This window comes from Clostridium peptidivorans, assembly GCF_900205925.1.
GTDB classification, from domain to species: domain Bacteria; phylum Bacillota; class Clostridia; order Clostridiales; family Clostridiaceae; genus Clostridium_AK; species Clostridium_AK peptidivorans.
Map to the genome: position 1 here is coordinate 1 of NZ_OAOD01000019.1, position 57,671 is coordinate 57,671.

The 57,671-nt window shown below is 30.1% G+C and carries 51 protein-coding genes; 33 read left to right on the forward strand and 18 right to left on the reverse strand.

Annotation, left to right across the window (positions count from 1 at the left end):
* Window positions 1-460: 460 nt before the first annotated feature.
* Window positions 461-1,966, reverse strand: a complete 1,506-nt coding sequence (gene ppx, locus CRN98_RS13645; protein WP_097027985.1) for an exopolyphosphatase — start codon at window positions 1,964-1,966, stop codon at window positions 461-463.
* Window positions 1,967-2,195: 229 nt separating this feature from the next.
* Between ppx and CRN98_RS13650 the strand changes: the two genes are divergently transcribed.
* On the forward strand, window positions 2,196-2,744 hold the full coding sequence (locus CRN98_RS13650) for an NADH peroxidase (protein WP_097027986.1): 549 nt from the start codon (window positions 2,196-2,198) through the stop codon (window positions 2,742-2,744).
* A gap of 937 nt (window positions 2,745-3,681) precedes the next feature.
* Entirely contained in the window at window positions 3,682-3,864 is a 183-nt protein-coding gene (locus CRN98_RS13655) for a small, acid-soluble spore protein, alpha/beta type (protein WP_097027987.1), read from the forward strand.
* A gap of 71 nt (window positions 3,865-3,935) precedes the next feature.
* Here CRN98_RS13655 and CRN98_RS13660 read toward each other — a convergent pair whose 3' ends face one another.
* Complete coding sequence (locus tag CRN98_RS13660; protein WP_097027988.1) at window positions 3,936-5,675, reverse strand: methyl-accepting chemotaxis protein; 1,740 nt, start codon at window positions 5,673-5,675, stop codon at window positions 3,936-3,938.
* A 223-nt stretch (window positions 5,676-5,898) separates the two neighbouring features.
* On the opposite strand from CRN98_RS13660, the gene CRN98_RS13665 reads away from it, so the two are divergent.
* From CRN98_RS13665 to CRN98_RS13680, 4 genes are all read left to right on the forward strand, one after another.
* The gene (locus CRN98_RS13665) at window positions 5,899-6,948 is read left to right on the forward strand and encodes an aromatic acid exporter family protein (RefSeq protein WP_097027989.1); all 1,050 of its coding nucleotides are present in this window, start codon (window positions 5,899-5,901) and stop codon (window positions 6,946-6,948) included.
* Window positions 6,949-7,006: 58 nt separating this feature from the next.
* The gene (locus CRN98_RS13670; RefSeq protein ID WP_097027990.1) at window positions 7,007-7,429 is read left to right on the forward strand and encodes a DMT family transporter; all 423 of its coding nucleotides are present in this window, start codon (window positions 7,007-7,009) and stop codon (window positions 7,427-7,429) included.
* Window positions 7,430-7,441: 12 nt separating this feature from the next.
* Window positions 7,442-7,930 carry a DMT family transporter gene (locus tag CRN98_RS13675; RefSeq protein ID WP_097027991.1) on the forward strand — a complete coding sequence of 163 codons (489 nt, stop codon included), beginning with the start codon at window positions 7,442-7,444 and terminating at the stop codon, window positions 7,928-7,930.
* A gap of 163 nt (window positions 7,931-8,093) precedes the next feature.
* Window positions 8,094-9,380, forward strand: coding sequence for a glycoside hydrolase family 18 protein (locus CRN98_RS13680; protein WP_097027992.1), 1,287 nt, complete (start codon window positions 8,094-8,096; stop codon window positions 9,378-9,380).
* 48 nt (window positions 9,381-9,428) lie between these two features.
* On the opposite strand, the gene CRN98_RS13685 is transcribed toward CRN98_RS13680, so the two are convergent.
* From CRN98_RS13685 to CRN98_RS18085, 4 genes are all read right to left on the reverse strand, one after another.
* Window positions 9,429-9,785 carry a DUF2512 family protein gene (locus tag CRN98_RS13685; RefSeq protein ID WP_097027993.1) on the reverse strand — a complete coding sequence of 119 codons (357 nt, stop codon included), beginning with the start codon at window positions 9,783-9,785 and terminating at the stop codon, window positions 9,429-9,431.
* A 63-nt stretch (window positions 9,786-9,848) separates the two neighbouring features.
* Window positions 9,849-11,021 carry a DUF362 domain-containing protein gene (locus CRN98_RS13690; RefSeq protein ID WP_341455816.1) on the reverse strand — a complete coding sequence of 391 codons (1,173 nt, stop codon included), beginning with the start codon at window positions 11,019-11,021 and terminating at the stop codon, window positions 9,849-9,851.
* Between the two features lie 381 nt (window positions 11,022-11,402).
* Complete coding sequence (locus CRN98_RS13695; protein ID WP_097027995.1) at window positions 11,403-12,368, reverse strand: helix-turn-helix transcriptional regulator; 966 nt, start codon at window positions 12,366-12,368, stop codon at window positions 11,403-11,405.
* 55 nt (window positions 12,369-12,423) lie between these two features.
* Window positions 12,424-12,549, reverse strand: a complete 126-nt coding sequence (locus CRN98_RS18085) for a hypothetical protein (protein ID WP_265343817.1) — start codon at window positions 12,547-12,549, stop codon at window positions 12,424-12,426.
* Window positions 12,550-13,262: 713 nt separating this feature from the next.
* Between CRN98_RS18085 and CRN98_RS13700 the strand changes: the two genes are divergently transcribed.
* From CRN98_RS13700 to CRN98_RS13755, 12 genes are all read left to right on the forward strand, one after another.
* Window positions 13,263-13,802, forward strand: a complete 540-nt coding sequence (locus CRN98_RS13700; RefSeq protein ID WP_097027996.1) for a histidine phosphatase family protein — start codon at window positions 13,263-13,265, stop codon at window positions 13,800-13,802.
* A 115-nt stretch (window positions 13,803-13,917) separates the two neighbouring features.
* Window positions 13,918-14,625 carry a Crp/Fnr family transcriptional regulator gene (locus tag CRN98_RS13705; protein ID WP_097027997.1) on the forward strand — a complete coding sequence of 236 codons (708 nt, stop codon included), beginning with the start codon at window positions 13,918-13,920 and terminating at the stop codon, window positions 14,623-14,625.
* Between the two features lie 203 nt (window positions 14,626-14,828).
* Complete coding sequence (gene ric, locus CRN98_RS13710; RefSeq protein WP_097027998.1) at window positions 14,829-15,536, forward strand: iron-sulfur cluster repair di-iron protein; 708 nt, start codon at window positions 14,829-14,831, stop codon at window positions 15,534-15,536.
* 36 nt (window positions 15,537-15,572) lie between these two features.
* Entirely contained in the window at window positions 15,573-16,328 is a 756-nt protein-coding gene (locus tag CRN98_RS13715; RefSeq protein ID WP_097027999.1) for a DUF438 domain-containing protein, read from the forward strand.
* A 259-nt stretch (window positions 16,329-16,587) separates the two neighbouring features.
* Window positions 16,588-16,893, forward strand: coding sequence for a hypothetical protein (locus CRN98_RS13720; protein ID WP_097028000.1), 306 nt, complete (start codon window positions 16,588-16,590; stop codon window positions 16,891-16,893).
* Window positions 16,894-17,004: 111 nt separating this feature from the next.
* Window positions 17,005-17,478: a transcriptional regulator gene (locus CRN98_RS13725; protein WP_143331301.1), complete on the forward strand. Its 474-nt coding sequence runs from the start codon at window positions 17,005-17,007 to the stop codon at window positions 17,476-17,478.
* Window positions 17,479-17,839: 361 nt separating this feature from the next.
* On the forward strand, window positions 17,840-19,414 hold the full coding sequence (locus tag CRN98_RS13730; RefSeq protein WP_097028002.1) for a BCCT family transporter: 1,575 nt from the start codon (window positions 17,840-17,842) through the stop codon (window positions 19,412-19,414).
* A gap of 66 nt (window positions 19,415-19,480) precedes the next feature.
* The gene (locus CRN98_RS13735; protein ID WP_242960965.1) at window positions 19,481-21,019 is read left to right on the forward strand and encodes an HAL/PAL/TAL family ammonia-lyase; all 1,539 of its coding nucleotides are present in this window, start codon (window positions 19,481-19,483) and stop codon (window positions 21,017-21,019) included.
* A gap of 2 nt (window positions 21,020-21,021) precedes the next feature.
* A complete protein-coding gene (locus CRN98_RS13740) occupies window positions 21,022-21,264 on the forward strand; it encodes a hypothetical protein (protein WP_097028033.1) in 243 nt (80 codons plus the stop codon).
* Window positions 21,265-21,600: 336 nt separating this feature from the next.
* On the forward strand, window positions 21,601-22,929 hold the full coding sequence (locus CRN98_RS13745) for an FAD-dependent oxidoreductase (protein WP_097028003.1): 1,329 nt from the start codon (window positions 21,601-21,603) through the stop codon (window positions 22,927-22,929).
* Window positions 22,930-23,108: 179 nt separating this feature from the next.
* Window positions 23,109-24,068 carry a magnesium/cobalt transporter CorA gene (gene corA, locus CRN98_RS13750; RefSeq protein WP_097028004.1) on the forward strand — a complete coding sequence of 320 codons (960 nt, stop codon included), beginning with the start codon at window positions 23,109-23,111 and terminating at the stop codon, window positions 24,066-24,068.
* 105 nt (window positions 24,069-24,173) lie between these two features.
* Window positions 24,174-25,310: a THUMP domain-containing class I SAM-dependent RNA methyltransferase gene (locus tag CRN98_RS13755; RefSeq protein WP_097028005.1), complete on the forward strand. Its 1,137-nt coding sequence runs from the start codon at window positions 24,174-24,176 to the stop codon at window positions 25,308-25,310.
* 207 nt (window positions 25,311-25,517) lie between these two features.
* Here the strand turns inward: CRN98_RS13755 and CRN98_RS13760 are convergent, their stop codons facing one another.
* On the reverse strand, window positions 25,518-25,976 hold the full coding sequence (locus tag CRN98_RS13760) for a DUF3231 family protein (RefSeq protein ID WP_097028006.1): 459 nt from the start codon (window positions 25,974-25,976) through the stop codon (window positions 25,518-25,520).
* Between the two features lie 107 nt (window positions 25,977-26,083).
* Entirely contained in the window at window positions 26,084-26,815 is a 732-nt protein-coding gene (locus CRN98_RS13765) for an SIMPL domain-containing protein (RefSeq protein ID WP_207653597.1), read from the reverse strand.
* A gap of 53 nt (window positions 26,816-26,868) precedes the next feature.
* On the opposite strand from CRN98_RS13765, the gene CRN98_RS13770 reads away from it, so the two are divergent.
* The 4 genes from CRN98_RS13770 (at window position 26,869) to CRN98_RS13785 (ending at window position 30,114) form a co-directional block, all read left to right on the forward strand.
* Window positions 26,869-27,336 (forward strand): staygreen family protein, encoded by a 468-nt coding sequence (locus CRN98_RS13770; protein WP_097028007.1) that lies wholly within the window; start codon window positions 26,869-26,871, stop codon window positions 27,334-27,336.
* Between the two features lie 120 nt (window positions 27,337-27,456).
* Complete coding sequence (locus CRN98_RS13775; RefSeq protein ID WP_097028008.1) at window positions 27,457-28,443, forward strand: diaminopimelate dehydrogenase; 987 nt, start codon at window positions 27,457-27,459, stop codon at window positions 28,441-28,443.
* Between the two features lie 77 nt (window positions 28,444-28,520).
* Window positions 28,521-29,219 (forward strand): L,D-transpeptidase family protein, encoded by a 699-nt coding sequence (locus CRN98_RS13780; protein ID WP_242960986.1) that lies wholly within the window; start codon window positions 28,521-28,523, stop codon window positions 29,217-29,219.
* A 337-nt stretch (window positions 29,220-29,556) separates the two neighbouring features.
* A complete protein-coding gene (locus CRN98_RS13785) occupies window positions 29,557-30,114 on the forward strand; it encodes a DUF1003 domain-containing protein (protein ID WP_097028010.1) in 558 nt (185 codons plus the stop codon).
* Between the two features lie 103 nt (window positions 30,115-30,217).
* Here CRN98_RS13785 and folK read toward each other — a convergent pair whose 3' ends face one another.
* The 3 genes from folK to CRN98_RS13800 all read right to left on the reverse strand — a co-directional run bounded on the left by folK (window position 30,218) and on the right by CRN98_RS13800 (window position 32,696).
* On the reverse strand, window positions 30,218-31,066 hold the full coding sequence (folK, locus tag CRN98_RS13790; RefSeq protein WP_097028011.1) for a 2-amino-4-hydroxy-6-hydroxymethyldihydropteridine diphosphokinase: 849 nt from the start codon (window positions 31,064-31,066) through the stop codon (window positions 30,218-30,220).
* 201 nt (window positions 31,067-31,267) lie between these two features.
* Window positions 31,268-32,074 (reverse strand): dihydropteroate synthase, encoded by an 807-nt coding sequence (gene folP, locus CRN98_RS13795; RefSeq protein ID WP_143331302.1) that lies wholly within the window; start codon window positions 32,072-32,074, stop codon window positions 31,268-31,270.
* A gap of 133 nt (window positions 32,075-32,207) precedes the next feature.
* A complete protein-coding gene (locus CRN98_RS13800) occupies window positions 32,208-32,696 on the reverse strand; it encodes an HD domain-containing protein (RefSeq protein WP_242960989.1) in 489 nt (162 codons plus the stop codon).
* 162 nt (window positions 32,697-32,858) lie between these two features.
* On the opposite strand from CRN98_RS13800, the gene CRN98_RS13805 reads away from it, so the two are divergent.
* From CRN98_RS13805 to CRN98_RS13825, 5 genes are all read left to right on the forward strand, one after another.
* A complete protein-coding gene (locus tag CRN98_RS13805; protein WP_097028014.1) occupies window positions 32,859-34,160 on the forward strand; it encodes a bifunctional folylpolyglutamate synthase/dihydrofolate synthase in 1,302 nt (433 codons plus the stop codon).
* Between the two features lie 167 nt (window positions 34,161-34,327).
* Entirely contained in the window at window positions 34,328-36,520 is a 2,193-nt protein-coding gene (locus CRN98_RS13810; protein WP_097028015.1) for a DNA topoisomerase III, read from the forward strand.
* Between the two features lie 143 nt (window positions 36,521-36,663).
* Window positions 36,664-36,828, forward strand: coding sequence for a YtxH domain-containing protein (locus CRN98_RS13815; RefSeq protein WP_097028016.1), 165 nt, complete (start codon window positions 36,664-36,666; stop codon window positions 36,826-36,828).
* A 176-nt stretch (window positions 36,829-37,004) separates the two neighbouring features.
* Window positions 37,005-38,309, forward strand: coding sequence for a helix-turn-helix domain-containing protein (locus CRN98_RS13820; RefSeq protein WP_097028017.1), 1,305 nt, complete (start codon window positions 37,005-37,007; stop codon window positions 38,307-38,309).
* A gap of 17 nt (window positions 38,310-38,326) precedes the next feature.
* On the forward strand, window positions 38,327-39,583 hold the full coding sequence (locus CRN98_RS13825) for a helix-turn-helix domain-containing protein (RefSeq protein WP_097028018.1): 1,257 nt from the start codon (window positions 38,327-38,329) through the stop codon (window positions 39,581-39,583).
* Window positions 39,584-39,844: 261 nt separating this feature from the next.
* Here the strand turns inward: CRN98_RS13825 and CRN98_RS13830 are convergent, their stop codons facing one another.
* A complete protein-coding gene (locus tag CRN98_RS13830) occupies window positions 39,845-40,720 on the reverse strand; it encodes a MerR family transcriptional regulator (RefSeq protein ID WP_097028019.1) in 876 nt (291 codons plus the stop codon).
* A 468-nt stretch (window positions 40,721-41,188) separates the two neighbouring features.
* Between CRN98_RS13830 and clpB the strand changes: the two genes are divergently transcribed.
* Complete coding sequence (gene clpB / locus CRN98_RS13835; RefSeq protein WP_097028020.1) at window positions 41,189-43,789, forward strand: ATP-dependent chaperone ClpB; 2,601 nt, start codon at window positions 41,189-41,191, stop codon at window positions 43,787-43,789.
* A gap of 301 nt (window positions 43,790-44,090) precedes the next feature.
* Here the strand turns inward: clpB and CRN98_RS13840 are convergent, their stop codons facing one another.
* The gene (locus CRN98_RS13840) at window positions 44,091-46,220 is read right to left on the reverse strand and encodes an ATP-dependent helicase (protein WP_097028021.1); all 2,130 of its coding nucleotides are present in this window, start codon (window positions 46,218-46,220) and stop codon (window positions 44,091-44,093) included.
* A complete protein-coding gene (locus tag CRN98_RS13845) occupies window positions 46,204-46,710 on the reverse strand; it encodes an FUSC family protein (RefSeq protein WP_097028022.1) in 507 nt (168 codons plus the stop codon). The genes CRN98_RS13840 and CRN98_RS13845 overlap by 17 nt, the downstream gene beginning before the upstream one ends.
* A 211-nt stretch (window positions 46,711-46,921) precedes the next feature.
* Between CRN98_RS13845 and CRN98_RS13850 the strand changes: the two genes are divergently transcribed.
* Both CRN98_RS13850 and galE read left to right on the forward strand, forming a co-directional pair.
* On the forward strand, window positions 46,922-47,944 hold the full coding sequence (locus CRN98_RS13850; protein ID WP_097028023.1) for a tetratricopeptide repeat protein: 1,023 nt from the start codon (window positions 46,922-46,924) through the stop codon (window positions 47,942-47,944).
* 19 nt (window positions 47,945-47,963) lie between these two features.
* Complete coding sequence (galE, locus tag CRN98_RS13855) at window positions 47,964-48,953, forward strand: UDP-glucose 4-epimerase GalE (RefSeq protein WP_097028024.1); 990 nt, start codon at window positions 47,964-47,966, stop codon at window positions 48,951-48,953.
* Window positions 48,954-49,001: 48 nt separating this feature from the next.
* Here the strand turns inward: galE and CRN98_RS13860 are convergent, their stop codons facing one another.
* From CRN98_RS13860 to CRN98_RS13870, 3 genes are all read right to left on the reverse strand, one after another.
* Entirely contained in the window at window positions 49,002-49,736 is a 735-nt protein-coding gene (locus CRN98_RS13860; protein WP_097028025.1) for a type 1 glutamine amidotransferase, read from the reverse strand.
* Window positions 49,737-49,761: 25 nt separating this feature from the next.
* Complete coding sequence (locus tag CRN98_RS13865; protein WP_097028026.1) at window positions 49,762-51,120, reverse strand: Mur ligase family protein; 1,359 nt, start codon at window positions 51,118-51,120, stop codon at window positions 49,762-49,764.
* Between the two features lie 316 nt (window positions 51,121-51,436).
* Window positions 51,437-52,582 carry a CapA family protein gene (locus tag CRN98_RS13870; protein ID WP_179632159.1) on the reverse strand — a complete coding sequence of 382 codons (1,146 nt, stop codon included), beginning with the start codon at window positions 52,580-52,582 and terminating at the stop codon, window positions 51,437-51,439.
* Window positions 52,583-52,804: 222 nt separating this feature from the next.
* Between CRN98_RS13870 and CRN98_RS13875 the strand changes: the two genes are divergently transcribed.
* The 3 genes from CRN98_RS13875 (at window position 52,805) to CRN98_RS13885 (ending at window position 56,889) form a co-directional block, all read left to right on the forward strand.
* On the forward strand, window positions 52,805-54,517 hold the full coding sequence (locus CRN98_RS13875) for a tetratricopeptide repeat protein (protein ID WP_097028028.1): 1,713 nt from the start codon (window positions 52,805-52,807) through the stop codon (window positions 54,515-54,517).
* Between the two features lie 275 nt (window positions 54,518-54,792).
* Window positions 54,793-55,914: a transglutaminase domain-containing protein gene (locus CRN98_RS13880; protein WP_242960988.1), complete on the forward strand. Its 1,122-nt coding sequence runs from the start codon at window positions 54,793-54,795 to the stop codon at window positions 55,912-55,914.
* Window positions 55,915-56,079: 165 nt separating this feature from the next.
* Window positions 56,080-56,889: an undecaprenyl-diphosphate phosphatase gene (locus CRN98_RS13885; RefSeq protein WP_097028030.1), complete on the forward strand. Its 810-nt coding sequence runs from the start codon at window positions 56,080-56,082 to the stop codon at window positions 56,887-56,889.
* A 137-nt stretch (window positions 56,890-57,026) separates the two neighbouring features.
* Here the strand turns inward: CRN98_RS13885 and CRN98_RS13890 are convergent, their stop codons facing one another.
* Window positions 57,027-57,419, reverse strand: coding sequence for a hypothetical protein (locus CRN98_RS13890; protein ID WP_097028031.1), 393 nt, complete (start codon window positions 57,417-57,419; stop codon window positions 57,027-57,029).
* Between the last annotated feature and the right edge of the window lie 252 nt (window positions 57,420-57,671).

A 57,671-nucleotide genomic window follows, 5' to 3' on the forward strand; every position in this document is an offset into this window, starting at 1 on the left:
TCGTAAGATATTAATTATTCTATTTTTTATCAGAAATCTTTTATTGTATTACCTTATCTTTAACTTGTAAATTAAATTTTATCATTTATTTAATATAAGTTCTTGTAACATCCTGGGCTACCGCCCTAAAAGATTTTTATGTGCTAAGTTCTAAAATATTTTAGAAATTCAGTTGGCTGAAGTTCTTCCTTCAGCAGTTCACATGAAGAACTTTTTAATGCTCTGGGAGCATAGAGTTTTCATCGTAGAAGGCATTGAATGAGCCTTAGAACGGCTTTATTTATAAATTTAAAATACCGTTAAGAGCCGCCTACTGTCTGAGCGACAGCGAGTTTAGGCGGCTTAGGGATTTTAAATTTATAAATATTAGCCGCTCTAGGTGAAATGAACGCCTTCCTAAATGAAAATTCTATACGACCCAGAGCATTAAAAATGTCGCAATTTCCTTTTATAGCGATTATTACTCGCTTACTATAATAAGTTTCTTTTTAAACAGCTTCTTAAATTTGTCTGAAGCCATTGAGGCTTCATTTATTTCTAAGAAAGGGTTGTTTTTAGAGTGAAGCTTTAATGTTACGGAGTTTTCATCAATAATAGCATCTGCTTGTTCTACATTTCCATTTAAACCTCCATCTAGGCTTTCTGATATTTGAAGAAGCACTCCTAATTTTTCAATTATTTGTAGTTCTTCTCTCTTTATAAGTTTTTTATAATAGGCTTCAGTTAAGGCAAAATCATGTTTTCTGTGAAGAGCCGCAATATATGCAGCCATCAAAATGTCTTTATGGCAAAGTCCGTATATATTTGAATTTAAAATCATGTAAAAAGAATGTTTATGATGATTATGATAATCTAATGTAATACCACAGTCATGCAATAGGGAAGAAACTTTTAGTATTTTTGAAAAATCCTTGGGGATTTTAATCAAACTTTCTAATTGAGTATATAGAGATGAAGACATAGTCCATACCCTCTCTGCATGAACTACATTAATATTATAGTTTATCATAAGATTTCTTAAAGAAAAATCTAATACATCATCTAATATGGAATTATCTTTTAAGATATAGCTATATAAAATTCCATCTCGTAACCCTTTTGTACTTACATGTATTTCAGAAATATTACAGTATTCCATTACAGTATTTATAACAGATACGGCATTTGGAAAAATATCAATTCTATCTGTAGAAAGTCCTTTTACCTTCTTTCTAGAGCTCATGGTTTTACATACAACAAAATTGTGTATTTCCTTTACTTGTTCTGGAGTCATTTGATAGTTATGAATTGTATCAAATGGATATTTGATTTTTCTCCTATGTATTTTTGCGATATTTCTTACAGTACCGCCAATTCCAACTAATGGTATATCTTTTATATTCTTTATCCAGGGAACTTTAATAAAAAATTCCTTAATATAATCTTTAAGATGGCTTTCGTTAATCATACATTCCTTACCAGATAGCTTAAATTTTTCGGATAAGCTCAATGCTCCAAAAGGAAAGCTTATAGAATTTTTAATCTGCTTATTTCTAACTTCTATAAGTTCAGTACTTGCACCACCTATATCAATCATAAGACAATCGTTAATATTTAAGCTATTTATACCACCTAAAAAGTCATAATACGCCTCCATCTTGCCATCGATTATTTCTATATTTATTTCAGTTTCCCTATAAACATTTCGGATAAATTCTTCTCTGTTAGAAGCTTTTCTCACAGCTTCAGTAGCTACAGCTATTATTTTATCAACATTTAATCCATCACAGAGTTTCTTAAAAAATCCTAAAGTATCTATAGCTTTTTTCATTCTTTTAGAACATAAGCTGCCATCTTCATTTATATCTTTACCAAGTCTTACGGTTTCTTTAAATTCATCTATGACTTTAAAATATTTATTATTTATATCGACTATGACAAGTCTTATGGAATTCGAACCTATATCTATAATACTAAGTCTCTTCATAATTAGTCTCCTCTCACCAGGTATTACTTATATATTATTTGAAAAAATATGATAGTTCAATCCATTTTTATATGAGAAAAAAATTTTTGAAAAAAATTTCAAAAAAGTATTGATAAATAATAATAATTATTATATAATAATAAATGTAGAGAACACACAGTGATAATAACCCCACAAGATGGGATTAGAAATAAAAAATAAATGAATGATTTTAGGGAGGATTTTTATTATGAAAAAATTTGTATGTACAGTATGTGGATATATTCATGAGGGAGATGCAGCACCAGAAAAGTGCCCACAGTGTGGAGTGCCAGCTGATAAATTTATAGAAAAAGTTGAAGGCGAGTTTGCTTGGGCAGATGAGCATAAAATCGGAGTAGCAGAAGGCGTTGATCCAGAAGTTATAGAAGGATTAAGAGCAAACTTCAATGGAGAATGTACAGAAATTGGAATGTATCTTGCAATGTCAAGACAAGCTGATAGAGAAGGATATCCAGAAATTGCTGAAGCTTATAAGAGAATAGCTTTTGAAGAAGCAGAACATGCAGCAAAATTTGCTGAGTTACTAGGAGAAGTAGTAACAACTAGCACAGAAAAGAACTTACAGTTAAGAGTTGAAGCAGAGCACGGAGCTTGCCAAGGCAAAAAAGACTTAGCAACACTTGCTAAAAAGTTAAACTTAGATGCAATTCATGACACAGTACATGAAATGTGTAAAGATGAAGCTAGACATGGTTCAGCATTTAAAGGTCTTTTAAACAGATACTTTGGAAAATAATTAATATAAAGTAAAAAAACAAGCATAATAATAATGCTTGTTTTTTTATTTTATAGAAAAAGTACGACATTTTTAATTTTGAACCTGCCGCATGGAATTTGCATTTAAGAAAGCGTTCGTTTCGCAAAAAAAGGTCTAATATTTCTGAAATTAAAATATCTAAACCTTCTAAACTCCCTTTGGTCAGACAGTAGAAGGTTTTTAACGACATTTTGATTTCAGAAATAAAGACCTTTTAATGCTTACTCAATGCTTTCTACAATGCAAATTCCCTGCTCATGTTCAACATTAAAAATATCATTCATGCTTACCTTACTAAAGGAGAGAATTTCGCTTTGGCGAAAGTCCTTTTAATAAATTAACACTTATCAAAGGGCTGATAAGCCCGCAGACCGATAGGTCGTAATATATTAATTATTCTATTTTTTACCAGAAACCTTTTATTGTATTACCTTATCTTTAACTTGTAAATTAAATTTTATCATTTATTTAACATAAATTCTTGTAACATCCTGGACTGCCGCCATAAAAGATTTTTATGTTCTAATTTCTAAAATATTTTAGAAATTCAGTTGGCTGAATTTCTTCCTCCAGCAGTTCACATGAAGAACTTTTTAATGCTATGGGAGCATAGAATTTTCATCGTAGAAGGCATTGAATGAGCCCTAGAACGGCTTTATTTATAAATTCAAAATACCGTTAAGAGCTGCCTACTGTCTGAGCGACAGCGAGTTTAGGCAGCTTAGGGATTTTAAATTTATAAATATCAGCCGCTCTCGGTGAAGTGAACGCCTTCCTAAATGAAAATTCTATACGACACAGAGCATTAAAAATGCCGCAATTTCCTTTTATTATGCAACATAAAAGCATCTATTCTTGGAGAAATTAATAGAGTAAGAAACATATAAATATTTCTCTACAAAAGGGAGGAGTTTTTATGTCACACAAAGGCAATAAAAATAGTAAAAATAATAAAAAATCAAAGCAAAAGACTAAAAAACAGCTAGATAAGATGAGAATGGAAACATCTAATGAAATAGGATATTCTAATGAATCTAAAAAATTAGGTAAAAATAAATTAAGACCCGAAATGAAAGATGGAAAGTTTAATAGTATGTAAGATTTTAAATAAAATAAGGGTACTTTGATAAGTGCCCTTATTTTACTTGCAAAAATTGTATATGTATATATTTAAACAATAAACTTTTCTAATGTATTTTTAAGATCTTTTGAGAGTTCTGTAAGTTCATTGATGGAGGAGGATATTTCCAACATAGATGCTGTTTGTTCTTCAGTTATAGATGCAGCTTCTTCTGTAAAGGAAGCACTCTGATTTACTAGATTTTCAATATTATTTATTGAGTTTTCTACAGATAATATATTATTATTTACAATTTGAGTTTCATGAGAAACTTCATTAATTTTATTTACTACTTCAGAAACAGAAAGCTTTATATCATTGAATGCATTTTCTGTTGACTGAAGAGAAGAGGATTGTTCATCTATTGAAATTTTAGTATTATTCATTTCAATAACAGCTTTTTCAATATCGCTTTGAACTTCTATTATTAAATTATTAATCTTTTGAGTTGACTCCTTAGACAATTCAGCTAGCTTTTTTACTTCATTAGCAACTACTGAAAAACCTCGCCCTGCCTCACCAGCCCTAGCAGCTTCAATTGAAGCATTTAAAGCTAATAAATTAGTTTGTCCTGTAATTCCATTAATAAATCCTATGATTTGTCCAATTTCAGAGGATTTAATAGACAACTCAGAAATTACTTCAGATACGTTTTGTGAAGCCCTTTGACTATGGAACATTTTATCTCTCTGATACTCAAGAATTGTAGTGCCGTTATTTACGATTTCCATGGACTTGCTTGCAAGAGCGCTTATATTTAAAGTATTATCGGTTATGTTATGTAAATTAATTGCAACGTCTTTTACTAAATTATTACCTTCATGAGCTAATTTTGATTGTTCTAAGGCACCTCTTGATATACTTGTAACAGTTGAAGAGATTTCTTCGGAAGCTTTACTGGTTTCTTCAGAAGATTTTAATATTTCATTAGAAGAAGACAATACAACAGCACTTGTTTCTTTTGCTTTAGAAATTAAGAGTCTTATTTCATTTAAAAATTTATTAAATTGTTTGGTAAGTACTCCTAATTCATCTTTAGAATGAACTTTACATTCAGCAGTGAGATCACCTTGTTCAGCCTTGTTAATAACTCTTTGAAGTTCTGTGATAAAATTTTTAATTCCTTTATAAGTGGATAAAATGAGAATAGTTAAAAATATAATTATACAAATACTAAAAATTAATATTCCGAGTAGAATTTTCTTAAAATTATAGGCTTCTTTATCAGCTTCACTTATCATGTTTTCGGCTTTAAGTTTTGCAGCATCTTCAATTTGGTTTACCAATGAATTCATATCTTCTGTAGGAGCTCTATCGATACCTTTCACTAAGGCATCCACTATTTTAAAGCTCTCCTTATTATTTGAATCGTATTTATTAATTGCTATAGTATATTTATCATATAATTCTTTGTGAGAGGATAATAAATTATCAATTAATGAAGTGTCTAAACCCGCTGAAGACATATTTTTCTTAAGTATTAATAAATCTTCTTGAATAGTTTTGTGTTTATTCAAAAATGCATTATAGTATTTTTTAAATGATGCAGGATCATTTCCTCTTAATAAAGTGTTTTTCCATTCTTGTACTTGCTCTTTAAAATCAACTTGAATTTTTCGTGAGGAATTAACTAAATCAATATAGTCAATAGTGCTATTAAGTCTTGAATGAGATTTTTTATTTGAATTATTAAATGAAGTCCAAGAAAAAATACCAATACCAATTGTGAATACTATTGCGAATGTTACCATCATGTACAGCTTAAATTTTATTCCGTTATTATTTTTCATTTTCTGCCCCCTTTGAGTATATTTTGATTTATTTAAGTGCTATAGCAAATATATTATATCATGTCATTGGTGAAAAATGGAATAATATATTTATTACATAAACAATATGACGAAATATGAAAAATCAAGCTATTGTTTTTATTAAATACATTTATTTATAAAAAATTATATAAAGGGAAAATTAATAATTATATTAGTTTTTATAGTAATCTTGGAGGTAGATATGAAAAAATTAATTAATACATTTGTATTAAGTAATGAAGCAATTTTATTTGACTCAAAACTTTATATAATAAAAGCTATGTTCGCAGTTGCCACAGGATATATTGTTGGAAGGGCGTCTACCATTGCAAGATTAGATATGATTTCAGTATTACTTGGAATTATGTATAATTTAGAACCTATTAATATAGTAGGAGTTAAAAGTGGTGTAAGTCAACTTGTTGCATCTACATTAGGGGCAGTTTGTACATCAATTTTAATAATATTTTTCGGCATAAATGTTTTTACTATTGCAATTTCTATGGGATTAACCTTATATTTATCTCTTAAAATAAATTGGAGAATGATTTCTCCTGTTGCAATATTTACGTGTATTTATATGACTCAATATATTCAAAAAAACTCTTTAGGTAATCCTAGTATATGGCTTACATTTAGGCTTAGAATTGTAGCTCTAAGCATTGGAGTAATAATAGCTATTATATATAATTATTTATTTTCTTTTATATACTATAGAGAAATAGCATATAAAAGGCTAGAGTTTGCAAAACTTCGACTTTTGAATGGATTAGAATATACAAAAATGCAGTTAGAAAATAAGTGTATCAACAGAGGAAAAGAATACATAACTCTTTTCCCATACATATTTAATGACCTAGATTTAGTATACTCAAATATAGAACTGGTAATTAGTGAGTCAAAGTATTTATATACACAGCCAAAGCAGGTAAAGCTTCAAATTGTGAAGAAAATTTTACAGTATTTTTGGGAAATCAATCATTTAGCTTATGATATTAATTTTCAAATTTGCAGAGAAGTAAAGCATAGTATGCTTGATGAAAATAACCTAAAATTAATTAAAGAATCTATAGATAATTTAAAAAACATAAATTTTATTTCTAATAATACGATACATGATTTTATACAAGGAGAAATAGTAGAGGAAACTTTAGTTAGCTCAGATGATAGAATATATTACAATATAAATGCAATAAGATCTTATACAAAATTAATTGTGAAGGAAACTAAAAAGTTAAACTCCACTTTATAAAAGCTATCTTATCTGATAAACTTAGTAATGAGTTATGAAAAGGGGATGGAGGTATTTTATGTATAAATATTCTGCAGTCCTTATAGGAATTTTAATTGCTATAATGATTGCCTTTAATGGAGCATTGGACAATCAGGTCGGTACGTATTTAGCAACATTTATAATACATTTAGTTGGACTAATTACAATAATACTTATATTAATATTTAAAAAACAAAAGTTCTTAATTAAGGAAAAGCTTCCAATATATTTGTTTAGTGCAGGAGCCATGGGGGTTTTTGTAGTTTCCTTTAATAATATATGTTTTAATAAATTAGGAGCTTCATTGACTGTATCATTGGGAATCATTGGGCAGTTAGTATTATCTTGTATTATTGATCACTTTGGTTTTTTAGGTATGAAGGTTTATAAGTTTAAGAAGAAAAAATTAATAGGATTTGCAATAATATTTATAGGAATTGTGGTTATGACAATATACTAAGGGGGAGTAGAAATGTATATAATACTAGCAGCCATAACTGGGGGACTAGTTATATTATCAATGATAATAAATTCTAGGTTAGCTGATAAAATAGGGGTGTTTCAAGGAACCCTTGTAAATTACATAGTTGGATTAACATTTACTCTAGTTTTAGTAATATTAATGAAAGGACCTAAAGGTTTTATTACTAATAACTTAGGTGAAGTTCCCTTTTATGGATTTTTAGGTGGATTTATTGGGGTAATGGTTGTAGCCACTTCAAATATAATAATTCCTAAGATACCAGCTATATATAGCGCACTTCTTATTTTTATAGGTCAAGTTTTTACGGGAATCATAATAGATTATATAAGGCTTAGTTCTGTCTCAAAGGGAAAAATAATTGGTGGACTAATTATTATCTTAGGACTTTTGTATAATACCAGTTTAGATAAAAAAGACATGGTAAAAGAAAAAGAAGAAGAGAAAATTACAGAAGAAGCTATTATAGGTAATGATTAATAATTAAATTTATATTCTTATAGTGATGAGTTTTCAATTATACTTAATGAACTCATCATTTTTTTTATTTTAAATAATAGTCTCTAGTTTTTTATTTTGATACTATTTCTTGTTAATAACATATACTAATATTATGAATTAATTCTTATAGGAGAATAAAATAATGCAAATACATGTAGTTCAGCCAGGGCAAACTTTATATGGCATAGCTAAGGCATATAATACTACAATTACACAAATTGTAGTTGCAAATGAAATTAGAAATCCAGATCAGTTAGTTGTTGGGCAAGCTTTAGTAATTCCCATCTGGGGAAATTTTTACACAGTACGTCCAGGAGATACGTTATATGCTATTGCACAAAGATTTGACATTGATTATAGAGAACTTGCCCGAATTAATAATATTTCAGTGAATGAACCTCTTAAAGTTGGATTTAGATTATTTATTCCGCCAAAGCCTAAAACAAGTGCCGAAATAAATGCATATATTGAACCCATGGGGACATCAGTAAGTCCTGCTCTTGAGGAAGCAGCAGAAGAGGCAGCGCCTTATTTAACTTATCTTGCGCCCTTTAGTTATAGAATACAAAGAGATGGAAATCTAATAGAACCACTATTAAATAATTTTTCACAAATTGCAGCAAAACATGATGCTGGCTTAATGATGGTATTAAGTAACTTGGAAGAAGGTCAATTCAGTACAGAATTAGCAAGAATAATTTTAACAAATGAAGAGGTACAAAATAGATTATTGGATAATATTGTACGAATAGTAAATGATATAGGCTTTATAGATGTTCATTTTGACTTAGAATTTATATCTCCTGATAATAGAGAAGACTATAACAATTTTTTAAGAAAAGCAAAGGAAAGACTTTCAAAGAAAGGAATAACTATATCTACAGCACTTGCGCCAAAAACCAGTGCAAATCAAAAGGGACTATTATACGAAGCTCATGACTATAGAGCACATGGGGAGATTGTGGATTTTGTGGTTTTAATGACTTATGAATGGGGATATAGTGCAGGTCCTCCAATGCCTGTATCACCTATTGGGCCAGTAAGACAAGTGATTGAATATGCACTTACAGAGATGCCTGCATCTAAAATTATGATGGGACAAAATTTGTATGGATATGATTGGACCTTGCCATATGTTCAAGGTGGGGAATATGCAAGGGTTGTTAGTCCACAGCAAGCAATTGAAATTGCAAGATTGCATAATGTCTCAATTAAATATGATTATATAGCACAGGCTCCTTATATTGATTACGTTGATAATCAGGGAAGAACACATAAGGTATGGTTTGAAGATGCTAGATCAATTCAAGCAAAATTTAATCTTATAAAGGAATTGGACTTAAGGGGAGTAAGTTATTGGAAGTTAGGAATTTCCTTTCCTCAAAATTGGCTGCTCATTGAAGGAAACTTTAATGTTGTTAAATTATAATAAACTTTAAAAGTAGTTTTAAGAGATTATTAAAGCCTAGTAAAGGCTCTAATAATCTCCTTTTTTTGTCTTATCTCTTCGTATTAAATATAAATGAAGCAGAGCTTCTAGCACAGAAAATATAAGTGCAATGGACATTGCTGCTCCATAAGTTACAAAAGAATTATAAAGAATATATTGGCTAAAATATACAATGAAAAATGTTATTGTAAAATCCAGGGCATTATTTACCCAAAATGCACCCCTGTCAAGGAATGATAGCTCTGTTACATGACCTACAATTGCAAGAACTAAGCCAACAAGTATAATTTGATATATAGAATCATAGCGAACATATGGAGATAATAAATCAAATATATAAATAAGTAAAGGACAAGTAATCATTTTAATAATAAGACCAGTCATTCTGAAAACTCCCTTCAATGGTTTATAATACTAGAGTTTCCAAAATGACATTAATTCATTCAATTAAATTTCTATCAACTCATACTTAATACTTCCGAGACCAATTTTTTCAGCATATTCTAGAGTATGTCGCCCTCTTGAGAAAACTTTTCCTCCTTTTCGTTTATCAAGAACATCAAGACAGGCTTTATCTATAGCAACTGGATTGGTTGAAGCGAATATTCCAAGGTCATCTACAAAAGGCTTCATGCTATGACCTTCGCAATCGCATGCACGAGTTATGTTAAGAGCAAAGGTTATATAAATATTATTTTTACCTTTTTGAGCGGCATAAGCATATTCTGCAAGTCTTTCATTAAAGGAGCCGAATAAGAAGCCAAACCAGTTTAGTGATATGGCATTATGAGGGCAAATTGCTATGCATGAGGCACAACCTATGCATTTATCCTTAATTATCTTAGCTTTTGAGGATAAGATTATGGCATTTTCAGGACAGTTATTTACGCAAGCGTTACAAGACTTGCATTTTAAATAGCTAATCTTTGGAATGGAATTAGCATGTTGATCTAATTTACCACCTCTTGAAGCACAGCCCATGGCAAGTTGCTTTATTGCCCCGCCAAAGCCTGCTAAGCCATGTCCTTTAAAATGGCTTAATACAATCATTTGATTTTGGTTAGCTATCTCTTTTGCAATTTTACATTGCATAAAATGACTTTTATTTATTTTAACAAGTTCATATTCTTCACCATGGTCTCCGTCTGCAATTACTATTGGAAGTTCATTAAAGCCATGGTCTTGAGCAAGTTTAATGTGACTAGCCCTAGTAGTACGTTCTCCTCTATAAAGCACATTAGTTTCAATAAAAGCACTTTTAATATTATTTGTCTTTAAATAATCAATAATTCCTCTATAGTTTTTCGATGAAATAAAGGTTTTATTTCCCTTTTCTCCGAAATGAACCTTAAGAGGTACATATTTTTCTAAAGAAATATTTTCAGTTTTAACTATTTTATCTAAAAGTTCTGCAGCAGCTTTACTTATAGTTTCAGTGTCATTATAAGAATTTATAGATTTAAAGAATACTTTAGTCATGTGAATCTCTCCATTTCTAAGTTTGAGTACCACCAATATCGTAAGTGGAATGTTAGTGGTATTTATATTATATACCAATATTTTCCATGAATCAATCCACATGTTTAAGAACATATTTGGAACTAAATCCACTTGCTCCATCGCAGCTGATGGCAGCAACTAAGCCTAATTTTTCAAGACTTTTGCACATTTTTCTCATTTATATTAAGAAAAATGGTTCATATTTAATTTTATACAGTTTATCTCTGGAGATTTGCCTGTAATTATTTCTAAGATGTAATTTAATTTTGTAACTTGTCTACACTATTTTAATATGCAGATTTTTTAAAAGTGAGAGAAATAAATTACAGAGTTACAGAGAAATTTATATAGTAGGTAGCTATAAGTCTTTAGCCGTATAATAAAAAATATACGACAGAACTAAATCTAAAATTAAGTTACATCAACTCTACAAATTGGAATTTGTTATTTCTTGTTTGGTTTTCTCGTTAGAAACAATAGTGGATAGGCAGTCGATTTTATTTACTTCCGCACTGGTCTGATATACTTAAAAAACCGTTCCGGATTAAAATAAAAGTAAATTATTCTACCGGGGGAAGTATCAAAGCAGTAACCAGTGCCTGCAAAATCAAAAGTTGCCATTGCCTTTTCAATCTTTTCCTCCACACTACGATTTTCCTGCTCATAATCGAACGGCCCATGTTCAAAAACAATATACTCGGCTTCGGGAACATCAATCATAAGCATTTGTGGTGGTACTTCGCCTTTATAATCAAAAGGAAGACGTACACCATAACACTCTGTACGTGGAATACCCCAATCGCAGAGTCTGCCGTCCGGGTCATTAATGTACGCCATAATCTGACCGCTGCCGCTGTTAGATTCGCTCCCACCATCATCATCCAATTTGCCCTTGATACTATCGAGTAAGCCGCAAATTGTTTCGCAGTCCTGTCCCGGAATAAGACTTTGCTTTTGCCAAAAATCCCAATACCCATTACTCTCATAGTTTTTAATGTGCAAAAATTTGTGTGCGGGAATGGTTACAAAATAAATTTTAACATCATCTGTAGATTTCATCATACCAATCTCTCCCAATCCTAAAAAGTAGCGGTCGAAAGGGTTTATTTTTGTACGAAGAACGACAGGATTAGGCTTTTTTCGGTATTCACTTGGAGTTACACCATATGTTCCCTTGAAAGCTCTGGTAAAAGCTTCATGTGATGAAAAACCATAATCAAAGGCAATATCCAAAATGCTTTTTTCACTATCCCGAACCTCTTTTAGTGCAAAGGCTAATTTTCTATGCCGCAGATAATCCCTAAATTGCATACCCGATATTTCTTTGAATTTTCTCGTTGTATAAAATTCGGAATAACCCAGCCTGCGAGAAAGAAAGCGTAGTGTCAAGGCTTCATCATTATAATTTTTAATACATTTGTCAATTTCATCAACGATTATTTGAATTTGCTTCTGCCACTCGTACATTCGTATGTTCACCTCGTTTCAACCGTCCTACATTTATTATAAAGAAATAGAGAGATTACTGCTTGATTTTACTTGCTGTTATTTCATTTTTCTCTTTTAAGTTCTGCATCTTTGCGTCTGGCCTACAATATGAGGTTTTTAATACCTCTATCAAAGAAATTTTTGTCTGCACCGTTGCCATTCTCCATGCTATGATATGTAAGAGCCATTTTCCCATTCACAGTCAAAACAGCAATAATATTGTAAGCATAAGAAACCGCAGGGGGAACAAAAATCATCTTTTCAATTTTGCAGCCGCCATAAGTTGTTGGTAAGTCAAGTACAGTTAAGTTTACTGTCTGCCTGTAAAAACGCCGCTATTATATAGCTGTTGACGGAAACACCAACCTGTTTTGCCTGAACCGTTGGGGCCGATCAGCCCCATGATAAACCCCTCCGGCAAACGGATGGTGATATTTTCAAGCGTAAAATTCTGATTTTAGGTTTCATTATTTATAAATTATCTTCATAATTTATAAACAACTCGATAAATTACTATTTATTGAGTTGTTTTACATCTTTAATATGTCGCATTGATTTACAATTATGAACTATCTTATATTAAAATTATACCTCAATAATAGTTATTAATTCTACATAATCATATAATTTATTGTAATTTGTAATATTGATTATACATATCCAGTAAAGCTAGTGGTATTAAGGGAATAAGCAATTACAAAATGAAGTGATATGGATGTAAGATATGTATAAGTTGTAAGATATCTTTATAATAGAAAGTTGCTAAAGTTTATTAAATTTATAATTTTAGGTTTTAGAGATTGGTGATTAAAAAGCCTGGTTTTTGCAAACTCTATATTTGTATAATATTTATTAACAGTACGAGGTGAAAATATGAAAATAGGACTTGTAAGACATTTTAAAGTAGATATAATGAGAAGTTTTTTTATGAATGCAGAGGAGTTTGATAAATATACTGCAGAATATGATGTAGCAGGAGTTATAAAAAATGAACTTGTAGTAGATAAGGAATGGGACAAATGTTATTGCAGCAGCTTAAGCAGAGCAATAACTACTGCAAAAACTATATATCATGGTGAAATTATATTAACAGATAAGTTGGTTGAAATTCCAACAGTAGCAGGGGTAAAACTTAAATTTCATATACCATATCATCTTTGGGCAATACTTAATAGAATTGCATGGATAAGAAATCATACATCTCAGCCAGAATCAAGAAAATTGACTTTAAAAAGAATAAATGAAATTTTAGATGTGATACTTGAGGAAAAAGATAAAAATATATTAATTGTGAGCCATGCAGGAATACTTTATGAAGTTCGTAAAATATTACTTGCAAGAGGTTTTCATGGAAATAGATTTTTAAAGGCAAGTAATGGGAAACTTTATGTATACGAAAATAAGAATTTATAGTAAAACAAATAATTCTATATAATATTTTACTTTACATTCTAAGTGATAAAGAGACATTAATTTTTCATTTATATGTGTTAAAATCAATATATATAAGTGAAAAGGGGGGATATCTATGGAATGTACCTGTGGAAGATGCCATCACACTCTTTGTGCAAAAAAGGTCCCTATATTTTCTTCTCTTGAGGATGAAGATTTAAGAAAAATAGTACAGAGTACAGGACATATGGAATTTAAAAAGGGAGAGACTCTTTTTAATGAGGGGGAAAAATCGAGCACATTATTTATTATAAATGAAGGACAAGTAAAACTTACTAAGATGACTAAGGAAGGTAAAGAACAAATAATTCATATACTTACAAGTGGTGATTTCTTTGGCGAATTAAGTTTATTTAGTGATAGTGATACATATAATTTTAGTGCCTATGCTATTTCAAACTTAAAAATTTGTACATTAACTAAAAAGGACATGGATGAAATCCTAATGAAAAATCCTGAAATTTCTTTGAAGATACTTAGAGAAGTTACAAGAAAGTTATCGGAAACAGAAAATCTTGCTCAAAATCTTGCTACAAATGATGCAGAAGTTAGAATTGCACACATGATATTAGAATTTGCTGAAAAGTATGGAACAGAAACTAGTGATGGGATAAAAATAAAACTTCCTATAAATAGAGAAGAAATGGCAAACTATGCTGGAGTTACAAGAGAAACTATAAGTAGAAAACTTAGCAAGTTTGAAGAATTAAACATAATAAGTATCGTAGGAAATAAAGTGATTATTATAAAGGATGAGAATTCTTTAAGAGAGTATGTAGAATAAAAGGTTCGCTGAGGCGAGCTTTTTTTAAAAATATAAAGTATACTGAAAAAGTATAAAATGTGATTTGAATCATATTTTTAAAATTGAAAAGAATATAAAATAAAGACATCAGATGAAACAAATATGAAGGTGTTAAATACTTGTACCATAATTAAATCCACAGAAATGGATAATATTAAAAAATAATTTATGAGGTGATTAATATGACAAATACTATAAATGTAAATCAAAAATTAGGAGAAATTGTTTCTATATTCCCAGGTTCAGCAGAGATATTTCAAAAGTATAAGATAGACTATTGCTGCGGAGGACATGATAGCTTAAAGGAAGCTTTAGATGAAAAGGGACTTACACATGGAAGTATAGTAAAAGAGCTTAATGATGAGTATGAAAAATTTAAAAACTCCAATGCAAATTACAAAGATTGGAGAAATGAAGATCCTATAGTTTTAATGAAACACATACAACATGTTCATCATGATTACACATATAAAACTCTTAGTGAAATAGATCCCCTTATGCGTAAAATATTAAAGGTTCATTTTAAGCATAATAGTGAAGAACTTTTAAAGGTGCACAAATTATTTGGAACATTAAAAATTGAATTAGAAGAGCATCTTATAAAGGAAGAAGAAAATTTATTCCCACTTATAGAGCAGTATGAAAAAACTAAAGACGAGGAAACCTTAAAGGCAATACGCAAATTTATAAAGGAAACTGAAGATGAACATGACACAGCAGGAGATATATTTAAAGAATTGGAGGAGGTAACAAGAGACTTTAAAGCACCAGAAGGAGCGTGTACTACATTTCAATTGGTATATACAAAAATTGATGCTTTAGAAAAGGATATTTTCACTCACATTTATTTGGAGAATAGCGTGTTATTTAACATGTATATGGATAGATAATAGTTTAATTAATAATTTGTAATGGGAGGTAGTGTAATGGATAATAAAAGAATAGATGAATTAACTAATATTTTAAGAAGGCTAAATGCTGAAGGAGTAACGGAAGAATTAAGAAAAGAAGCACTCCAAATTGTTTCAAATATAAATCTACTTGAATTATCCGTGGCAGAGCAAAAGCTTGTGGAAGAAGGTATGAATCCTCACGACTTAAGACATTTGTGTGATATTCACATGGAAGTTTTAAAGGATGAATTAAATAAAATAAAAACTGAAATTGATACAGGGCATGTACTTGATACTTTGATATCTGAGCATGAAAAGTTGCTTCAGTTTTTAACAGAGCTTGAAGAATTAAATGCTAAAATTCAAAAGATGGATAAATATGATGGAGCTAGAGAAGAATTTGTTCAGTTAGTTAAAGTGGCAGATAATATATTAGATGCGGAAAATCATCATCAAAGAGAAGAGCAAGTATTATTTAAAGAACTAGAGGATAGAAACATTACGGGGCCAACTAGAATTATGAGAATGGAACACGAAGATTTGAGAGCAAGAAAAAAACAATTAAAAAATGTAGCAGAGTTTGTAACTGGTCTTGATTTTAAAGTATTTAAAGAAACTTTAGATGAAGTATCAAAATATATAGTATTTAATTTAAGAGATCATATTTTTAAAGAAAATTATATATTATATCCTACAGCATTAGAATCCTTAAGAGATAAAGATTTGTGGGAAGACATGAAAAAGAGGTGTGATAAAATAGGATACTGCGGATTTACACCAAAAGAGTAGTTAAAACCAGTAATAAATGAATTGGTAAATGATGAATTAGAATAGAAGCTAGAAATAAAGTGCTAGGAGTAAAGGAGGTTTTGCTATGCAAATCTTCCAGTATCCCTAGCTTTATTTTCGTTATATATAGCATTTTAAATTTTTCATATTTAAGATACAATTGTATTATACAAAAGGTTGTTACGAAAGATGAGACATATTTTCAACTATTTATTAGAAAATAAATGTTTTAATATATAAGCGAAAGGTAGCGATAAAAATGGCAAAGAAGAGTGCTAGAAATAATGATTTATTATTTAATTCGAAAACAAAAACATCTCCTAAGATATATTCTTTATTGGTGGATTTAGTAAATGAGGATAGAGAAAACTTAGCTAAAATAGTATTAAAAGTTGATTACTTATTAGAATATGCAAGTTCAGCTATAAAACAAAAGGATTTTGATGAAGCAAAAGAAGCTTTAGAAAAGGCTAAGACTAGAATAGATAAGCTGAAGGAAGAGGAAGTAAACATAGAGCATCTGGAATATTTGTATGAAGGTATAGAAAAGAAAGTGAAGAGATAAAAGTTAATATCAATGGTGGATAGTTATAGTTAAAGGGGCGATGAGCTATGTGTATAATTGATTTAATAATTAAGATTGATAAAGAACTTTACATAAAAGAAGTGCGTTCATTTGGGGAAGTTAAAAGTTTATTTGATGAGCATACCTGTAATAATTATTTACAATAAGAATGGATACTTTCTACACGGAAATCCGGCAAGTGAAGCTTTAGAATATTACAAAAGGGATGATTTTAAAGGAAAACATTTAATGGATATATATGATTTAAAAGAAGAGTATAGCACTGTTTTAACAGTATTAAGAACTCAAAAACCTGTGGTTAATAGATGCGATAGATTTAAAACAAGAACAGGTAAGGATTTAACTACTATTAATTCAGGGTATCCATTAAAAATAAAAGGGGAATTATATGGCGCTGTGGTTTTTGAAAGTGATTTATCTGTTTTAAGGCAAATTAAAAATAGAACATTAAATTTAGAAAGTTATGTGGAAAGTGATAATTATGAGGATAGTGAAAAATTATATACTTTTGATAATATTGTGCACTCATCTAAAAACATGGAGGAAATGATTCACAATTTTTAATGGATAGCGCAAAATATTATTGCGGGGGTGCTAAATTATTTGGCACTTATTTTATTTGGAAAATAAATAAAATTCTAAATATTCATGTGTCGGTGCAAAAATATTTTGCACTAACAAGATATATAGTTAAATTAAATTAACTAATGTTGTAATCCTGGTTACTAAGTATTCAGTACTAAAACTGCTAACTAAGTACTGGTAACTGGGAGATATCCAATCCCCATAGGTAACTGGTAACTACATACCAGTTACTCATTACAGCTATTGGCATGAATATTGCTATATTTATAAAGAAGAGTAATCAATAAATTACATACCATTCCTGTTAGGAAAATAATAAAAAATATAGGGGGGATATCAAATGACAGAAAAAACGACTGTAAAGGAAGTACTTAAAAACGAAAAATTAAAAGGGGTAAGATCAGGAGTGTTTTGGCCATCATTTATTGTGGTTGGTGGTGCAGCAATACTTGGGGTAGTGAATAATAAAGCGTTAACTACTGTTGCAAAGAATACGTTTTCTTGGTCGCTTAGATCCTTTGGGTGGTTATATCAAATTATTTCAATTGTGGCATTGATTCTTGCAGCTGTAATTACCTTTTCTAAGTTTGGTAAAATTCGTTTTGGTGGAGCAGATGCAAAACCTAAATTTCCATTTTTAACTTGGTTTGCAATGGCGTTAACTGGTGGTATTGCTACAGGGGTTGTTACTTATGGAGCTAATGAACCCATAATTTATTTTGGAAATATTTATGGAGAAATGGCACAAACAGGAGTGCAAGCTGGAACTCCAACAGCAGCAATTTTTGCTATGGCACGTTGTTTCTATAACTGGACTTTCATTCCTTATGCAATGTATTCATTATGTGGACTTGCAGTGGGATATATGTATTTTAATAAAAAGAAATCATTATCTGTAACAGCAACGCTAATACCTTTGTTTGGTGAAAAAGTAACAAAAGGAATATGGGCAAATATAATAGACACTTTATCACTTTTAGCTATGGCCTTAGGACTAGCTTCTTCATTAGGTGCTGGACTTGCACTAGTAGGTTCGGGAATTGAAATGTCTTATGGAATTAAGCAAGGACCAATTTTATGGTTAGTACTATCGCTTACAATCACAGCTACATTTACAGTTGCTTCATCTTTAGGAATAGATAAGGGAATTAAATGGTTAGCAGATTTTAACTCTAAGATATTTTATATATTATTAGGATTTTTATTTGTAGTTGGGCCTACATTGTATATATGCAGAACTTCCACAGCTGGAATGGCATATTGGTTACAAAACTTCTGGCAATGGGGACTTGACCCAATTGATATGGGTGGAGAAGCACTCGTTATGTGGTGGACATTATATGACTGGGCTATATGGATTGCTTATGCACCTTTAATGGGAATATTTTTAGCTATGATATCTTATGGAAGAACAATACGTCAATTCATGATAATTAACTGGATACTTCCTTCAGTTTTTGGACTTGTTTGGTTTTCAGTTTGGGGAGCCACTGCACTTAATTGGCAGCAAAGCGGAAGATTAGATTTAATAGGTACTATTAAAAATAATGGAGCTGTAGCAGGGCTTTGGAGTTTCCTTGGAGAACTGCCATTAGGAGTTATACTTATACCTATTGTAATGTTAACTCTTATCATTTCCTTTGCAACTGCAGCAGATGCTATGACTACAACTATTGCAGCTTTATGTACAAAGGAATCGAGGCATGATGTAGAGCCACCAATTTGGCAGAAAATATTATGGGGAGTTTCAATTGGTGCAATTTCATTTTTCATGGTAGCCTATGCAGGCGGTGCACAAGGTGTAGATGGAGTAAAATACCTTGCAGCATCTGGTGGATTTATGGTTTTATTCATATTTGTGTTACAAATAATTTCAACAATCAAAATGTTCTTTATTGATAAGGTTGAAGAATAATTAGAAAAATAAGCTAGAAGAAAAGGATGTTTATAAGCGTCAGTTTCATACAAGGAGGCAGTAGTAATGTATGCTAAAAATATGAATAAGGTTGTACTAGGAAATAAAATAAATATTGAAGAATTTGTGGCTGTTGCTAGATTTGGAGCTAAAGTAGAGTTTTCAGAAGTTTACTATGAAAAAGTTAAAAAATCAAGAAATCTTGTGGAAAAGTGGATTGAAGAAGGAAGAGTAATGTATGGTATTACCACGGGATTTGGAGCTCTTTGCACTCAGGTAATATCATCTGAAGAAACTGCAAAACTGCAAAGAAATATAGTGCTGTCTCATTCTACATCTGTTGGAGATCCTTTATCCATTGAAGAAGTTAGAGCTACAATGCTTATGGTACTTCAAAATGTTGGACAGGGATATACCGGAGCTAGAATTGAGACCATGGAAATGTACAGTGAGTTTTTAAATCGTGGACTTACTCCCTTTGCTCCGAAAGAGGGGTCAGTAGGATACTTATCACCAGAAGCACATATGGCACTGGTGCTTATTGGAGAAGGAAAGGCGTATGTAAATGGAGAGTTATTAGAAGGCAGAGAAGCACTAAAAAGAGTAGGACTAGAGCCTATAGAACTATCTTCTAAGGAAGGGTTAGTATTAGTTTCAGGAACTACAAGTGTTACAGCAATTGGAGCACTAGCATTATATGATATGATAAATTCCTCAAAGACTGCAGATGTTATAGGGGCTATGACTTTAGAAATTCTCAAAGGAACCACAAGAGCTTTTGATGAAAGATTAATGAGTGTTAGGCCGCATGAAGATCAAAAAAATACGGCTGAAAATGTAAGAAAGATACTTGGCGATTCAGAGGTGGCAAAGAATTTTCAAAATTATAGACTTCAAGATGCTTTATCTTTAAGGTGTATACCGCAGCTACATGGTGCAGCAAAGAAAACATTAAAAGATGCTTTAAAAACCATAGAAATAGAGATGAACTCTTGTTGCGATAACCCAATAATATGGCCTGAAGGGGACGATGGAGAAGCTATTTCAGGATGTAACCCAGACTCTTCTTATGTAGGACTTGAAATGGATTCAGCGTGTATTGCAGCAACTATGATTGCAAAGATGTCGGAGAGAAGAAATAATAGACTTGTGGATGGAAGCCTTTCAGAATATCCATGGTTTCTTATAAAAAAGCCAGGACTTAATTCAGGGCTTATGATACCTCAATATACTCAGGCGGGGCTTTTAAATGATATGAAAATTTTATCTCATCCATCAAGTGTAGATGGTGTGCCTACTTGTGGTAATCAGGAAGATTACGTTGCAATGGGATATAATGCTTCTAAAAAGGCAAGACAAATTGCAGATAAACTTGAGTTCATCTTGGCAATAGAGCTTTTATCGGTGTTCCAGGCACAGCAGTTTATGGAAGGTGAATTATCAAGAGGTAGTGCATCTAAGGCTGTTTTAGATGAAATAGCCAAAACTGTACCTGTGATGGAAGAGGATGTGTATCTTTATCCTCATATTAATACCATAAGAGATTTAATACACTCAGGAAAAGTAATTGAGTTAGTAGAAGAAAAGGTAGGAAAGTTGGTGTGAATATGAAAGTAAAAATGGATTTAAATAAGATATTTTTAACACCACCATCTACAATGTATGAACGAATTACATTGTTTCTTATGTTAACTATTACATTTATAATATTTTTTAGCCCTTTAAAGTTTTCATCCATGCACCCTGTGGAAGCAGCAATTACAGCAGCACTTCCAGCAATTTCAATTTCTTGGGGATGGATTATACTTTTAAGGTCTATATTTAGAAAAAAAGATTTTGTAAAAAAATAAATTACGTTAAAAAATCTTACTTCAATACTTATTTGAAGTAAGGTTTTTTATTTTTATTTAATAGAAAACAAGATGTATTATAACTACAATATACTGACGAAATTAATATGAATAATATTTTTTTATTAAGCAAATTATATAATTTAGATGAAAAAATTAAAAAAATAAAGCTAATGAATAAAAAATGATGCATTGCAAGGATAATTACTTGTAATTAATATATATTATTGTTTAATTATATACTAAAATAGTATATAATTAAATCAATGAGTTTTGTAAGATTAAAGTTAATTAATGATAGATAAAATTTTTTATAAATGAAGGGAGAAATAAATTATGAAAATAGCAGTTATAGGGTGTACACATGCTGGTACAGCAGCAATTATAAATTGTGCAAAATTATATCCAGAGGCAAAGATTACGGTTTACGAAAAAAATGATAACATTTCATTTTTATCCTGTGGAATAGCATTATATATTGGAGGAGTGGTTAAAGATCCTCAAGGCTTATTTTACTCTTCACCAGAAAAATTAGCAGAACTAGGCGTAGAGACAAAAATGAAACATGAAGTATTAGAAACTAATTTAGATGAAAAGAGAATAAAGGTACGTAACTTAGATACAAATGAGGAATTTGAAGATACTTTTGATAAATTAATAATAACTTCAGGTTCATGGCCAATAGTTCCAAGAATTGAAGGAATTGATTTGGAAAATGTATTATTATCTAAAAACTTCTATCACTCAAACACTATAATTGAAAAATCCAAGACAGCTAAAAATATAGTGGTTGTAGGAGCAGGATATATAGGAGTTGAGCTAGTAGAAGCCTTTGAAATGAATGGCAAAAATGTGACCTTAATTGATGCCGAAGAGCGTATATTAAGTAAATACTTAGATAAAGAATATACTGATATAGCAGAAAAAGCTTTTATGGATAAAGGAGTAAAACTTGCCATTGGGGAAACTGTGGTTAAGTTTGAAGGTGAAAGTGGAAAAGTATCAAAGGTAGTAACTAATAAGGGAGAATATGAAACAGATTTAGTTGTACTTTGCATAGGATTTAGACCAAACACTGAACTATTTAAAGGTCAATTAGATATGCTTGGTAACGGAGCCATTGTAGTTGATGAATATATGAGAACAAGTAAAGAGGATGTATTCGCAGCAGGAGATAGCTGTGCAGTTATATATAATCCTACTGGAAAACATGCATATATTCCACTTGCAACAAATGCAGTGCGTATGGGAACATTGGTTGCTAGAAACTTAGTAAAAACAACTACTAAATACATGGGAACTCAAGGTACTTCAGGAATTAAGATTTATGAGTATAATATAGCATCCACAGGACTTACTGAAAATGCTGCAAAATCATCAGACATAGAGGTTAAAACTGTAACTGTAGAAGATAATTATCGTCCAGAATTCATGCCAACTTATGATACAGCAAAATTAAAAGTGGTTTATGAAAAGGACTCTAAAGTGATTTTAGGAGCACAAATAATATCAAAGGCAGATTTAACTCAAGCTATGAACACAATGTCTGTATGCATTCAAAATAAAATGACTATAGATGAGTTAGCATTTGTAGATTTCTTCTTTCAACCACATTACAATAAACCATGGAATTTATTAAACTTAGCAGGGTTAAGTGCTGAATAGACTATAAGTTAATAATTAAAAGTTAAGATAAAAAGTTCCTCAAAATTGAGGAGCTTTTTTGTTATGGAAAGCTGGTTACTAGTAACTGATTCCTCATTTTCATAGGCTAGTATATTATTTTAAAATTAATTGACAACTAAAAGTTTAAAACTGATAATTAATGCTGAGGAGGTGTTAAGTTGATTCGCACTGCTGTTATAAAAGAAGATTTAAAATTATATCAAGATGTTTCTATAGATAAATTAAAAGATGAAAATATAAGTTGGTGTTGGGTTGATATAGAAAATCCTTCAGAAGATGAAGAGAAAGTTTTAGTAGATATATTTGGTTTTCATAAATTAGCCATAGAGGATGCTTTACAAATTCATCATAGACCTAAGCTCGACCATTACGATGGCTATGATTTTTTTATTTTGAATGCATTAAATGATGAAACATTATTATCAGAAACTGTAGGAATATTTATATTAGAAAGATTTATAGTTTCTGTACGTAGAGAAAATTGTAATGAGATAGATGAGGCATGGGATAAGTTTATATATAATGAAAATAAGTGGAATAAAGGACCTGCATATATAAAATATTTAATATTAGATAAAATTGTAGATGAACTTTTTCCTGCTATTCAAGAAATTGAAGATAAATTAAATTCAATAGATAATAATGAAGATAAAAAATCTGTGAATCAAATTATAGATGAAATATTTTCAATTAGAAATGACTTGTTAAAATTAAGAAGATTAGTAACTTCTATGAGAGATTTGCTATATCGAATGTTAAATTCAGAAAGATTGAGTTGGATAAGAGAGCAGAAAATATATTTTCAAGACATTTATGATCATTTGCTTAAACTATCAGATATGATTGAAGAAAGCAGAGAAATCACTGCAGATATAAGGGATAATTATATATCTACTAATTCAAATAAAATGAATATAAATATGATGGTACTTACAGTTATATCTACAATATTTATACCATTAACCTTTATTGTAGGGGTATATGGAATGAATTTTGAAAATATTCCTGAACTTAAATGGAAATATGGGTATTTTGTAATATGGGCTATAATGGCACTTATAGGAGTTTTCATGTTTTTATGGTTTAAACGAAAAGGATGGTTTGATATTGATAAGTAGTTCACAATTGACAATATATAATTGATAATACATAATCATAATGGGAAATCTAAATAAAACCTATTTATTAAAATTTGAAATTGATAATTAAAGGTGGAGATACATATGTATAAATTAATTGCAACGTCTACTTTTGGCCTTGAAAAAGTAGTAGCTGATGAATTAAAAGAATTAGGATATGATGATTTAACTATAGAAAATGGGAAAGTAACCTTTGAAGGGGACGAAATGGATATAGTAACCTGCAATATGTGGCTTAGAACTGCAGATAGGGTACTTATAAAAATGGCAGAGTTTAAGGCAGAATCCTTCGAAGAACTTTTTCAAGGAACTAAAGAAGTTGAATGGGGAGACATAGTACCTATAACAGGATTTATGCATGTAACTGGAAAGTCTATTAAATCTCAGCTTCATAGTGTACCTGATTGCCAATCTATAGTTAAAAAGGCTGTAGTTGAAGCCATGAAAAGAAAATATAGAATGGATACATTCCCCGAAAATGGAGCAGAGTATAAAATTGAAGTGGCAATACTGAAAGACATAGTTACATTAACGATAGATACAACAGGATCAGGATTACATAAAAGAGGATATAGAGAACTTGCAGGGGAAGCTCCTTTAAAGGAAACTTTAGCAGCGGCATTAGTGCTTCTAAGTAAATGGGAACCTTCAAGAGTGCTTGCAGACCCTCTTTGTGGTTCGGGAACTATAGCAATTGAAGCTGCAATGATTGGAAGAAATATAGCTCCAGGACTTAATAGAAGCTTTGTATCGGAGCAGTGGGACATAATAGATCAGGATTTATGGGAAGATATAAGAAAACATGCTAAAAATTCAGTTAATAATAAGGACTTTAGAATACTTGCTTCTGATATAAATGGAAGATTATTAGCTACTGCAAGAGCAAATGCTATAAAAGCAGGAGTTGAGGAAAATATATTTTTTCAAAAGATGGATGTAAGAGATTTCAGTAGTAAGAAAAGATATGGATTTATAATAAGCAATCCTCCTTATGGCGAAAGAATTGGAGAAGAAAAGGAAGTTGAAGAATTATATAAAGTTATGGGAAAAGTATTTACAGATTTAAATGATTGGTCATATTTTGTACTTACCTCTCATCCTAAGTTTCAAGAATTATTTGGTGAAAAATCTAATAAAAATAGAAAGCTTTATAATGGAAGAATTCAATGCTATTATTATCAGTACCTAGGAGCAGAGCCAGAGAAAAAAAGATATGAATAAATTTCTTGCTTATATGTGTATAAGTAAATATTTATCCTGTGGATATAATATCAACGTAAAATTTAATAACTAAACGGATTTTGGAGTAGGATATTAGTTTAAGTGTTGATCTCTAGTTTGTAACTACAAAAGCTTAGTTGTTTTGCAACTAAGCTTTTAATTATTAGGGTTTAGCCATTAGAGATAAAAATTTTGTTTCATAAGATTTTACTGAACATCATACCAGCCTTTTGAATTCATTGTTTTAAATAATGTTTCAGCATGACCTTGTTCTTCTTGTTGAATATGTTGAAGCTGTTGTCTTATATTAGTATCAACAGATTCTAAAACAGCATTATTGTAAGAACTTGAAACATGTTTTTCAGTATATAATGCGTCATTTAAAAGCTGTGCATCTGTAAATCCAAGGCTTGATTGTACATTTGATGAATCACCTTGAGGTGTTGTAAAGCTTTTAAATATATTTTGATTATTTACTCCATTTTGAGATAATATGCCTTCAAGTGTAGTTGCATGTTGATGTTCTTTATTTGCTAAGTCTTGAAATACCTGTTTTATTTGTGGATCTGATGCCATAGAGGCATATTGTTCATATTTCCTTATACACAAATATTCTGCATTTAAATTGTCTTCTATTAAAGTTTTTTCCTTATTAGTAAGTGCCATTTCTAAAAAACCCCTTTCAATTTATATTAGTTTCAAGATTATTATGCCCTTTTAAAAAAAATATATTATATAAAATTTGGGATTTTAAGAAATAATTATATAAATTATCAGCACTTATAATGAAAAAATGCTTCTATATTTGCAGTTATAGTGATTTGGCTAGGAAGTATAGGGGTTGTGGCAGCGAGGACTTTAAAGCCTGCAACCTCTTGAATATTTTGAGTAGCACTTTGCTCTATAATTTTATATGGAATTTTAAAAACACTTACTTTTAAAGTGTTTTCGACTTGTCTTGCCTTATTTATAGCATTTATTATGGCGAGACTTAATGCTTTGTTATAATATAGGGAAGGGTTTTCCACAGTAAATTTTATGTTATCTACTCGATTAGCTCCCTTAGAAACTGCAGCATCTATAATTTGTCCTACCTTAGATAAATCTTTAATAGTAACGGATAAAATATTTGTAACCCTATATCCTCTAAATACTTGTTTTCCTTCTATATAATCGTATTGGGGTTCAATATTATAAGAAGATGTACTGATGTCCTCTTTAGGAATATTAAACTTAAGTAATTCGTTTATAATAGCAGTAACTTTTATAGCGTTTTCTCTTTGTGCTTTTTCTAAATTCATGTCTTCTGTTACAACTCCTAAATTTACAATGGCTATATTGGGTTCTACTTTTATAGTTGCAGTTCCATTTAGTTTTAGTTCACCTTTTTTAAAACTTTGGAGATTAGGAGAATAAAAGTCATAATTCATCATAATACATATATCCTTTCTTTTAATATTACCTATGTTATTATATTCAATAGTAACAGATTTTTTAACCTTCAATAGTATAATATTGAGGGCTTATTTTTTAGCATAATAATAAAGAAGGTGAAACGATGGATAAGCTAAATCCTGAAAATTTAAGTACTAAATTTCATGATGAAATTATTAAAAAGCAGTCAATATTAGGAAGGCATTATACCTATACACGCTCAGATTCTACAGAAGAAGTATTTTTAAATGTAGGACTTAATTATGCTTACGATAAAATCACATCTTCGAGAGAAGAAATTCTTGCAAGATGGAGAATGCTAGATGGAAAGCTTCAGCTATATGCATATGTTTATGTAGATGGAAGATTTAATCCTAAAACTCCAGATGAGAGGAATGAATTTTTTATACAAGAACTTCCATTAGCTATTGAAGCAATAACATATGGGGACAAGGAGTTTTTTGGAGCTCATAATGAATTGTATGATGCACCAGTCTATATACACTTTGATTCCATAATTGAAAACGTTAATCGTATAGAGTACTGGGGGATTATTAAAGACTATAATCAGATTCATAAAAAGCAGCTCTAAAGTTTAGGGCTGTTTTTCGTAATAACTTTTAAAATTAAATCGTCAAAGTGATAAAAGTATAAATTTATTTTATTAAAGCAGCATAAATTTTAACATAAGAATTAAGTTGGAGGGAAGAGTGTGGAAAAAATTAAAGTAGGTATTGTGGGCTATGGAAATATAGGAAAAGGAGTTGAATTTGCAATTGGGGGAAATCCTGATATGGATCTTGAAGTGATATTTACAAGAAGAAATCCTAAAAGTGTAAGACCTGAAAGTGCTAATACAAAGGTAGCTAGTATACATGATGCCCACCATTACATAAATAAAATTGATGTGATGATTTTGTGTGGAGGTTCTGCAAAAGATCTTCCAAAACAGGCACCTACATTTGTAGAGCTTTTTAATACAGTAGATAGTTTTGATACTCATACCAAAATTTCAGAGTACTTTGATGAAGTAAATAAAAGAGCGATGGAAAATAATCACATAAGTATAGTATCTGTAGGATGGGATCCAGGATTATTTTCAATGAATAGGCTTTTGGCGGAATCTGTACTTCCTAATGGAAAATTTCATACATTTTGGGGTCCTGGAGTAAGTCAAGGACATTCTAATGCTATTCGTGGCATAAAAGGGGTAAAATATGCAATTCAATATACTATTCCAATAAAAAGTGCTTTAGAAAAAGTACGATTAGGAAGTGACATTGAACTTACAGATAGAGAAATGCATTTAAGAGAGTGTTATGTGGTTGCAGAAGAGGGAGAAGATTTATCTAGAATTGAAAGAAAAATTAAAATTATACCAAATTATTTTTTAGACTATGATACAAGTGTTTATTTTATAGATGAAGAAGAATTTAAAAAAAATCATTCTAAAATGCCTCATGGAGGTTTTGTGATTCATAGGGGAAAGACAGGAAAAGATAGTACTAGTCATACAATCGAGTTTTCATTAAAACTTGAAAGTAATCCAGAATTTACAGCAAATGTGCTTGTAGCTTACGCAAGAGCAGCTGTTCGAATGCATAGAGAAGGTTTAAAAGGAGCAAAGACAGTATTTGATGTGCCACTATCTTATTTATCATCAAAGGATCCTAAAGATATTAGAGAAGAACTATTATAGACTATAAATTTTGTAATACATTTAACTCAAATATCATAAAATTATTACGAATGGAATTAAAAGGGAAGTTTTTAAAGGTGAAAAGGAAAATACAATTATCACTTACTGCGTTATTAATTTCAGTAATAATTTTTGTAGGATATGTATTAGTAACAGAATATACAGCTAAAAACTTAGATAGTAAATCGAAAGGCGTATATAATATATTAGTAGATATTAATGAAAAAACATTATACTTAATGGATGAAACGGGAAGAGAAATTATTAAAACTTATTCGATTGCTAGCGGAAAAGATAAAACCCCTTCACCCATAGGGACTTGGACTGTAATTAGTAAAGGAAGATGGGGAGGTGCTTTTGGGGCTAGATGGATAGGGCTTAATGTACCCTGGGGGAGATATGGAATACATGGAACTAACAAACCTAACTCAATTGGAAGTAGTGCATCACATGGATGCATAAGAATGTTTAATAAAGATGTAGAAGAACTTTATAAGTATGTAAATATAGGCATGAGAATAGTTATATATGGAGGACCTTATGGTGGATTTGGAAATGGCTTTAGAGTAATTAAACCTGGGTATACAGGATCAGATGTATATGAAGTACAAAGGGTTATGAAGGCAAAGGGCTACTATAAAGGCCCTGTAAATGGAATTTATGGCGATTATCTAAAAACATGTGTAATTAAGTTTAGAAAAGATAACAACCTTTCTATTACAGATGATATTGATTCGAATTTCTATAAAAAGCTTGGAATAACTCTTTTTGAATAGGTAATTTTTAAATTCATCAATAAAGTTATCTTAAATATGTAATAAAAAGGTTTGTTTGAGTCTGCCAATAACTTTGCGTAAACTTCTTTAAAAGATTTTAAATAAGGATATATGTTTTGGTATTAAGAGGATAAATTTTTAGGTTTATCCTCTTTGGTTTCTATAGACTCCAACTTAAAATAAATTTTTTACTGGGATTTTGATGCTAAGTATTTAATTTAAAAGCCTTTTATATGCAAATGTTTATCTGATATGATATAATATTTTATACTAAATTTATCTAATTATTTATATTGCTATGATAGAAAAAATCAAACAATGAATGGGACGGTTATTTATGGATGATAAGGAAAAAATATCATATACCAAAGAAGAATTAGTACGAGAAATATTAGAAAAAGATAAGGACTTAAGAGGAAGTAATATTGATGAAGAATTGATACATGAACTAATTAGCGGAAAAGTATCAAGAAATATAAATGAAACAAATGATGAAAATTTAACATTAGCACAAAGAATTGCTGATAAAATAGCCACATTTGGTGGTAGTTGGACATTTATAATAAGTTTTGGTGTGGTATTAGTAATTTGGATTATAGGAAATGCTGTTATTCTAAGTAGTAAAGCGTTTGATCCATATCCATTTGTATTTTTAAATCTAGTATTATCGTGTCTTGCTGCTATACAAGCTCCAATAATTATGATGTCACAAAATCGTAAATCAGAAAAAGATAGATTAACTGCTGCAAATGAGTATCTTGTTAATTTGAAATCTGAAATAATAACAGAAGATTTGCATAAAAAAATTGATGCTTTGCTAGAACAACAGGAAGAAAATAAAAGAACTCAAGAAGTATTATTAAAAATACTCGAAGAATTAAAGAATAAGAATTAATACTTAATCTAAAAAGAGTATAACAAAGTCCCCATCTAGATAATAGATGGGGACTATTTGATGCTTACTTCGAAGGAGGTGTATTTCATATACTTTGAAATTGTTACTTTAACATATCAATAATTTCATCACCATTTTGTGTTTTAACAGCTTCCTGCTCTAGTTCAACTATTCTTTTATTTAAAACTGGATGCATTACATAGGGAGCTATGTCACTAAGAGGTTTCAGTACAAAGAGTCTCTCATGCATTCTAGGATGAGGTATAATTATCTCTTCTAAGGAGGTAATTATATCATCATATAATAATACATCTAAATCAATAGTTCTAGGACCCCATCTTACAATTCGCTCTCGTCTTAGATCTTTTTCGATGTTTAATAAAAACTCAATAAGCTCCCTTGGGGTGAGTAGGGTTTTTATCTCCGCAGCACAATTTAGAAAATCATCTTGCTCTGTATATCCCACGGGTTTAGTAGTGTAGAAATTAGAAGACTTTATTACTCGTGTTGTTCCCGTATTCATGAGCTCCATAGCCTCTTCAAGGTTTTGCTTCTTATTTCCCATGTTAGATCCTAAGCCAATAAATGCTCTATGCCAGAATCTTTCTATTTCTACTGCAGCATAGTCTAGGGGTTTTCCTATAGGTGCCCAAGGTTTTTTAAGAAGTATCTTTACCTTTTCAACAGGTTCATAATTTAACAATATATACTGAGCTAGCTTTTCAACACATGTTTCAATCAAATCATATTTTGCTTTTGTAAATTCCTTCTCAACATTATGGCATAGCTCTGCATAATTCACAGTTTTAGTAAGATCATCGCTTTCACCGGCTTCTCTTAAATTAAGCCATAAATCTATAGATAGTAAAAATCTCTGTCCCATATTCTTTTCTTCTATATTAACGCCATGATAGGCATAAACTTCAAGATCTTTTATATACATTTTATCCATAAAATCATCTCCAATGCTAAAATGTGAAATAATTAAAAGTGATGTCACTATCAAGTGATTCTTAGACTCAGGTGGAGTTTGCTTATGAAGAATGCTTATCGCCAGCTGAGTCTTAGAAGAACTTATCCAGGGGCGTATCAGCCGTTATCTCTCACCTAAGAGGATGGGAGTATTACGGATGGTTGCCATCGGATAAAATATTTAAACTCTGATTATGGCATCCGTCATCATGCTGGCACGTTTGTTTTCTAAGACATCATGTACTCTTACAAAATCACAGCCCTTCATAATACCAATAACGGTAGTGGCTACCGTCCCCTCAACTCTTTTTTTAGGTGGTAAGTCCAGTGCATTTCCTATCATTGATTTTCTTGAAGTAGCTAAAAGTACAGGAAATCCAAGGGTGGTTAACTTCTCTAGATTATTCATCACAGCTAAATTTTGCTCATAGGTCTTAGCAAAGCCTATACCAGGGTCAACAATTATATTATGTGGCTTTACTCCAGCCTTTAAAGCTATATCTATAGATTCCTGTAAGTCAGATAATACATCTTTCATCAAATTACCATAATTTGTATTATATCTATTATGCATAAGGCAGCATGGCACCTGGAGTTCTGCTGCAACCTTTGCCATAAGGGGATCTTTTTTAAAGCCCCACACATCATTGATTAAATCAGCACCTTCTTTAATGGCAGCTTCTGCAACTTTTGACTTATATGTATCTATAGAAATTGGTATGTCAAAATTTGGTTTTAGTGCTCTGATTACTGGCAGTACTCTTTCAATTTCTTCTTCTTCAGACACAACAATATGACCAGGCCTTGTGGATTCTCCTCCAATATCAATGATATCAGCTCCCTGTGAAATCATCTCTTCAGCATGCTTCAATGCCCTATCAATGCTGTTAAAGTTTCCGCCATCAGAAAAAGAATCCGGTGTTACATTTAGTATCCCCATTATGTAAGTTTTTTTTCCAAGCTGAAAATCCTTGTTACCTATATTAATCACTCTACCCATAAATTAAATAAACTCCTCTCTAGATGAATGTAATTTGAACTGAAAATCCTGTGCATAATTTATAGAAATCTATGATTTCGTTATAAATTAGCACATCTCATTAAGTGAGATGTTTCCTTCATTAGTATTTAATATTATAATTTTTCTTTTCCTCTGGCCAGTTGCACTCCAAAATTGCCTTGCAGTTAAAACATCCTCTTGACAGCTTATCACTGCGATAAATTAAATAACTTAAGCTTTCTTCATCTACAGAAACCTTTCTGTGCATTAATATAGCAGCAACGATTTCTTTAATTTCATTTTCATTAAAGCCACATACTTTAAGTATATCAGCAGCAAGCTTTGCACTGGCCTCGTCATGGGGTACGCCTTTCTCATACTGCATCCATCTGCCGATATCATGAAGAAGGGCAGCAGCATAAACCATATCCTTGCCTATGTTAATGTTTTTTTCTAAATTAATTATGTAGGCTATTCTTGCCACATCGAGAAAGTGCTGCAAATCGTGATGACAAAATTCTCTGTTCTTCTCTATTTCTTCATTTTTAGCCAAATAAATTTTGTAATTTTCATTTTGAAGTATAGCATTTATCCTATCTGCCACATTAATTCCCCCATCCCCAATTCCCTTTAAGTTATAGTGCATAAATTTTGATATTTAAATTATTATAACATATCTACTATGCTAATTTAAGTTGGGGAAAACAGTAGTACATGTTAAAATATAATTATTAAGTTTTATTAGAGTTTATCAAAAGAGGGGGACTATAAAATGAACTATAATGAAGTTATGAACTATTATGAAAATTTAAGCTACAATAAAATAAACTTAGGACTTGAAAGAATTTCTAAGTTACTTAGAGAATTAGGTAATCCAGATAAAGGGCAAAAGTATATTCATATTGCTGGAACAAATGGAAAAGGATCAATTGCAAATTATACATATAATATATTAGTTGATGCAGGATACAAAGTAGGTATATATACATCACCCTATTTAATTAAAATGAATGAAGTAATAAAAGTAAGTAGTGAATGTATAAGTGATGAGGATTTTGCTCGTATAACTTCTCATGTAAAGAACGTTATTGAATCAAGCCCTAATTTGAATAAAGAGGGATTAACTTCTTTTGAAATATTAACTGCTGTTGCTTTTTTATATTTTTATGAAAAAAAGTGTGATTTTGTTATACTTGAAGTGGGACTTGGTGGAAGACTTGACGCAACGAATGTAATTGAGAAGCCTTTAGTTTCAGCAATTAGTAAAATTGGTTATGATCATGTTAATATTCTAGGAAATGAAATAGAAGATATAACAAGAGAAAAGGCAGGAATAATAAAAGATAATACTGTAGTAGTTTTATCCCCACAAGATTTTGATAAAGTTCCATGTGTAATAAAGTCTTACTGTGATAAATATAAGGCCGCTTTAAGCTATGTAGATAGGCAAGAAATATTTGTTCATAGTGAACAAAATGAATTGGAACAAATATTTGATTATAAACACATTAAAAATCTTAAAATAAAGCTTTTAGGTAAGCACCAGATAGATAATGCTGCAACTGCTATTGAGGTAGTTCTTGCTTTGAAAAAGTACGGATTTAATATAGATGAGAATAACTTAGTTAATGGACTTATTAACACAAGATGGCAGTGCAGACTTGAATTAATTAACACAGAACCAAAAATCTTTATAGATGGAGCTCATAATGTTGATGGAATCAATACTGTTGCTGAATTTTTTAAGGCAAATTTTAAAGGAGAAAAGATTAAACTTATTTTTGGTGTTTTAAAGGATAAAAACTATAAGGAAATGATAGATAAGATAGTGCCTATATCAGAAAGCATATTTACGGTAAGTCCTAAAAATGAAAGAGCCTTGGATGCACAAACACTATCTGAAGTTATTAAAGAATATAATATTAAAACTAAAGCGTGCAGTAGTGTAGAAGAAGCCATAAATCTAGTTTTATCGGAATCTGTAGATAGCTCCATAATTTGTGTATGTGGATCATTATATTATGTTGGTGAGGCAAGAAATTTAATCATGCAAGGTGGTTTTAATATAAAGTAACAAAATAAATCACTGAGGTATTGTTAGAGATTATGTTTAAAATTATAAAAAATAGCTCTAAAATTATAGGGCTATTTTTGTTTTTTTTAGCTGATTCTTTTAATATTCTTTTCATTGTGATATTATGAAAACCATAAAGTTAGGAATTAAGAAAAGGTGGTTAATATATGAATAAGATAGTGGTCTTAGCTGAAAAGCCTTCTGTAGGAAGAGATTTAGCAAGAGTTTTAAATTGTAATAAAAAAGGAAATGGATATATAGAAGGAGCAAAATATATAGTTACTTGGGCGTTAGGTCATTTAGTTACCTTAGCTGATCCTGAAGCTTATGATGATAAATATAAGTCATGGAAGATTGAAGATTTACCAATGCTTCCTAAGTACTTAAAGCTTGTGGTTATAAAGCAAACAGGTAAGCAGTTTAATATTGTTAAAGAACAGCTAAATAGAAAAGATGTGAGTGAAATTGTCATAGCTACAGATGCAGGCCGTGAAGGAGAATTGGTTGCTAGATGGATAATTGAAAAAGCTCATGTAAAAAAGCCTATAAAAAGATTATGGATTTCTTCAGTTACGGATAAGGCAATAAAGGAAGGCTTTAATAAATTAAGAGATGGCAGAGAATACGAAAGCCTATATGCTGCAGCAGAAGCACGTTCAGAAGCAGATTGGGTTGTAGGAATTAATGCCACTCGTGCACTTACTTGTAAATATAATGCTCAGCTTTCTTGTGGAAGAGTTCAAACTCCAACCTTGGCTATGATTGGGAAAAGGGAAGAGGAAATTAGAAACTTTAAGCCTAAAACTTATTACACTATAAATGCACAAGCGGGTACGCTAAAGCTTACTTGGCAAGATAATAAAACTCATGACACAAAGACCTTTAATAAGGATTTTTCCGATAAAGTGCTGTTATCTATAAAAGGAAAAGATGCAGAAATTATAGAAGTAAATAAGCGATTAAAAAAGAGCTTTGCACCAGGACTTTATGATTTAACTGAACTCCAAAGAGATGCAAATAGAATATTTGGATACTCAGCAAAGGAAACATTATCTATTATGCAAAGACTTTATGAAAATTATAAAGTACTTACTTATCCTAGAACGGATTCCAGATATATATCAGCAGATATAGTGGATACTTTAAAGGACAGAGTTAAGGCATGTGGAGTGGGACCTTATTCAAAGGCAGCTCTAAATATAGTTAAAAGTCCAATAAAAGCAAATAAGTCTTTTGTAGATGATAGCAAGGTTTCAGATCACCATGCAATAATACCTACAGAAGAAAGAGCTACATTATCTTCATTAAATGATAGTGAAAGAAAAATATATGATTTAGTAGTAAAGAGATTCTTAAGTGTACTTTATCCTCCTTTTGAGTATGAAGAAACTTCAATAAAAGCTAAAATTGGAGAAGAGATTTTTACTGCAAAGGGTAAAATAGTTATTTTACAGGGATGGAAAGAGGTTTATGAAAATAATTTTTCAGGAAATGATGATGATGATTCATCAGAACAAATATTACCTAATTTGAATAAGGGAGATGTTTTAAAAGTAATTAAAGTATCTCAAAATCAAGGGGAAACTAAGCCTCCAGCACCATTTAACGAAGGAACTCTATTGTCTGCTATGGAAAATCCAGTAAAGTATATGAATACTAATGATAAGGAATTAGCTAAAACTCTTGGAGAAACTGGAGGACTTGGAACTGTAGCTACAAGAGCTGATATTATTGAAAAGTTATTTAATACATTTTTAATTGAAAAAAGAGGTAAAGATATATTTATAACTTCAAAGGGAAGACAGCTTTTAAATTTAGTTCCAGAAGAGTTAAAATCACCTGAACTTACTGGACAGTGGGAACAAAAGCTTAATTATATATCAAAAGGAAAATTAAATAAAAATACATTTATAAATGAGATGAGAAGTTATGCACAAAAGGTTGTAGGTGAAATAAAAAATAGCGAAGAAAAATTTAGGCACGATAATGTTACAGGAAATAAGTGTCCACAGTGTGGAAAACCAATGCTTGAGGTTAATACTAAAAAGGGTAAAATGCTTGTTTGCCAGGATAGAGAATGTGGATATAGAAAGGGCGTTGCAAGGGTTACTAATGCAAGATGCCCAGAGTGCAAGAAAAAGCTTGAACTTCGTGGTGAAGGAGAAGGCCAAATATATGTATGCACAGGTGCTAATTGTAACTTTAGAGAAAAAGCAAGTCAATTTAAAAAGAGATTTGATAAAGATGGCAAAGCGGATAAAAGAGAAGTAAATAATTATATGAAAAAATTAAAAAAAGAATCAGATGAACCAATTAACTCAGCTTTAGCAGAGGCACTTGCAAAGCTAAATTTAGAGTAAATTAATACTAAAAAATAAATAAATTGGGTAAATAGATTAAACTATAACTTATTGTAATAATATACCTGTATTTATAAAAGGATAAAAAAGCTTAAAATTACACAACATACTTATGTACTACTTTTTAAAAGAGGTGGATAAATATGAAGGGTAAAGTTATTACAGGAATGCTTTTAGGAGCGGCAGTTACTATGATGATGGTTCCAGAAATGGATAGAGTAACAAGGAAAAGACTTAAAAGAGCACAAAGAACAATGAGACATTCAGCAATGGATGCATATGACGGTATGATGAAATATATGCGATAAAAAATGGAGTGGCCATAAAGGTCGCTCCATTTTTTATAATGTCTTCTAAAATTTAATAATATTTAACAAAATTTAAATTTTTAGATAAGAAATATGTTATAATATATAGAGAATTTGTAAAATTATCAGTTATATTATATGTATTATTGGAATTATCGGGAAAAGGAAGAGTGACTATGGAAATAATGTCTCTTGGTGAAAAAATAAAAAGAAGAAGAAAAGAATTAGATATGACTCTTAAGGATTTGGCAGGAGCTAGAATTACACCTGGACAAATAAGTCTTGTAGAGTCGGGAAAGTCAAATCCTAGTATGGATCTTTTAGAATATTTAGCGGAAGCTTTAAAAACTTCTGTAGAATACTTCATGGAATCAGAAGAAACACAAGCTGAAAAAATATGTACATATTTTGAAAATATAGCAGAATCCCATATATTAAGTGAAAATTTAATATGTGCTGAAGGTTATGTAGAAAAGGCTCTTTATTATGCTGATAAATATGAATTAGAATATAGAAAAGCTAAAAATCTATATTTAAGAGGAATAATATACATGATAAAGAAAGATATGGGATTAGCTCAGCAATGCTTTCTTTCTGCAAATGGTATATTTATAAAAGAAAATAAGTACGAAGAAATAGTAAAGACTTTTTTAAATTTAGGCAAAATAACTGTAGAACTTAAATCTTATTATTCTTCTTGTAGTTATTTTCAACAGGCTGAAAAGATATACAATGATAACAGTATAGGAAATGACTTTTTACTTGCAGAAATATATTATTATATGGCATATACAAATTTTAAGCTTGAAAGTGTAGACAAGGCCATGGACTATTCGTTTCTGGCAAAGGAAAAGTTTAGACAATTGAATAATAAGAAGGAATATGCCAATACTTTACTTATGATAGCGGAAGAGTACAATAAAAATGGAGATATAAATAATGCCATAAAGTATTCTAAAAAAACCTTGGCGTTATTTAATGAAATAAATGATGATATATATGTAGCAGAAATTGAAAATAACCTTGGAAAGCTTTTCTGTGAATTTGAAAATATTGAAGAATCTTTCATACACTTAAATAGGGCTAAGGAGCTTAGAAAGACTATTCAAGATAGTAGACTTACAGAAACGCTAATAAGTATTTGTGAAAATTACATTAAGTTAAAAGATATAATAAATTCTAAAAAAGCTCTTGAAGAAATAATGGAGAGTATAGAAGATGGTGATCATAAATCACTTATAGAGTACTATATTTTAAAATATAGAGTAGATATGCTTCAGGGAGATATTAGAGAAGCTGAAAGTACTATTTTGACAGCGTTAAATTTTGTTAAAAATATGGATTATAAAAAAGAAACAGCAGAAATTGCTATTATGTTAGGAAAGTTTTATATAGATAGTGGTAGGGAATCGGAAGCTGCACAATATTTAAGTAGTGGAGTTGAAATATTTAAAGAGCTAGGTATATTAAAACAGTCTTAAGGAATAGGTGAAGGGTTATGGAAATACTGTCTACAGGTGAAAAAATAAGAAGAGCAAGAATATATAAAGGATATACACTTAAATACATTTGTGGAGATAAAATATCAGTATCTAAAATGAGTTGTATTGAGAATGATAAAATTGTTCCGGAGGACTGGATACTTGAATATTTAGCAGAAAAACTTGAGTTAGACACGGAATATTTGAAAAATGATGTGAGAAGTCAAATAAGAAAAAATATTAATGATCTTTTTAAAAACAATATGAAACCTGAGGAATATGAAAAGAGCTTAGAATATAATTTATCTTATGCAGAGGAATATAAATATTTTGATATTGCATTTGATATAATGAATGTGTTATTTACATTTAATTTAGAAAAGAATAAGCTAAAGAAACTTCAGCTGATTTTACCAAGATATTATGATATGTGTTTAAAGACTAGAGATGATAAAAATTATTTAACATATTATATGGATTTAGCTAAATATTTATATAAATCTGAGGAATATGGGGAAGCCGCAGGATATTATAATACAATTAGGAAAGCGGCAGAAGAATCAAATAATCAGGTGTTACTTGGTAAGGCCTTATTTAATGAATGTGATTGCTTTATTAGAATAGAAGATTATGCAAAGGCCTATGAAGTGGCTAAGGAATTACCAGCTTTAATAAATTTTTTTGAAGATGATTATAGAAAAGCAGAAGTTTATCATATTTTAGCACTTTTAGAATTGAGGCTTCAAGGAGAAAAGTTTTCAAAATATGAAAAGAAAGCTCTTTCATTTTATGGAGAAAATCAAAGAGCAAAATGTAATGCTTTAAATGATTATGGTATTATTTTAATTAAAATCAACAAAAAAGATGAGGGCATAAAGTACATAACCAGAGCTTTAAAGGAATATCCTAAGGATGATAGAGTACAGCTTGTAAGCTTTATGCTTATGTGTATAAGCGAGCTTGTGGATAATAATGTTTTAGAAAAAGCAGAAAAGATTATAGATGAAACTATAAATTATTCTATAGCCCTAGATAATGTAAGGTTTATAGAAAAAGCATATCATTATAAAGCAGTGATCTTAGGAAGAAAGAAGGAATATACCTCTATGGAAATGTATATGAATTTTTCTTTAGACGCGCTTATGAGATTTGGGAATAAAAAAGATATATATAAAAGATATCTTGAAATGGGAGAAATGTATTATAAACTTAAAAGCACATCGGATGCACTAAAATATTTTAATTTAGCTATAAATTTAGAAAAGAAAATATAAGTTTCACAAAAAGGTCTAATATTTCTAATTTTAAAACACTTAAACCTTCTAAACTCGCTTTATTTAGACAATAGAAGGTTCTTACAGTGTTTTAAAATCAGAAATAAAGACCTTTTAATGTTTATTCAATGCTTTCTATAATGTAAATCCCATACTTATATACTTAAGTTGAAAAATACCAATTTAAATATAGTTAATTACCCTTATTTCTATGTATTGATTTAATTGCATCAATTATTATAAAGGTTATAGTCATTAACTTTAGTTGTTCAAATTTTGAATTTCCGGATATTTCAACAATAGCTTTTCATTTGCGATTTCAAGCTGCTTGTAATATTCCGAGTATGATATACTTAATTTTTTCATCGCTGGAATAAAAATATCATAATAACCACTCATACTGTTAAATTCTTTAAGTATTGCTTGCATTCTATATGCAGGAGAGTTTTTATACTCATCAGACTGCTTATACTCAAGATACCACTCCAACATTTCTTTATTATCAGATAAAAAAGCTTCGGGATTTTCAATAGACTGCTTGGCTTTTTCATTCATTTCAGTAATGGTTTGTGCGCTGATATTTTTTGTGCATTCAATAAGAAAGTCTTTCAAGTCATTCGGGAATTTTAGCGTTGGAGCATTATCAACGAAGTCTACTATTTCATCATAAGCAGCCTGTTGCTCATCAGTTTTTATTGGCTCATTTAGAAAGCGAGAAAAATGTAAACTTATAAAGTGACCATAATAGCCAGGAAATGCGTCTAAAAGTTTTTCTGTTATTGTTTCGCTCTGTTCAATGGATTCTAAATCTGTACTTATTTCATCCCAACTGTTTCCTAAACTTATTTGGTCAAGCAAGTTTTGTTTCACTTTCTCTCGCTGAATAGTTAGTTCTTTTTGGACTGATAGTTTTTTTAGAGTATGCCCGTCTTCATCAGAAAGTGCAATCCTAATATCATCTGTTCCAAGTCCCAACTTGCGTAAAATTGCTATTTTTTTCAGCATCTCAAGATCATCTACACTGAAATCTCTATAGCCGTTCTCTAAAATATCGGGAAAAATTAACCCTTGCTCTGTATAATATTCTACTGCTTTTTTAGTCAGTTTTGCTGCTACACATACTTCTTTAATCAACATAATTATCACCTCAAAACAATCATAAGCTAACACCTAAGGTGATAGTCAATAGGTCTTATTAATATTATATAAGTAATTTTTATTTTGCAATATATTATAATTACTAAGTATTTCGTATTTAAATTATACTCAATATCAGTTATTAATTCTATATATTAATAAAAAAGTATTCATACATTATAGATTAAGGCTTATCTGTTAAGAATGGTCAAATTACCCTAAAAAATATATTTATCAAATCATTCCTTTATATATTTACGTAAATCAAATAATTATATAATTTATTAGACTTTGACTTTCTTTGACCTATAGTATAGTATATTACTATAAATCAAAGAAAATTATAAGAATGAATTTTTCATATTAATATGTAAAAAATAAATTGTATAGTTTAGAAAGAATTTTTACAGGAGTTTATTGGACTTAATATGGATTAGTAATTAGAGATTAGTAATGAGGAGTGATAACATGGATATTGAAAAATTAACTTTAAAGGTTCAGCAATCTATAAATGATGCACAGTTTATTGCAGTGAGGCATAATCATCAGCAAATTGATATTATACATTTATTTTCATCTTTAATTTCTCAAGATGATGGTTTAATTCCAAACATCTTTGGAAAAATGGGAATAAACATAAGAATGCTTAATGATGAAACAAATAAAGAGCTTAATGGTATGCCTAAGGTTTTAGGAGAAGGAGCAAGCAGCGGAGCTGTTTATCCAACTCGTAGATTTGAAGAAATTTTTATAAAAGCAGAGGATATTTCTAAAAAGTTTAAGGATTCTTATATAAGCGTTGAACATGTTATGCTTTCTATAATGGATATAGATAGCAAAGGTAAAGTAGGGAATATATTAAATAAATTTGGAATAACTAAAGAGAACTTCTTAAATGTTTTATCTGAAATTAGAGGAAGTCAAAGGGTGGATACTCAAGATCCAGAAGGAACCTATGAAGCATTAGTTAAGTATGGGAGAAATCTAACTAATGATGCTAAAGCTCATAAGCTTGATCCAGTTATAGGAAGAGATGAAGAAATAAGAAGAGTTATAAGAATACTTTCAAGAAGAACTAAAAATAATCCTGTATTAATTGGAGAGCCAGGAGTTGGTAAAACAGCTATAGTTGAAGGTTTGGCTGAAAGAATAATAAGAGGAGATGTGCCTGAAGGTCTTAAAAATAAAATTATATTTTCACTTGATATGGGAGCACTTATTGCTGGTGCAAAGTACAGAGGAGAATTTGAAGAAAGACTTAAAGCAGTACTTAAAGAGGTTCAAAGAAGTGAAGGGAAAATAATATTATTTATAGATGAAATTCATACCATAGTAGGAGCAGGTAAAACTGAAGGTGCTATGGATGCAGGAAATCTTATAAAACCACTTCTTGCAAGAGGTGAGCTTCACTGCATAGGTGCTACAACCTTTGATGAATATAGAAAATATATTGAAAAGGACAAGGCACTTGAGAGAAGATTTCAGCCTGTAATTGTAGATGAACCAACAGTAGAAGATAGTATATCAATACTTAGAGGATTAAAAGAGAAATTTGAAATACATCATGCAGTAAGAATACATGACTCAGCAATTGTAGCTGCAGCAAAACTTTCTTCAAGATATGTTCAAGATAGATATCTTCCAGATAAAGCAATTGATTTAATAGATGAAGCAGCAGCTATGATTAGGTCAGAAATAGATAGCCTTCCAACAGAACTTGATATAATAAAAAGAAAGATATTTCAAATGGAAATAGAAAAGGAAGCATTATCTAAAGAAGAAGATGTTTACTCAAAGGAAAGACTTCAAGCTTTGGAAAGAGAGCTTAGTAACTTAAAAGATAAAGATAAGGAAATGACTGCAAAATATGAAAAAGAAAAAGGACAAATAGTATCAGTTAGAAATCTTAAGGAGCAGCTAGATGATGCTCGTGGAAAGCTTGAAAAAGCTGAAAGGGAGTATGATTTAAATAAGGTAGCAGAACTTAAATATGGTATTATTCCAGTTATAGAGAAACAAATTGAAGAAAAAGAAAGTTTAATCAATGAAAATCAATCTGGAAATATGCTTAAGGAAGAAGTTACAGAACAGGAAGTTTCTGAAATAATTTCTAAGTGGACTGGAATACCTGTATCCCGAATGCTTGAAGGAGAAAAGGAAAAGCTTTTAAGACTTGAAGATGATCTTCATAATAGAGTTATTGGTCAGGAAGAAGCAGTAACTTCAGTATCCAATGCGGTAATTAGAGCAAGGGCTGGAATGAAAGATCCAAGACGTCCTATAGGTTCTTTTATATTTTTGGGACCAACTGGGGTTGGTAAAACAGAACTTGCAAAAACCTTAGCAAGAACATTGTTTGACAGTGAAGAAAATATAATTAGAATAGACATGTCTGAATACATGGAAAAGTATACAGTATCTCGTCTTATAGGAGCGCCTCCAGGATATGTAGGTTACGATGAGGGAGGACAGTTAACCGAAGCTGTAAGAAGAAAGCCTTATAGTGTAATATTATTTGATGAAATTGAAAAAGCTCATGATGACGTATTTAATATATTTCTTCAAATATTGGATGATGGAAGACTTACAGATAACAAGGGTAAAACAGTAGACTTTAAGAACTCAATAATAATTATGACTTCAAACATTGGAAGTAGTCATCTTTTAGATAATACTTCTGAGGAAGGAATAGATGAAAGTGTAAGAAATAAAGTTTTAAGTGAACTTAAATTAAGATTTAAGCCAGAGTTCTTAAATAGATTAGATGATATTATAATGTTTAAACCATTATCTAATAATCAAATAACAAAAATAATTGATATATTCTTAGATGATATAAGACATAGATTAAGTGACAGAAATATAGGATTAGAAATAACTGAAAAAGCAAAAGAACTTATGGCGGAGGAAGGATATGACCCCATTTATGGTGCAAGACCTTTAAAACGTTATATTGAAAATACCCTAGAAACTGCCATTGCTAAAAAGATTATAAGAGGAGAAATTTACGAAGGAACCACTGTAAAAGTGGATGTTGAAGGAGAAAACTTAGTTGTGGCAAGAGCGTAGAGTAATATTTTAAATGTTGAATCAGTCGTAATTGAGTTAATGAAACATCTCAGCAAACTGAGATGTGCTGATTTATAACGAAATCAAAGATTTCTATAAATCATGCAGTCAAGCGGTTCACTTCGCAAAAAGAGTTCTAATATTTCTGCTTTTTAAAACACCTAAGCCTTCTAAACTCGCTGTCGCTCAGACAGTAGAAGGCTCTTAACGGTGTTTTAAAGTCAGAAATAAAGAGCTTTTAGGCTTGTTCAATGCTTTCTACAATTCAAATTCCATACTTATAATTCAACATTAAAAATGATTATGTTTCTTGTTTAATTAATCTGTTTTTTAAACAAATCTCAATGGACAAGTTTTTTATAAGGTTATCTGAAAACTTTATTTCCATATTTGGAGGCTTTAGAGCTATAATTTTTCCTGCTCCAAATTGTTTATGAGTAATTTTTTTACCAATATGTAAGGAGTTCAGTTCAAGTTCAAATTCCTTATCTTGTTTTATCTTTTCAATTTCTTGAGCTTTTTTTCGAGACTCATCTAATTTTTTATTATTATACTTTTGAAAGAAATCAAAAAATACTGAGCTAGAGCCTTTAGGATGAATTAAATATACCTGTTTTTTACCACGGGTTACTGCAACGTAGCAAAGACGTCTTTCTTCTTCAAGTTCAGTAAAATCATCGTCCTCCACTGCCTTTTTTATACTTGTTATAGTTGGAAATATATTTTTTATCATATCTATTACAAATACCGTATCCCATTCACAACCTTTGCTGCTATGAAAGGTAGCAAGAGTAACACCTTCGGTTACATATTTTGCTTTACTCATAGTTAATTCTAAATTATTTAGCTTTTCCTTGAATTCACTTATGCTTCCAGTATTGCTAGATATAGTTTTAAGAGTTGCAAGTATTGTATTTATATTATCCATTGAATATTTAAATTCTTTAGCATATTTATTTAAATAATCTTTATATCCTAATTCATTTTCTATATACGAAAGAGCATCAAAGGGTTTTTTATTCTTTAAAATGTCAAATTTTATATGAAAATCTATAAATCCTTTATCAGGATATTTCATATTTAATATTTTAAATATATTTGTCTTATTATCTATATCATAATAAAGCTTTTGAATATCTTGCTTAGTTAAATAAGTTCCCATTTTGTAATATATATCTTTGAATAAACCATAGTCAAAGGGCCTTTCAGCAAATTCTAAGAATCTAAGCAAGTCCTTTGTTATCCAGTGATTAAAAAAGCGAGGTACTACATCTTTAATATAAAAAGGAATATTATTTTCGCTAAATAAATCCACCAAGGGAAGTGCGGATATATTATTTCTAAAAAGCACAGCAGTATTTTTATAATCTTTTTCTTTTTTTAAGTAATTTATAATATATTGAGATTGCTCATCTATAGAATTTAGAGTTATTAGCTTTATGTTAGAGCCTTCAGCATTTTCAGTAATCATATTTTTTCTATATCTATTTTTATTTTGTTTAATAAATTCATTAGCTGCAGATACAATGCACTTAGTGGATCTAAAGTTTTGCTCTGCAAATACAATATTACCACTGGGATAATTTTTCTTAAAGTTTAAAAGTACTTCAGGAAAAGCTGCCCTCCAGGAGTAAAGCACTTGATCATCATCACCTAACAGACATAAGTTGTTTAAAGGAGCTGAAAGAAGTTTTATAATTTCATATTGTACTTTACTAGTGTCTTGAGCTTCATCTACAAGTATATATTTATATTTACTTCTATATCTATTTAAAAGTTCAGTGTTTTTTTCAAGTATTACTAGACAATAAGTAAGCATATCGTCAAAATCAAGATAATTATTTGCTACCATAATGTCATGATAATTTTTATATACATCAAGAAAGTGAGGTATGGGGAAAACATCTTCAGCTTCCTTTAATAAATCATTATAGCGGATCATGGAATTTTTTATATAACTTATATAACCAGATAATTCTTCGAGCTTATCCTCGCTTAAATATTCATGATTATACTTCCTATAAAGATCTGTTAATATCATTCCTTTGTTTATATTAGAATTTCCCTCAATTAATATAAAATTTTTATTAACTAATTTACTGTAATACATAACTACAGAATAGGCAAAGGAGTGAATTGTTGAGAAATGTACTTTATCTGTAATTAAATCACCGAATTTATCATGAAATTTTTTACTCATATCTTGAGCAGAAGCTTTGCTAAATGTTATTGCTAGTATATTTTCAGGAAAAACATCGTGACAAAGTACCATATTTGCAATTCTTGTAATAGCAGTTAAAGTCTTTCCAGCTCCAGGAACTGCAATAAAGGCTAAAGGACCATTTATAGTAATTACAGCATTCATTTGAGAAGCGGTTAAATTTATATTTAATGACTTAATAAGTTCTAAAAATTTATTTTCGGATATCATTAAGTTTCTCCTGTTCCTTGCTATATCTTGCGAAAAAGTATTTGTTTATAAGTAATGCAATTATTATACCGATAAATGTATCAAGCATTCTATTTAATGCATAAACGGTATAGTGTACATCTTTTAAATTTGTCATTATAGCTGAAATAACAATACATCCTATAGAACAAGCACCCTTGCGGCCTATGGTATTACAAATAAATATAGTAAGCATTATTCCAATACCCGTAAAAAGTGCATGAAGTACAAAAAATGGAAATGTTTCTTGAAGGAAGCAGAAAAACATTCCTAAAAATCCACCTATTGCAGTCCCTATTAATCTATCTATGCCAGATTTGAAGGATTGATCTACAGTACTTTGAGTACATATTACTGCAGCAATGCAAGCATAAAAAGGATAAGGCCTATGTATACCTTGAAATAATAATATACATAATACTACAGATAAGGAGGTTTTAATATTTCTAAGGCCTATTTTTGAAATTAACATTGTATCACCTCATATACTGAATATAATTTACGTTCCATATCCTTTAAAAATTCACATATAAATTATATCATAAAATTAAATTGTAATGAATTTAATGCAGAAAATTATGTAAATTACATAAAAGGGAAGGAATTAAATCAGTTATGTAGAATTTAGAAATATAGAGATCTATGTTAGTATATATTAGATAAAAATAAAAGGAGATAAATACATGTCTATTGAAAAATATAATAATGAAATGAAGTTTATTAGTAGCAAGTTAACTGATAATAAAGAAAAAGACATAGAAATTCTTGAATCTTTAAAATGTAATTATGTAGATCACGAATATGGTGATGAAATAATAGATGAGATAAATAGAATGATTGGAAGAATTTTATATAATGAGGAAGAAGAAGATTTTGATAATGCTTATGAAGGAGATACAAATAAAATAATGGAAGAATTAAACTTAGTACAAAAATATATAAATGAAAATAATATTGAAAAAGCTGAAAGTATTATATTAGATTATTTACCTATGCTTGATATATGCAAGGGAGACAAGATAAATTTATATATGGAATTTAGAAATCCATTAGAGGAAATTTATTATAAGTATAAGTTTGAAAATGATAAAATAATAAAAAAGCCAGTACTTCCTCTAGCTTCAATACTTGAAAAATATGTTTATATATTAATTAAAAAAGGTGAAATTGAAAAAGCATTAAAGTATATAGAAAAAGGCATAAGATGCAATCCTCTTAATATGGCATTTACATTTCAAAAGGCTTCTATATATGCTATGTTAAATAATGGAGAAAAGGTCTTTAAAATTATTAGAGATAGCCTAAAGTTTTGTTATATTCCAGAAGAACTAGCACGCTGCTATAGAATGCTTGGAGGGTATTTTACAGAAAAAAGTTTATGGAAAGAAGCTATATGCTGCTATTTATACAGTAACTTTTGGAATGAAACAGAAATAGCAAATGGAGAACTTGATTACATAAGTGAAACAGCAAATATAAATATTGATGTAGAAAATTATATTAATATAACACCTGAAGTATTTAAAAAACAGGATATCTTATTTAAACCAGACGATACATGGATGGAAATCTCATATGGAATGGCAAGTGAATTTGAGAAATCAGGAAAAATAAACGATGCAATAAGTTATTACATGGTGTGCTATAATTTAACGATGGATGAAGAGTTAAAAGAAAAGTTACAAAAACTTTTAAAGCAAGATTAAAATTTAGGAGGAGTTTTAAATGTCAATACTGGTATGTGGGGGAGCAGGATATATAGGAAGTCATATGGTAGCATATCTTTTGGAAAAAGGAAAGGATGTAGTAGTTCTTGATAATTTGCAAAAGGGACATAAAGAAGCAGTGCTTTGTGAGAAGTTTTATAAGGGAGATTTAAGAGATAGAGCGGTTTTAGATAAGGTTTTTACAGAAAATAATATAGAAGCTGTAATTGATTTTGCAGCAGACTCACTAGTTGGTGAAAGTGTATCGGAACCTATTAAATATTTTCAAAATAATGTGGGAGGAACATTAAGTCTTCTTGGGGCAATGAAGGATTATGGAGTGAAAAATATAGTATTTTCTTCTACTGCGGCAACCTATGGAGAACCTGAAAATATTCCAATACTTGAAAGTGATAAAACTGTTCCTACTAATCCTTATGGAGAATCAAAGCTTGCTGTGGAAAAAATATTAAAATGGTGTGATAATGCCTATGGTATAAAATATACTGCGTTAAGATATTTTAATGCAGCGGGAGCACATGTAAGTGGGAAAATAGGAGAGCACCATAATCCTGAAACACACTTAATACCAATAATACTTCAAGTGGCTTTAGGACAAAGAGATAAAATAATGATTTTTGGAGATGATTATAAAACAGAAGATGGTACATGTATAAGAGATTATATACATGTTTATGACTTAGCTTCAGCTCATCTTTTAGCCTTAGAGAGATTAATGAATGGTGGACAAAGTGCAGTATATAATTTAGGAAATGGTAAGGGATTTTCAGTAAAAGAGGTAGTTGAAGTTGCGAGAAAAGTTACAGGAAAGGAAATTAAAGCTGAAGTAGCGCCTAGAAGAGCAGGTGACCCAGCTGTGCTTGTGGCATCTTCAGAAAAGGCAAAAAAGGAGCTTAACTGGAAACCAAAATTTGATTCTTTAGAAACTATAATAGAAACTGCATGGAATTGGCATAAAGGACATGTAAATGGATATGAACAGAATTAGTATTTAATATTGAATAATTAAAAAGGAATTTCGTTTTGGCGAAATTCCTTATTTTTCATAAAGCTTTTTAATTACTTTATCTTTTGCTTTTAGTTCTAGAGTATCATCTATTGCGTCTAAGCAAACATATTTCAAGTTATCGTATTTGTTATCAAGAGCCTTATTTATAAGAAGATCAGCGAGTTCAGGATTTTTAGATAATAGAGAACCGTGAAAATATGTGCAGTAGGTATTTTTATATACACATCCTTCATAACCATCTTCACCATTATTTCCATAACCTTTAATTATTTTTCCTAAAGGTTTTAACTCTCCTATATAAGTTCTTCCAGAGTGATTTTCAAAGCCTACATAGGTTTGATTTAATTCCTCATTTAATATTATGGTGTTTCCTATGAATCTAGTGTCTCCACCTTCTGTGTATAAATCTAATATTCCCAGGCCATTAAGTTTTTCTCCATCAGGAGTTGTATAGTACTTACCAAGAAGCTGATAACCACCGCATATAGCAAGTAATACCTTGCCTGATTCTACATATTCTGTTAGAGCTTCTTTTTTATTATTTTTTAGATCTTCTGCAACTATGGATTGCTCGTAATCTTGCCCGCCCCCAAAGAATACTATGTCATATTTAGAGGCATCAAATTCATCTTTAAGAGAAATATTATCTATATTAACTTCAATACCTCTTTTTTCTGCACGATATTTAAGTATGAGTATATTTCCAATATCGCCATAGACATTTAATAGGTCAGGGTAGAGATGACATATGTTAAGTTCCATTTTTTCACCTTCTTTTTTATTTAACTTACCAAAGTTTTTCTATATATTTTTTATTGAAAAGATACTTTCTAAACTCAAGCATAGCAGTGTAAGTAGCAAGTACGTATACTGTATTTGTACTAGTATTTTTAATACCTTCTAAAAGTGAGTCGAGGTTTTCATGAGCTTGAAAGCCATCCTCTTTAAGCCCAGCTACTTTAAGTCTTACTGCCATGTCATAAAGTCTGGCCCCTCCAACTAATACATCCTTTATATTAAGAGAGGATAACTTTTCAAAGCCTACATCCCATATCCAAGATACATCACGTCCATCGGCATAGTTATCATTTAAAAGAGCTACAAGGCTTATTTCTCTCTTATCAAGGAATATGGTGTTTATAGCTTGGTCGCAGCCTGCAGGGTTTTTAACAAGAACTATTTTAACTTCTTTTCCATCTATATTTAAAGATTCCTGTCTTCCAAAGCTGCTTTTTTGACTTTTTAAGGAATTTACAATAACCTTCTTTTCAACTCCAAGCTCTCTTGCAATAGAATAAGCACAAAGAGCGTTGTATATATTATATGTACCAGATTGATTTATAAAAATATCCGTTCCATTTATACTTACATAGGAACCTTCAGGAGTTTGCTCATAAATTTTATCTACAAAATATGTAAGGTGAGGCCTTTTATATCCACAGTTTTCACAATAAAAATCACCTAAGTGATTGTAAGTTAAAAAGTTGTATTCATAAGGATGTTTACACTTTTTGCAAAACTTTGCATCTGCATTTATATCTATAGTTTTATTATCATCTATTGAAGTGTTAAATCCATAGTAAACTGCTGCATTTGGAATTTCCAAATCTCCAAGTAAGGATTCATCTCCATTTAATATAAGCTTAGACAATGGTGCCTTTTCTAGTCCTTCTACTATTTTTTTCAATGTAGTATAAACTTCACCGTATCTATCTAATTGATCTCTAAATAAGTTTGTAATTGTTATTATTTCAGGAGTAATATATTCAGTAACTAATTTTACATTAGCTTCATCTGTTTCAATTACAGCATATTTTTCTCCATCTATATGACCAAATTTATAGTGTTCTATAAAGGAAGCAACTATTCCAGGAAGCATATTAGCTCCAGTGCTATTAGAAATAACCTTTTTACCGCTATCTTTTAACATAGAATATATCATATTTGTAGTGGTGGTTTTCCCATTAGTACCGGTAACAATTATTACTTTATAACCCTTTGCTACGGTTTTCAATATATTATTATCGACTTTTAATGCAACTTTTCCTGGGAAATTAGTTCCCCCTTTTAAAAGGGTTTTTGATAATTTAAGTACTATTTTGGAGATTATTATACTTAAACCAGTTTTTATGTTAATTTTAAACACATCCTTTGCTGTAGAATTGTTTATTCTTTAGAAGAATATTATTTACTTACAATTACTAATTATAATACAAATTATATCTTTTGGCGATATTTTTAAACATGAGGTGTGATATTTTAGGGTAATATTGAATCACATACTATATATTCAATATTAAAAATATCATTTAAGCTTACTAAAGGAAGAAATTCAGGTTACTGAATTTCACTGATTGCAGTATTTGGAGGTTAGCGATTAGAAACTAGTACCTTGAAATAAGAAATGGATAAAACTTTCTAATGCAAAGTTTTATCCATTTTATATCACTAGTATTTAGAAGTTATTTTATAGTTTTAAACTCATCGGATATTTTAAATCCAAAATTTTGAGATATGTTATTTAATTTATTAAGTATTCTTGTTTTTTCATTACCTTCAGCTGGAGTAGGGCAGTAATCATTTATATAGTTTACAGAAGAAATGCTGCAAGGGATAGCCTTTACTTCATAGGATTCAGGAGTGCCATTTACCAAATTATATTTTACTTGTAGTATAAATGTATCTTTATCCTTTGGATTGAAATTACCTCCGAAGCAGAAATTACCAAGACTGTAGGCTATTATTTTCCCTTTATATTGTTCTATACCTTGAATAACATGAGGATGATGACCTATTATTAAATCTGCGCCATTATCAATTGCAGTATGAGCAATAAATGTTTGACTTTCTACTGGATAATACGTATTTTCAACACCCCAATGAAAATTTATTATTACAATGCGACCCTCATCCTTGAAGGATTTTATATCACTTTTAAGTTTTTTTAAGAAAGTTTCATCAGCATAAAATCCTGTGTATCCAAGGAATCCAAATTTTCCTCCATTTATATCTTTTGTGTATTTATATCCTTCTCCAAAGAAGCCAACATTATTGGTTTTTAATGTGTTTACAGTATCATCAAAACCTTCTTTATTGTAATCATATATGTGATTATTTGAAATATTTACAGCTTCTACAGAACCTAATGTAAGGGAGCTTGCGTACTCAGGATCTGCCTTAAAATTAAATTGCTTAGCTTTTCTAGAATTAGAATTAGTAAAGGTAGTTTCTAAATTAACTACACTTAAATCATCGTTTTTAAATATAGGAAGCACGTTTTTAAAGAAATAAGAATAGTCATTACCGTTCTTTTGTAGTACTGCGGGAAGACTGTTTGCAAATCCAAACTTTGTGTCATGTCCAATGGTAGAATCCCCTGCAAAGCTTAAAAGTACATTTGTTTTAGCATCCTTTTTAGGTTCCTTAGCTTTAGACTTATCACTTTCTTCCGTGGAAATATTTTGTGGTTTTGTGGTTTGAGCGGGTTTAACAGCAGTTTTCTCATTAGTAGCAGAGTAATATAATATGTAAGAAATGATTCCAGTCATAATGAGTAATCCAAGTACTAAAAATACTATAAGTGCTCCTTTTTTACGAGAATTTTTCATATTCATCCCCCTTTGAAATAAATGGTATATATTCTAATATATACTGAAAATTAACCAAATACAATTAAATCCTGTGGATTTATTAACTTAATTCTGTTAAAATCATATGTGGTGTGCATGATTTGTAGAATTTTGTGATTTTCATACAAATCTATTAGCTCAATTTCAGTGAGATGTTTTATCATTAGTACATATATAATTTATTTAGAAGGAGGAGATTTTATGAGTAATACTAATGAAGCACATAATACCCAACAAAACAAGAGCGGGTCTTCTTTAAAAGAATTCATAAAGAAAAACTACAAACTTTTAGGGATTATACTAAGTGTAGTGATCATCTTTGGTGGAATGTTTACATATAAAAGTTTACAAAATAAAACGCATAGTATAGCAAATAATAAAGGAGAACAATATTTTTATGCAGCTGATTTTGATAATGCTGTAAAGGAATATGAAAAGTATTTTAATAAGGATAAAAATCCACTATGGAAAGCTAAAATTGCTCAAGTATATTCCATAAAGGGAGATAAGCAAAATTCATCTAAGTATTTAGAAGAGGCAAAGAGTGCAGAGAAGTTAGATGCAGAAACTATAAATATAATAGTATTTACAGAATATATGAACGATGATTATAAACTAGCATTAGAAGATGGAGAAAATGGACTTAAAAGCTTTTCACAGGACAAGCAGTTAAATAAGACAATGTTTGCAGTTTATATGGCAAATAAAAATATAGATAATGCTAAAAAACTTTTGGAAACCTATCCTATAGATGAAAATTCAGCTTATGATATAGCAGAAAAGGGCAGAATGTTCATGCTCCTAGGGGAAAAAGAAAAGGGATTTGAAGAGCTTAAAAAAGCTTGGGACAAGGATAAGGATGAATTTAAAGTTTATGATGTATTATCTCAAATTGCATTATATGATAGAAATAGCTTACTTGAAGATATAGATAATCTTATTAAAGAAAATCCTAATGAACCAGCATATAAGATGTGGATGGCAAAATTATATTCAGCTAATAAGGAAACTGCCTTGGATGCAGAAAATATGATGAAGGAAATTGAAGGCAAGGACATAGGAAAACTTGAAAAGCAGGTTATAATGTCTTCTATATATAGCAATAGCGGAAAAATTCAAGAAGCTGATAAAATAATAGAAGATATATTAAAAAACTATAAAAATGATTATAGAGCATATCATATTGCTTCTTGGCACTTCTTGGGTAAAAAGGATTTAGAAAAGGCTGAAAAATATGCTAAAGAATCTATGTATTTAAACCCCAATTATCCAGATAACTATGCTTTCTTAATGCCTGAAATATTAAAGCAAAAAAATAAGAGCGTAGAGGGAGAGCCATACTTTAGAACAGCTATGCTTCTTGAACCTTATAATTACAACATAATGTTAAATATCGCAGATTACTATTGGGAAACCACAGATAGTAATAAGAAAGCATTAGAGTACTTTGAACTTGCAGAAATAGTAAGACCTAATGATCCTGAAATAAAGTATAATATATGTCTTATATATGTTGCAAATAAACAAGATGGGGATGCAGTACAGGTACTTAGACAGGCTATAAAATTAGATAATGAAAATCCAAAATACCACAGAACTTTAGGAACTATATATTTCTTAAACGGACGTGATAAGCTTGCTATAGAAGAAACAAGGCTTGCTTTTGAAGCAGATAATAAGGATATATTAACATTAAACAATGCAGGATGTTACTATGTGATGACAGCATCAAATATTCAAAGGGGAGTTTATAACCTAAAAGAAGCATATGATGGAATTAAAGATGATACCGATGAATATACTAGAAAAACTATAAAGGAAAATTACGAAAAAGCTAAAGAATTACTTGAGCAATATAAAAGTGCAAAAGGAAATTCAAAGCTTCAAGTGCCGGAGCTTATAATGTTTTATTAAAAACTAAAGTTTTATTTCTAAAGAAATCCCCACTAGGTAGCACAGTTAGAAATACTGTTACATGAGCTACTTAGTGGGGCTATTTTTGTGAGATTTATTCATATAGCTATTAGATAAGGTGCATGATTATGGTGATGATATATTAAGTGCTAAGCCTAATACACGATAAAAGTAATAAATAACAAATAATAATTTAATGTAGAGAGTTGGTTAAGGAACAAATTTCATTCTAAATTATTATTTATTATTTAATAAAGATTAAGTTGGTGATTTTATTGAGAAAAAATAAATTCCTAGCATTTGTTATAATATTAATTTCAATATCGCTTATGGCCTGTAGTTCAAATAATCAAGGTAAAAAGGAAGAAAGTCAAAAGGGATTATTTGTAGAAAAATGGGATAATTTTTATGAAGGCTCTAATATAAAATTTTATTACGAAAGTCCTCAGGAATCTAATCTTCAGCTTCTAAAGGATAAGTACAAACTAAATGAAGTGGTAAAGGATGGAAAAGATGATTTCGATAAGTCATTAAATCTAATGAAGTGGATAAATACTAAGATGAAGTATAATAAAGGAAGCATTAGTACAAAGGAAGATGCTCTAAGTATATTAAAGGAAGCGACAGGAGCAAATTCAACTTTTTCTGATAAGGATTTTGCAATTGTATATAGCCAAGTAGCTTCATCATTAGGAATATATGCAAGACGTGGAGAGTATAGAATAAAAAATAGTCAGCAAGATGGAAAGGATTCCTACTATAAGGTTTGTGAGGTTTGGAGTGATAAATACAGTAAGTGGATAATGCTTGATGTAGTAAATAATTCATATATAGAATATGGAGGAAGGCCCTTAAGTGCTATTGAAGTATTAAATATAGGAATGGATAATATAAAGGCTAATGGAATAAAAGATTTGGAAAAGTACATTAAAAAATTTAAACCATATTTATATTCCTATACTATAGAAATTGATAATAACATATATGGCACACCAAAGAGTAATGCCTTTATAAGTTATAGCAAAGGCTCAGATATGCCTGAAGTGAGAATAGAGGGAGGACTTATAAGGCCAACTATTTTTGTTAAAAAGGATACCTTATTTAATAAATCTCCAAGAATTGAATATAAAAATGATAATAGTGATAAGTCAGCAAGCTTGATAATTCAAAAGAAAAATGGTATTGAAGGAGAAAAGGAAGAGGAACTTGCTATAAATGTTGCAGCATTTAAAAATAGTGGAAATATTAAAGATTATTTTATAAGTGTAGATAATAAGCCTTGGGAAAAAATAAGCATGTTTAAAACCATATCTATAAAAGAAGGAAAAACTAATATAAGGCTTTCAGAGGATGGTAAGAAGGCAGTAAAGGAAATAATACTCCAGTATAAAAAATAAAGGTTTTTAATGAGCTAGAAATGAATTAATGTAAAAATACAGTGATGGGAATGTACAACACTGTATTTTTGTCTTTTATACCTGTTAGAAAGATAGTATAATAATAAAGTGCTTAATATAAGAGTGTATTGAGAAACTTAAAATTTGGAGAGTGAGTGTGATTATATGTTACTTATAATTCAAGCCATTATAATGGCAATTGTAGAAGGTCTTACTGAATTTATTCCAGTATCTTCTACAGGACATTTAATATTAACAGGAAAGTTAATTGGATTTACAGGGGCATTTGCAAATTTATTTTCAGTAGTTATTCAGTTAGGTGCAATTTTAGCTATTGTGGTTTTATATTGGGACAAGCTTTGGAATAGTGTAAAAAGTATATTTGCACCAGATAGACAAGGACTTAAATTTTGGACAAATATAATAGTTGCAGCTATTCCAGGAGTTATATTAGGATTTTTATTTGATGATATGATAGAAGCAAAGCTTTTTTATACTTTCCCAGTTTCAATAGCCTTAGTAGTAGGCGGTATACTTATGATAGTTATGGAAAATAAGTATAGAAAGGGAAAGAAAGTTAATGATGTGGATCAAATAACTGTAAGACAGGCCTTTATGGTAGGAGTATTTCAATGTCTTGCACTTTGGCCAGGTATGTCAAGATCAGCTTCCACTATAATTGGGGGATGGATTGCGGGACTTTCTACTGTAGCAGCAGCGGAATTTTCATTTTTCTTAGCAATACCTATGATGGTAGGAGCTTCAGGCTTAAGTCTTATAAAGGGCGGCATGGCTATGAGCGGTATAGAAGTAATTGCTTTAACAATAGGATTTATAGTTTCCTTTATAGTAGCTTTAGTAGTAGTAGAAAGATTTTTAAAGTTTTTAAAGAAAAAGCCTATGAGAATATTTGCAGTGTATAGAATTTTTATAGGAATAATACTTTTAGTACTTTCAGCTATGGGAATAATGTAATAATAGTTAATAATATTAGAGAAAAGTCCACAAATTTGTGGGCTTTTTTTATTTGAGATGAGGATTATATTAAAAAGAAGCTTGCATGTACAAGCTTCTTTTTATAAACATATTAATAATTAAACTTTAAATATCAATTATAAAGTAGCAAGATACACTTCTTCAGGATTGCTTGAAATAGCATCTAAGGTAGTTACTACTGGAAGGTCTATTTCTTTTGCATAAAAGACTTTGCTTTTAACACCTCTTATAAATGCATCCATAATGTCAGGATATTCAGAAGAAAAGTCCATTCTGACAACTTCATAAGGGAAAAATTTATCATTATTATCTGCACAATCTACATAAAAATCGGAAAAACTAAAAGGCCTTCTAGAAATATCATAATCTTTTGTGTAATTATATACTAAATTAGATAATCTACAATCTCCGTCTAATATACAATTGCATATAAATGAATCTAGATACAATTTATAATTAGCTGGTAGAGGTTCATTTAAACTTTTTTCGAAAATTACTATTGTTTTCATACTTATAACCTCCCTTATGGTTTATAAATAAAAAATAAACCTACAATTTACATTAATTATACTACAACTTTATAAAATGTTAAATGAAAATTTAAAAAATTTAAAATAATATAAACAAATGTATGCACAAGCTTTTATAAGTATAAATAAAGTAATTATAGTTTAGTTATATGTGATATTAAATATACATTATTTTATGATGAGGAATATGGAGAAGCTTTTAAGAAAAATAAAAAGGAAAGCTTTAAGCGC

Coding starts and splice junctions, on each gene's coding strand:
- ppx (WP_097027985.1), bottom strand. CDS start 1,966: ATGAAGAGACTTAGTATTATAGATATAGGTTCGAATTCCATAAGACTT.
- CRN98_RS13650 (WP_097027986.1), top strand. CDS start 2,196: ATGAAAAAATTTGTATGTACAGTATGTGGATATATTCATGAGGGAGAT.
- CRN98_RS13655 (WP_097027987.1), top strand. CDS start 3,682: ATGTCACACAAAGGCAATAAAAATAGTAAAAATAATAAAAAATCAAAG.
- CRN98_RS13660 (WP_097027988.1), bottom strand. CDS start 5,675: ATGAAAAATAATAACGGAATAAAATTTAAGCTGTACATGATGGTAACA.
- CRN98_RS13665 (WP_097027989.1), top strand. CDS start 5,899: ATGAAAAAATTAATTAATACATTTGTATTAAGTAATGAAGCAATTTTA.
- CRN98_RS13670 (WP_097027990.1), top strand. CDS start 7,007: ATGTATAAATATTCTGCAGTCCTTATAGGAATTTTAATTGCTATAATG.
- CRN98_RS13675 (WP_097027991.1), top strand. CDS start 7,442: ATGTATATAATACTAGCAGCCATAACTGGGGGACTAGTTATATTATCA.
- CRN98_RS13680 (WP_097027992.1), top strand. CDS start 8,094: ATGCAAATACATGTAGTTCAGCCAGGGCAAACTTTATATGGCATAGCT.
- CRN98_RS13685 (WP_097027993.1), bottom strand. CDS start 9,785: ATGACTGGTCTTATTATTAAAATGATTACTTGTCCTTTACTTATTTAT.
- CRN98_RS13690 (WP_341455816.1), bottom strand. CDS start 11,021: ATGGAGCAAGTGGATTTAGTTCCAAATATGTTCTTAAACATGTGGATT.
- CRN98_RS13695 (WP_097027995.1), bottom strand. CDS start 12,368: ATGTACGAGTGGCAGAAGCAAATTCAAATAATCGTTGATGAAATTGAC.
- CRN98_RS18085 (WP_265343817.1), bottom strand. CDS start 12,549: ATGGCAACGGTGCAGACAAAAATTTCTTTGATAGAGGTATTAAAAACC.
- CRN98_RS13700 (WP_097027996.1), top strand. CDS start 13,263: ATGAAAATAGGACTTGTAAGACATTTTAAAGTAGATATAATGAGAAGT.
- CRN98_RS13705 (WP_097027997.1), top strand. CDS start 13,918: ATGGAATGTACCTGTGGAAGATGCCATCACACTCTTTGTGCAAAAAAG.
- ric (WP_097027998.1), top strand. CDS start 14,829: ATGACAAATACTATAAATGTAAATCAAAAATTAGGAGAAATTGTTTCT.
- CRN98_RS13715 (WP_097027999.1), top strand. CDS start 15,573: ATGGATAATAAAAGAATAGATGAATTAACTAATATTTTAAGAAGGCTA.
- CRN98_RS13720 (WP_097028000.1), top strand. CDS start 16,588: ATGGCAAAGAAGAGTGCTAGAAATAATGATTTATTATTTAATTCGAAA.
- CRN98_RS13730 (WP_097028002.1), top strand. CDS start 17,840: ATGACAGAAAAAACGACTGTAAAGGAAGTACTTAAAAACGAAAAATTA.
- CRN98_RS13735 (WP_242960965.1), top strand. CDS start 19,481: ATGTATGCTAAAAATATGAATAAGGTTGTACTAGGAAATAAAATAAAT.
- CRN98_RS13740 (WP_097028033.1), top strand. CDS start 21,022: ATGAAAGTAAAAATGGATTTAAATAAGATATTTTTAACACCACCATCT.
- CRN98_RS13745 (WP_097028003.1), top strand. CDS start 21,601: ATGAAAATAGCAGTTATAGGGTGTACACATGCTGGTACAGCAGCAATT.
- CRN98_RS13755 (WP_097028005.1), top strand. CDS start 24,174: ATGTATAAATTAATTGCAACGTCTACTTTTGGCCTTGAAAAAGTAGTA.
- CRN98_RS13760 (WP_097028006.1), bottom strand. CDS start 25,976: ATGGCACTTACTAATAAGGAAAAAACTTTAATAGAAGACAATTTAAAT.
- CRN98_RS13770 (WP_097028007.1), top strand. CDS start 26,869: ATGGATAAGCTAAATCCTGAAAATTTAAGTACTAAATTTCATGATGAA.
- CRN98_RS13785 (WP_097028010.1), top strand. CDS start 29,557: ATGGATGATAAGGAAAAAATATCATATACCAAAGAAGAATTAGTACGA.
- folK (WP_097028011.1), bottom strand. CDS start 31,066: ATGGATAAAATGTATATAAAAGATCTTGAAGTTTATGCCTATCATGGC.
- CRN98_RS13805 (WP_097028014.1), top strand. CDS start 32,859: ATGAACTATAATGAAGTTATGAACTATTATGAAAATTTAAGCTACAAT.
- CRN98_RS13810 (WP_097028015.1), top strand. CDS start 34,328: ATGAATAAGATAGTGGTCTTAGCTGAAAAGCCTTCTGTAGGAAGAGAT.
- CRN98_RS13815 (WP_097028016.1), top strand. CDS start 36,664: ATGAAGGGTAAAGTTATTACAGGAATGCTTTTAGGAGCGGCAGTTACT.
- CRN98_RS13820 (WP_097028017.1), top strand. CDS start 37,005: ATGGAAATAATGTCTCTTGGTGAAAAAATAAAAAGAAGAAGAAAAGAA.
- CRN98_RS13825 (WP_097028018.1), top strand. CDS start 38,327: ATGGAAATACTGTCTACAGGTGAAAAAATAAGAAGAGCAAGAATATAT.
- CRN98_RS13830 (WP_097028019.1), bottom strand. CDS start 40,720: ATGTTGATTAAAGAAGTATGTGTAGCAGCAAAACTGACTAAAAAAGCA.
- clpB (WP_097028020.1), top strand. CDS start 41,189: ATGGATATTGAAAAATTAACTTTAAAGGTTCAGCAATCTATAAATGAT.
- CRN98_RS13840 (WP_097028021.1), bottom strand. CDS start 46,220: ATGATATCCGAAAATAAATTTTTAGAACTTATTAAGTCATTAAATATA.
- CRN98_RS13845 (WP_097028022.1), bottom strand. CDS start 46,710: ATGTTAATTTCAAAAATAGGCCTTAGAAATATTAAAACCTCCTTATCT.
- CRN98_RS13850 (WP_097028023.1), top strand. CDS start 46,922: ATGTCTATTGAAAAATATAATAATGAAATGAAGTTTATTAGTAGCAAG.
- galE (WP_097028024.1), top strand. CDS start 47,964: ATGTCAATACTGGTATGTGGGGGAGCAGGATATATAGGAAGTCATATG.
- CRN98_RS13860 (WP_097028025.1), bottom strand. CDS start 49,736: ATGGAACTTAACATATGTCATCTCTACCCTGACCTATTAAATGTCTAT.
- CRN98_RS13870 (WP_179632159.1), bottom strand. CDS start 52,582: ATGAAAAATTCTCGTAAAAAAGGAGCACTTATAGTATTTTTAGTACTT.
- CRN98_RS13875 (WP_097028028.1), top strand. CDS start 52,805: ATGAGTAATACTAATGAAGCACATAATACCCAACAAAACAAGAGCGGG.
- CRN98_RS13885 (WP_097028030.1), top strand. CDS start 56,080: ATGTTACTTATAATTCAAGCCATTATAATGGCAATTGTAGAAGGTCTT.
- CRN98_RS13890 (WP_097028031.1), bottom strand. CDS start 57,419: ATGAAAACAATAGTAATTTTCGAAAAAAGTTTAAATGAACCTCTACCA.